Consider the following 52,391-nt stretch of genomic DNA (forward strand, 5'->3'; position numbering starts at 1 on the left):
CGGGGACCCCTCCGGGTTCGTGTTGGCCCGGACCCGGCACCGGGGCCCGGGTGGTCCCGGCGGAGCACCGGGGCCGCGGCGTGGAGTGTCAGGTACTGCCGGTCAGCTGGTCGTCAGGGCGGTGTCGTCCACGACGAAGCTGGTCTGGAGCGAGGAGTCCTCGACGCCGCTGAACTTGATCGCGACGGTCGTACCGGCGAACGAGGACAGGTCGAACGTCTTCTGCGTGTAGCCGGTGGCCTTGTTGAGGTTCGAGTAGGTCGCCAGCGTGGTCGATCCGGCCGTGACCGTCAGCTTGTCGTACGCGGAGCTGGTGGTCGTCTCGGCCGTGTCGATGTGCAGGTAGAACGTCAGCGTGGCCTTGCAGCCGCTCGGGACGGTCACCGACTGGGAGAGCGTGTCGGTGTGGGTGGAGCCGTAGCCGTCCAGCCACGCCTTGTAGGAGCCGCCGTGGGCCGCCTGGTCGGTGTCGTTCGTGATGACGCCGCTGGAGGCGGTCCAGGTGGTGTTGCCCGACTCGAAGCCGGCGTTGCCGAGCAGCTGCGCCGAGGTGCAGGTGCCACCGCCGCCCGAGGAACTGACCGTCCAGGTGAAGGACGCGGTGCCGGTCGCGCCGGTGCTGTCCGTCACGGTGACGGTCGTGCTGTACGTCCCCGCGGTGGTCGGCGTGCCGGAGACGGCACCCGTCGAGCCGCTGATCGACAGACCGGTCGGCAGACCCGACGCGGCGTAGGTCAGGGAGCCGGTGTTGGTGCTGCCGGCCGAGATCTGCAGGCTCACCGCCGTGCCGACGGTGGAGGACTGGCTGCCCGGGTTGGTGACGGTCACACCGCTGGTCGGCGGGGTGACGTGGCTGCCGACGTTGATGCCGGCGAACGCGTGCCCCACCCCCGCGTACTGTGCGGAGCTGGAGCCGTACAGCGCCGTGGCGGCGTTCAGCGCGGCGGTGCGGGCACCCGCGTAGTTGGTGGTCGACGTCATGTACGTCGTGAGCGCCTTGTACCAGATCTGCAGGGCCGCGGCCCGGCCGATGCCAGCGACGGCCACGCCGTCGGAGGTCGAGCTGGTGTACGTGACGCCGTTGATGACCTTGGTGCCGCTGCCCTCGGAGAGCAGGTAGAACATGTGGTTCGCGGGGCCCGAGGAGTAGTGGACGTCCAGGTTGCCGACGCCGGAGTACCAACTGTCCGCGGAGCCGCCGTCCTTGCTCGGCTTGTCCATGTAGCGCAGCGGGGTGCCGTCGCCGTTGATGTCGATCTTCTCGCCGATGAGGTAGTCGCCCACGTCGGAGGAGTTGTTGGCGTAGAACTCGACGCCGGTGCCGAAGATGTCGGAGGTCGCCTCGTTCAGACCGCCGGACTCACCCGAGTAGTTGAGGCCCGCGGTGTTGGAGGTGACGCCGTGGCTCATCTCGTGGCCCGCGACGTCCAGCGAGGTCAGGGCGTGGGTGCTGCTGGTGCCGTCGCCGTACGTCATGCAGAAGCAGCTGTCGTCCCAGAAGGCGTTGACGTACGCCGTGCTGTAGTGGACGCGGGAGTAGGCCGCGACGCCGTTGTTCTTGATGCCGCTGCGGCCGAAGGTGTTCTTGTAGAAGTCCCAGGTCGTCTGGGCGCCGTAGGCGGCGTCGGCGCCGGCCGTCTGGGTGTTGGAGCCCGCGCCGGTGCCCCAGACGTCGTCGGCGTCGGTCATCAGGGTGCCGGTGCCGGAGGTGCCGTTGTTCAGCGAGTACGTCTTGTGGCTGCCGCGGGTGGAGTCGGTCAGCTGGTACGTCGACCCGGACAGCGTGGTGTTGAGCGTCACCGTGCCGCTGTACTGGGTGTTGCCGGTGCCGGTCTGGATGCCCTCGTACCGCGTGAGTTCCTTGCCGGTGGTGGCATCGGTGACGACGTGCAGCTTGCTCGGCGTGCCGTCGTCCTGGAAGCCGCTGATCACGGTCTCCCAGGCGAGCCGGGGTGTGCCGGTGCCGGCCCAGATGACCTTGCGGGCGCTGTCGGTGGCGGGCTTCTCCGCCTTGAGCGCCTTGGCCGTCTTGAGTGCCTTGGCCCCGGCGGCGGCCTTGGTGACCGACGCGGTGGTGCTCGCGACCTTGATGGTGTGCTTGTTGTTGAAGGTCGTGCCCACCGTGCCGGTGGCCTGCGAGGCCGGCGGGGTGTGGACGACGACATCGCCGCCGAGCACCGGAAGTCCGGCGTAGGTGCGCTCGTAACGGGTGTGCAGGGTGCCGTCGTTGTCCTTGACGACGTCCTTGACGACCAGCTTCTCCTTCGAGCCGAGGCCGAGGGTGCCGGCGGTCGCCGTGGTCTGCTTGGATGCCTTCTTCAGCAGCGCCACGTGCTGGGCCGGGGTGAGCTTGGCCTCGAGTCCCCCTGTGCGCAGGGGGGTTGTGTGGGGGGCGGGCTTGGCGACTGCCGGGACCGACTGTATGCCGACGGCCAGGAAAGCGGCGGTGGCCACCAGGGCTCCGGCCGCGGTCGCCTGACGGGGGATACGTCTCACTCGTACTCCTACTGCTTCGGCCGCGGTCGGCGGCCGGCGACAGACCGGGCAGACGGGATGTGCTGTCCGGGACGAGCTGAGCAGGGGCGTGCGGGAACGCGACCGTGGGCAGGCCGTGAGCGACCTGCCCCACAGGTGGGGGAAGGATCGCACTCTTGACCTAGGCATGACATGCGCTTGCCGGCAATCGAGGGTTATCCCTAAGCCCGCGTGACGGACACCCTGCCTCGCGCCGCACCCCCGGGTGACGGCGCCGACCACCGGCCCGCGACGGCCGGAGGGAGCGAGGACACCGGCATCGGCCCGCGACCGCCGGAGCGAGGACGCCGGGCAGCCGCGTCAGGCCGGGCGGTGTCCGGCGCCGCCCTTCAGAAGGACAGGCATCCCGCGGTCGGCGCGTACGACGCGGTCAGGGCCGGCCCGCTCCCGGCACCTCGACCCGGACGGCGAGCACCTGCCCGGAACCGGGTGTCACCATCTGGGCCTCCGTCATCCCGCGCCAGTCGGCAGCCACGACGAACAGCGTCCTCCTGTCGTGGCCGCCGAGGACGCAGGCGAAGCCGCCGCGGTCGAGATCGACCCGGTCCAGCACGGCGCCGCCCTCGGCGACGCGCACACAGCACCGGCCGGGGACGTCGGCGTACCAGACGGCGTTCCGCGCGTCGAAGCAGATGCCGTCCGGGGTGCCCTCTCCCAGGTCGGCCCAGACGCGGCGGCCCGACAGGGAGCCGTCCGGGCCGATGTCGAAGGCGACCAGGCTGTGCCGGTGGGAGTCGGCGACGATCAGCGTGGAGTCGTCGGGCGTCACGGCCATCCCGTTGGGAAACGCGATGTCGTCGGCCACCTGGCGCACCGCGCCGTCCGGGGTGACCAGCGCGACGCTGCCCGGTCTGGACGCCTCGCCCGTCATCGGGTCGAAGTCGACCCGGTCGACATAGGCGTTTCCGTGGCCGTCGACCACGATGTCGTTCCAGCCCGGCCGGCCCAGGTCGGCGTACGTGGTCAGGGAGCCGTCGGGCTCCCGGCGGAGCAGCAGGCCGTCCGGGGAGGAGACGATCAGCATGCGGCCGTCGGGGTGCCGGTCGGTGCAGAGCGGCAGCGACGCCACCCGGGCGACCACCTCGCTGTGACCCGCCACCGGATCGAGCGCGACGACCTCGCCCGCGGTCCAGTCGGAGAAGTACAGCCGGCCCCCGTGCCAGCGCGGCGACTCGACCAGCCCGTGCCCTTCGAGCAGCGTCCGTACCTCGTACATCCTGATCACAGCCTTCGTTCCGCACCGGCACGACTCCGGTGTCCCACTGACTGAACGAACGGGCACCGGCCGGATCGACGCACCCGGACCACCGGACGGCGAGGAGGCCGGGGCAGATCTCGGCAGGCCGCGATGAACGTCACATCGTTTACTGACCGAGTCGGAGGTGTCGTCTTTCCAGCAGGAGCAGCGCATGTCGGCGACGCAAGCCACTTCAGCCAGGGGGCGGAACAAGCCCGGAAGACTGCAGCGGCTGGGCGAGTGGTGCGCCCGCCACTTCGTGATCGTCATCGTTGCCTGGCTCGTCGTGCTCGCCGCTCTGCAGGTACTGAACCGCTCGTTCGGCGGAGAGTACTCGGACAATTTCTCGCTTCCCGGAGTGCAGTCCACCGAAGGGCTGAACGTCCTCAAGAAGCACGATCCGGCGGCCGGCGGCTACAGCGCCCAGGTGGTGCTGCGCGACACGCAGAAGCCCCTGACGTCGCTGAGTTCCCAGATGAGCCAGACCGTCGGCGATCTGCAGAAGCTGCCGCACGTCCTGTCGGCGCAGAATCCGCTGCCGCCGCCGGGCTCCCAGCCGCCCTCGGGGCAGTCCCAGAACATCGGGCCGCTGTCGAGCGACGGGAAGACCGGTTACATCACCGTCCGCTTCGATGAGCAGCCCTCGCTCCTCGGCGACAGCTATCTCGACGGTGTGGACACCGCCGTGCAGCCGCTGCGGTCGGCCGGCGTCGACGTCGAGTACGGCGGCACGCTGGGCGAACTGGCCAGACCCGCGCCGGACGACCGCGTCAGCGAGCTCATCGGCTTCGCGGTGGCGATCGTCGTCCTGCTCGTCGGATTCGGCAGCGTCATCGCGGCGGGTCTGCCGCTGGTGACCGCCCTGCTCAGCGTGCTGGGCGGCCTGGCCTGCCTGGGTCTCCTCGCCGCCGCGTTCACCTTCGCGACGGTGTCACCCACGCTCGCCACCATGATCGGACTGGGTGTCGGCATCGACTACGCCCTGTTCCTGATCACCCGTCACCGGCAGAACCTCATCAACGGCGCCGATCCGGTGCGGGCGGCGGGCCGGGCCACGACCACCAGCGGGCGGGCCGTCCTCGTCTCCGGCTGCACGGTGATCATCGCCCTGGCCGGGCTGTCCGTCTCCGGTGTCTCCTTCATCAGCAAACTCGGCCTCGCCGCGGCCGTGACGGTCGTCTCGGCGGTCATCGGCGCGCTGACCCTCGTACCCGCTCTGCTCGGACTCATCGGCAGGCGCATCGACCGCTACCACGTGCGCAAGCCGGTCGCGGAGACGGACGCCGACCCCGGGACGCCCGCGCACGGCACCTGGCACCGCTACGCGCAGCGCGTGCAACGGCGGCCCTGGTGGTTCCTGGCCGGCGGCCTCGGCACGGTGCTGGTGCTGGCCATCCCGCTGTTCTCGATCCAGCTCGGGCACATCGGTGACGGCGCGGATCCCAAGTCGTTCACGGACCGGCGGGCGTTCGACATCATGTCGGACTCCTTCGGGCCCGGCTCCAACGGTCCGCTGACCGTGGTCATCGACCAGACCGACGTGCCGTCCAGTCAGCGTTCCTCGCTGTCGTCGCAGGCGCAGAAGACGCTCAGCGGCGTGAAGGGTGCGGCCGTGGTCACGCCGCTGACGGCCACCCAGGACGGCGATGTGCTGGTCGGCACCGTCTACTCCAAGGTGTCGCCGCAGAACCAGGACACCACCGACCTGACGAACCGTCTGGTGGACGACACGCTGCCGCAGGCCGTGTCCGGCACCAGCGCCAAGGGCTATGTCACCGGCACGACGGCGGCCCAGGTCGACTTCCGCAACATCGTCGCGAGCCGGCTGCCCCTCATCATCCTCGTGGTGGTCGCGCTCGCCTTCATCATCATCCTGATCGTCTTCCGCGGACTCCTCGTCGCGGTGAAGGCGGCGGTCCTCAACGTGCTGTCCATCGCGGCCTCGTACGGTGTGGTCGTCGCCGTCTTCCAGTGGGGCTGGGGCGGGCCGGCGCTCGGGGTGTCGGGCAAGGTGCCCATCGAGAGCTATGTGCCGATGATGATGTTCGCGATCATCTTCGGGCTCAGCATGGACTACGAGATCTTCCTGCTGTCCCGGGTCCATGAGTTCTGGCTGGCCACCGGGGACGCGAAGGCGAGCGTCGCGCACGCTCTGGAGATCACCGCCCGGGTGATCACCTGTGCGGCTCTGATCATGGTGAGCGTCTTCGCCGCGTTCATCGTGAGCGACAACATCGTGGTCAAGATGCTCGGACTCGGGCTCGCGGTGAGCGTCCTGATCGACGCGACCGTGGTGCGGCTCCTGCTCGTTCCGGCGGTGATGACCCTGCTCGGGGCCCGCGCCTGGTGGACACCGCGCTGGCTGGACCGGATCCTGCCGCACATCGACCCCGAGGGCGATCAGGCCGCCGCCGCTTCCGATCCCGTACGCCCTCCGACCGTGGGCTGACACCGGCCGGACGCCCCGGACGCGCTCGGCCACGCACGGCCACGTGGCCGTGACCTGTCCGGACACGGCCGAGATCGAGGTGACGGCCGAACTGCCCCATGCGAGCCGGTGGTTCGAGGGTTCGAGGGGCGTACGACGGCCGCTCGCCCGGCGTCCTCGTGCTTCCGCGTCAGGGACGCTCCGCGCGCGGTGCGGTCAACAGGCCCACGATCTCGGTGAACCCGCGTCGCTCAGCGTGCTCCAGGGCCGTCACACCGTCGGCGTCCGGCAGTTCCGGCGAGGCGCCCGCCGCGAGGAGCAGTTCCACGATCTCCTGGTGCGCCCGGCCCCCGTCGCCGAGGATCACGGCTTCCAGCAGGGCCGTCCAGCCGAGCCGGTTGACGTGGTCGACGTCGATGTCCGTCTCGTTCAGCAGGGCCCGGACGTAGTCGACATGGCCTCGCTCGGACGCGGGAATGAGGGCGATGCCGCCGAAGCGGTTGCGCACCTTCGGGTCGGGCCGTGCCGGGAGCAGCGCGCGCATCATGGCGACGCTGCCCGTGACGCCCGTGACCAGCCAGGCGCTGTCCTCGCGGTCGTCCTGGGCGTTCGGGTCCGCGCCCGCCGCGACGAGCACCTCGGCAGCCTCGACGTGGTCGCCGAGCGAGGCGAGGAGCAGCGGAGTGCGGCGGTGATCGTCGCGCGCCTCGCGGTCGGCGCCGGCGGCGAGCGCGGAACGCACGGCGTCGGCGTCGCCCTCCCGGGCCGCGTCGAGCAGGGCAGGGTCGTGCGGGTTCATGGTGGCTGTGCTCCTTGTCGTCCACCTGGGGCGGGCCGCGTGAGGGCTCGCGGGCCTCTGCGGGCGGCGCCGGTGAGGTTCGGCGCCACCGGGATCATCATCCGTCCGGGGGCGCGGGTGCGGCGACGCCGGGTCGGGGTGCGCGGGCTCGACCCGGGAGCTGGGCGCGCGGCCCCCACCGCTGGGGGAACCGCGCGCCTGGGCCGCGCCCCTTCCCGGGTCAGTGCCCCAGGGCCGCGCGCCCTGGCCGCGCGTGAGTCCGGGGAGCGGCTCACGGTGCGCGTCCACGTCGACGACGACGGCGGCCGGGCACCGCACCTTCCGGAGCGGGTACGTTCCGCCCTGCTGCGGATCGCCCAAGGAGCCCTGGCCAATGTGCGCGAGCACTCCGGTGCGCGGACGGCCACCCTCACGCTCACTCTTCTGGACGACCAGGTCGTCCTGGACGTCGCCGACGACGGCCGTGGCTTCGCCCCCGGGGAGCTGCCCGCGTCCGCGGTGCGCGGGCACGGCGTGCCCGCGATGCCTGCGCGGGCGAGCCGGCTCGGCGGCACCCGGACCATCGGGTCCGCGCCGGGAGAAGGCGCGGTCCTGTCCATCGCGATCCCCTCGGAGCCGCCCCGATGACCGGTGCGACCGACGTGTCCCGCCCCGTCCGCATCCCGCTGTGCGACGACCACGCCGTCGTACGGGCGGGACTGCGCGCCCTGCTCGACAGCGCCCCGAACATCGAGGTCGTCGGCGAGGCCGGCACGGGGGAGGAGGCGCTCGCCCTGAGCACGAGACTCACCCCGGACGTGGTGCTGACGGACTCCAGCTCGGCGACGGCATCGACGGCGTCGAGACCACGCGCCGGCTGACCGTCACTCCCGGCGAAGGCCCGCACGTGCTGGTCCTCACGACGTACGACACCGACGCCGACATCACCCGCGCCATCGAGGCCGGAGCGACGGGCTACCCGCTGAAAGCCGAACGGCCGGAGGAGCTGTTCGCCGCGATCCAGGCCGCCGCCCACGGCCGTACGGCGCTCTCGGCCCCGGTCGCCGGCCGCGTGATGGCCAACATGCGCAGCCCGCGGCCCACCCTGACCGGCCGCGAACGCGACATCCTGACCCGACTGGCCCAGGGCCTCGGGAACCGGGAGATCGCCAAGGCCCTCTTCATCAGCGAGGCGACCATGAAGACCCACCTCGGCCGGATCTACGGCAAGCTCGGTGTCGACACCCGGGCGGGCGCGGTGTCCGTGGCGAAGGAGCGACGCCTGCTTGCGTGACCGCGTAACAAGACGCCTGCTCGCGTGACCGCGTAACAAAGGGACACACCGTCGGAATCGGCGTCCTAGCATGGCCGGATGCCCCGACTCGAAGCCCTCCGGCTCGGCCACGCACCCGCGCTGCTCGCGTTCGAGCGGGAGAACCGCGCCTACTTCGCCGCGTCGATCTCCGACCGCGGCGACGCCTACTTCGCCGAGTTCGACGTCCGCCTCGGCGAGCTGCTGGCCGAGCAGGCGGCGGGACTCCTTCGCTTCCATGTCGTGGTGGACGACGCCGGCGCGGTACTGGGCCGCTTCAACCTGGTCGACGTGGCGGAGGGCTCGGCGGAGCTCGGATACCGCGTGGCGGAGCGGGCCGCGGGGCGAGGTCTCGCCACGGCCACGGTGCGGGAGCTCTGCGCCCTGGCCGCGACCGCGTACGGCCTGCGCTCCCTGCGGGCCGTCACCACCGCCGACAACGCCGCTTCCCGGGCCGTCCTGGCCCGCACGGGGTTCCTCGTCACCGGCGACATCGACCTGGACGGGCGTCCGGGCCTTCGTTTCTCGCGGGAGCTCTCGGCCGACGACGGTCGCGCCGGAGCGGGCCCGGTCAGGGAATCGGTTCGACCGCGGGATTGATCGGCGACTGGTAGGCGCCGCTGGCCAGCATGCGCACCTCCCCCGCCGGGCTGATCTCGGCGCGGAGAATGCCGGTGGGATCGCTGTACACGGGGTTGCCACCCGGCCCTTTGGTACTCGTCCGTTCGACGACCACCTCGTCCGTCACCATGCTCGAATCCGGTCCGGGATGGGTGAAGGTCAGCCGGTAGCGGTCCACGGTCGTCATCAGGGCCTCCGCGCCGAAGCGACATATACGGGTGAAAGATACGTCTCCATGATGCGGCCGGACGCCCGCGACAGCAGGTCGCCCGCGCCCTGCCGGCACCCGACCCGGTCCGCGACGGCGACGGCAACCGCTCACTATGCGTGATGCCCCTCGCCACCGGAGGCCGGGCAGTGTAGACATAGCACATGGTCGGACTATTGGGTCGAACCCGGGCTCAGTCGACCCGCCGCCCCGGTACAGCGCGCCATCAGCGTGGGTCACACGAAGGCAAGCACAGGCAAGGCCCGTCCAACGGGCTCCGTTCCGCGCTCAGCGGGCGCAGTGTCGCCGGACAGGTGTTCGTCCTGCAGGTGGTGATCGTGCTGCTCCTGGTCGTCGCAGCGGTGGTCGCACTGGTGCTCCAGGTACGGCACGACAGCACCCAGGAGGCGCGCAACCGCTCGCTCGCCGTCGCGGAGACCTTCGCCAACGCGCCGGGCACCCGCGCCGCGCTGAGCGCCCCCGACCCAACGGCCCTGCTGCAGCCCAGCGCCGAGGCCGCCCGCAAGGCGTCGAAGGTGGACTTCATCGTCGTGCTGAACACCGACGCGATCCGCTACACCCACCCCAAGCCGGACCGGATCGGGAAGAAGTTCGTCGGGACGACCGCGCCGGTCCTGGCCGGGCACTCCATCACGGAGCAGATCAACGGGACCATCGGGCAGCTCGTCCAGGCCACGGTTCCGATCAAGGCACCCGGCGGCACCGTCGTCGGCATGGTCTCGGCCGGGATCACCACGGAGAACGTCGGCGGCGCCGCCGACCGCCAGCTGCCGCTCCTGCTGAGCGCCGCCGGAGTCGCGCTCGCCCTGGCGACCGCGAGCACCGCGCTGGTGAGCAGACGTCTGCTGCGCCAGACCCATGGCCTCGGCCCGTACGAGATGACCCGGATGTACGAACACCACGACGCCGTGCTGCACTCCGTCCGGGAGGGAGTGATCATCGTCGGCGCGGAGGGGCAGCTGCTCCTCGCCAACGACGAGGCGAACCGCCTGCTCGACCTGCCCGCGGACGCCGAGGCACGGCACGTCCGGGAACTCGGCCTCGATCCGGACACCTCCGAACTGCTGGGCTCCGGGCGCGTCGCCACGGACGAGGTGCATCTGGTCGGGGACCGGCTCCTGGCCATCAACCAGCGGCCCACGGACCTCCAGGGCGGCCCGGCCGGCAGCGTGGCCACACTCCGTGACTCGACCGAACTGCGGGCGCTCTCCGGCCGCGCCGAGATCGCCCGCGAGCGGCTCAAACTCCTCTACGACGCCGGAGTGGGCATCGGTACGAGCCTGGACGTCACGCGGACGGCCGAGGAACTGGCGGAGGTGGCCGTCCCGCGGTTCGCCGACTTCGTCACCGTGGACCTGGCCGACGCCGTACTGAACGGACAGGAGCCGGACGCGGGCTCCGGCCTGCGCCGCACCGCCTCCGTCGGTATCCGCAAGGACGCACCGCTCTATCCGGTCGGCGAGCACATCGGGTTCATCCCCTCCACGCCCCAGGCCCACAGCCTCCGCACGGGTGAGGCGGTCGTCGAACCCGATCTCGGCGGCGCCCCGGGCTGGCTGGCCCAGGACGTCGAGCGCACCACGCAGGTCGTCGACTACGGAATCCACTCCCTGATAACGGTCCCCCTGCGCGTCGGGCCCCTGGTCATGGGCGTGGTCAACTTCTGGCGCTCCGAGAAACCCGATCCCTTCGACGTGGAGGATCTGGCCCTCGCCGAGGAACTCGTCGCCCGGGCGGCGGTCTCCATCGACAACGCCCGACGCTACACACGCGAGCACACGATGGCCGTGACACTGCAGCGCAGCCTGCTGCCGCGCAATCTGCCCGAGCAGAGCGCCCTCGACCTCGCCTACCGCTACCTGCCGGCGCAGGCGGGGGTCGGCGGCGACTGGTTCGACGTGCTGCCGCTGCCCGGCGCCCGGGTCGCGGTCGTCGTGGGCGACGTCGTCGGTCACGGCCTGCTGGCCGCCGCGACGATGGGGCGGCTGCGTACGGCGGTCCACAACTTCTCCGCGCTCGATCTGCCGCCCGACGAACTGCTCGGGCTCCTGGACGAGTTGGTCGGCCGTATCGACCAGGACGAGATGCCGGAGGACAACAGAGCCGCCGTCACGGGCGCCACCTGCCTGTACGCCGTCTACGACCCGACGACCCGGCGCTGCACGGTCGCCCGCGCCGGGCACCCGCCACCGGCCGTGATCCGTCCGGACGGCAGCGTCGAGTTCCCCGAGGTGCCGGCCGGGCCACCGCTCGGCCTGGGCGGTCTGCCGTTCGAGACGGCCGAACTGGAACTGGCGGAGGGCAGCCGGCTCGTGCTGTACACGGACGGGCTGGTCGAGGACCGGGAGCGGGACATCGACGCCGGGCTCGAACTGCTGCGCACCGCGCTGGCCGGAGCGGACCGCTCGCCGGAGGACACCTGCCGGGCCGTCCTCGACGCCCTCCTGCCGGCCCGGCCGAACGACGACATCGCCCTGATCGTGGCCCGTACCCACGCTCTCGGTGCCGACCGGATCGCCACATGGGAGGTGCCGTCCGAACCGGCCGCCGTCGGCGAGGTGCGTGCCTCCGTCAGCCGGAGGCTGGCGCAATGGGGGCTGGACGAGATGGCGTTCACCACGGAGCTGATCCTCAGTGAGCTGGTGACCAACGCCATCCGCTACGGCAGTGGGCCCATCGGGGTCCGCGTGCTGCTGGACCGCGCGCTGATCTGCGAGGTCTTCGACGCCAGCAGCACCTCACCGCATCTGCGGTACGCGGCGACGACGGACGAGGGCGGGCGCGGCCTGTTCCTGGTCGCACAGCTCGCCGAGCGCTGGGGCACCCGCTACACGCCCGAGGGCAAGGTCATCTGGGCGGAACAGCCGCTGCCCTGAGCCGAACGCACAGGTCAGCGGCACAGGGCACAGGGCAGGGGGCAGGGGGCAGGGGGCAACTGCTCAACCGGGAGGGGGCGGACCCTCTCGGGCGTCCGACTCACCCACCGGTGCCGCGCGCGCCGACTCGCCGGCCGGGTCGGTGGAGCCTTCCGCCGGTGTGAGGGAAGCGGCGCCTCCCTGGAGCCGCTCCAAGTCGGAGGGGCGCACCTGGATGACGATCAGGGCGACCAGCGCGGCGAAGACGGCGAAGATCGCGGCGGCGACGAACGCTCCCGAGATGCCGGACGTCAGCACCTGTTGGCTCCAGGGCGCCGGCAGCTGCCCCGTCCTGCGGAACTGCAGCTGTTGCGCCGGGGTCGCCGTCGACAGGAACTTCGCGACCTGGTCCGTGGCCTCGTTGCGGCTCGCTGTGCCGAAGACGGTGACCAGCACGGAGAGGCCGAGCGAACCGCCGACCTGCTGGGTGGCGTTGAGGATGCCGGAGGCGGCACCCGTGTCCTTGGGCTGGACCCCGGACACCGCCATCAGCGTCAGCGACACGAACTGCAGGCCCATGCCGAATCCGAAGACCAGGGTGGGTCCGAGAATGCTGCCGAGATAGGTGCTGTCGACGTCGGTCAGGGTCAGCCAGCCGAGGCCCACGGCGGACAGGATCGCGCCCACGGCCATGAAGGGTTTGGGACCCCACCTGGGCAGCAGGTTCGAGGCGACACCCGCACCGACCGCGATGATCGCGCTCACCGGCAGGAAGGCGAAGCCGGCCTTCAGCGGGCTGAAGCCCAGGATGTTCTGCACGAAGAGGGTCAGGAAGAAGAACATCCCGAAGATCGCGGCGGAGAGGCTCAGCATCATCGCGTAGACGCCCGAGCGGTTGCGGTCGCGGAACATCCACAGCGGTGTGATGGGCTGTCTCGACCGGCGTTCGACGGCGATGAAGGAGATCAGGAACACCAGCGCCGCCCCGAAGGCCGCGAGGGTGATGGAGTCGCTCCAGCCCTCCTCCGAGGCCCGGATGAAGCCGTAGACGAGCAGCACCATGCCCAGCGTGGAGGTGAGTGCGCCGAGGAAGTCGAAGTGGCCCGGGTGGCGCTGGGACTCCTTGATGTAGCGGGGGGTGGCGAGCACGATCAGCAGACCGATGGGGATGTTCACGAAGAAGACCCAGCGCCAGTCGAGCCACTCGACGAGGATGCCGCCCGCGAGCAGCCCGATCGCGCTGCCGCCCGCGGAGACGGCGGCGAACACGCCGAACGCCCTGTTGCGCTCGGGCCCTTCAGGGAAGGTCGTGGTGATCAGCGACAGCGCGGTGGGCGACGCGATGGCCCCGCCGACGCCCTGCAGCGAGCGCGCCGCGAGCAACTGCCAGGATTCCTGGGAGAGTCCGCCGAGCAGCGACGCGAACACGAAGAGCAGCACACCGAACATGAAGACCCGGCGTCTGCCGAGGATGTCTCCGGAGCGTCCGCCGAGCAGCAGCAGACCACCGAAGGTCAGCGTGTAGGCGTTGATCACCCAGGAGAGGTTCTCGGTCGAGAAGCCGAGCGAGGTCTGGATGTGCGGAAGCGCGATGTTCACGATGGTGATGTCGAGGACCACCATCAACTGACACGATGCGATGACGAGGAGAGCGATACCACTGCCTCGTCCTCGCTGCGGGGACTCGGCGGATGACATGTGATCGGCCGTCATAGGGATGGCCCTGCATCTCGGGTCGGCGGTGAACGTGGATGTTCACTCCATCGACGTTAAGCCTGACCGCCCGGCCTCACCAATCGATCAACGGACCGTGCTTGGAAAGGCCGTCTCACCTGGCCGGTCGGTCCGGCGATGCACCGGATCACCGTCGTCTTGCCCGCGCCGTTGGACCCGAGCAGTCCGAACACCTCGCCGTCGGGGCCGTCAACGGGCTGCCGCGAGCCGGGCCGCGGGCGGAGACGGACGGAGGCGGCGCATCCGGACCCGCCCCCGCGGGCGAAGCCCAAGGTGTGTACGTCGCCGAAGCGCACGCCGAAGCGCAAGGTGTGCACCTCGATTCGGCGGGTAACCGTTGACCTGCTCGCCGGCGTTCCCCAGCGCCGGATGGAACCCGACGGGTCAGTGCCCCTTGGAGGTAACCGTGCCGGCCGAACCAGCTCCTGTGTCCATCGACGTGACCGTGTACGGCAAGGGCATCGCCCTGATCACCGTCGCGGGGGAACTGGACGTCGAGACGGCCCCCGAACTGCGCAACCGGCTGGCCGACCAGATACGCGGCGGCCATCGGCATCTGCTGCTCGACCTGTCCGCGGTCCCCTTCATGGACTCCTCCGGTATCAACGCCCTCCTCAAGGCGCACGACGAGACCGGACGCGCGGGAGGCAGCGTGTGCCTCGTGTCACCGGCGCCGGTCGTGCGGCGTGTCCTGGATCTCACCGGAGTCAGCCTCACGATCGCGTCGCTGGACGGTGTCGAGGCCGCACTCGCCCACATCGGCGAGGGAACCGCCCGGCACTAGACCGACGGGACCGCCCGGCACCCCCCGAACCCGGCAGCCCTGCCGGCGCACCGGATTCGTCGGACCGGCGAAGAAGGACGTGACAGCGAGATCACGCGAGTGACAGTTGCCATTTGACAACTATGAATGTGAGGCAACAAAGTGATCGCCCTCGGACAGGGAAGGGAGCTGAGATGGCGCAGCGGGTGAGTCGGACTGCCCCCGGCACGGCGACCGCGGCACGCAGGCCTGCCGCGACCGGCTCCCGACCCGGGCGGTTGCGCCGGTCAGGCCGAGCGGGCGTCCATCGCGTCGCCCTCGTGGAGCTGCGCCGCCGCGGCCGCGCAGAAGGCCGCCAGCCCCTCCACCAGTGCCGTCCGACGGGCGGCCGGCATCTGCGCGAGGACCGCCTCCACGGCGCGCTCGCGCCGTGCGCGCAGCTCCGTGAGGAAGGTCCGGCCCCGGGGGCTCAGGAACAGCCGCAGCTCACGGCGGCTGGTGGCACTCGGCGTCCGCTCGATGTATCCGACGGCCTGCAGCCGGTCGCAGAGCCTGCTGGTCGAGGGCGGCGTGGAGCCGAGCGCGTCGGCCAGCGTCCTCAGGTTGATGCCCTCGTCGTGTTCCAGGATGAACAGCACCCGCAGCTGGGAGGCGGAGACAGGAGCTGTCGAGGCGCGCCCCCAGAGGATCTCCAGCAGCTCGGCCGCCTCGGCGGTCACGCGAGCCACCTCACCGGAGTGCGGACGCGGGCCGGAGGAAGTCACCGTCTCACTCTCCCAGTCTTCTCTGGCACTGTCAGCCCGTCGGGGCGGCAACAGCGACAAAACAATAGATACCGTCACCCACGCGTGATGGACCGGCTCCCCGGAGCGTGGACCCGGCATCGTACTAGTCGAAGATTGGCGTATCCGACATCGTGAACAGATTCGTCGCCGCGGAGCGGGCTTTGCGCACCGCGGCACCCCACCAGTTGCTGGACGCGGTCCGTGCCGTGCTGTGCGGTCACTACGCGGCCGAGTCCGTCGAACTCTTCATGGCCGACTACGGGCTCACGGTGCTCCAGCCCGTCTCGGTGCTGCCGCACACCCTGGACCCCATTCCGGTGCACAGCAGCCCCGAGGGCCGGGCCTTCGGGGCACAGGAGCCCTTCGTCGAGGAAGGCCCGGGCGAGAGCGTACGAGCGCACCTCCCGGTGACGGTGCGCGGGGACCGGCTCGGCGTCCTGTCCGTCACCCTGCCCGCCGGGGCGCGCGACGAGGAGATGCTCACCGAGCTCGCCGACATCGCCGAGATCCTGGGCCACGAGGTGCTCGTGGCCGAGCGCGACACCGACCTGTATCTCCAGGCACGCCGCAAGGACCGGCTGACCCTGGCCGCGGAGATGCAGTGGCAGCTGCTGCCCGGCCGCTCCTGCTCCCGGCGCGAGTACGAGCTCGGCGCGCAACTGGAACCCGCCTACGCGATCTTCGGCGACAACTTCGACTGGTCGGCCAGCGCCGACCGGCTGCTGCTCTATGTCACCAACGGCATGGGCGAGGGCATCGAGGCCTCGCTGCTGACCAATCTCGGCATCAACGCCCTGCGCAACGCACGCCGGGCCGGCATCTCCCTCCAGGACCAGGCGGCGCTCGCCGACCAGGCGATCTACGCCCACTACCGCGGCCGTTCCCATCTGTCCGTGCTCATGGTGGACATCGAGCTGTCCAGCGGCCGGATGCAGGTGATCGACGCGGGGTCGCCCCAGATGCTGCGGCTGCGCGGCCGGACCGTCGAACGCGTCGGCTTCGAGGCCCAATTGCCCCTCGGCATGTTCGAGGAGACCGACTACGTCGTGCAGGAGTTCCAGGTGGAGCCCGGCGACCGGCTCCTCTTCGTCAGTGACGGCGTCTACGCGGTGGCCGGACCCGGCGGGGAGCAGTACGGGGAGAAGGCCCTGGCCATGGCGATCACCTCCACCCAGCTGCTGCCCGCGACAGAGGTGCCCCGCGCCGTCCTGAGAGAGCTCACCGGTCACCGGGGCAGTCTCAAGCCGGACGACGACGCCCTCGTCGTCTGTCTCGACTGGCACGGGCCGCCGACAGCGGAGTAGCGCGACCACAGCCTCGGAAGGCGGGCACACGCCGGCCGGCCGGGCCGGTTCCGGACCGCGATCCCCGCGACGAGCGCGGGTGTCGTACGCGACCGGGCCATGACTACAGTTGTCGCACGACAAGAGATTGCGCCGGACGGCGGATCCCCGATGTCGGCACGGCGCACGACCAAGGAGAAGAACACGTGGCGGACCCCCAGGCAGCGGTACAGCAGGAGTCATCGGCCCAGGAGGTCGGTGACTTCCTGCGTCGGCGTCGCGAGCAGATCGCCCAGCGCTGGGCCGACGAGGCGCTGTTCCGCACCGTCTTCACCGTCTCCCGGGACGAGGCCGTGGAGGCGGGCCGGGCCGTCGTGGAGGCGCTCGCCGCGGTCGCGGCCACGGGCCGGGTCGAGGACCTCGGCGCCGCCGGATTCGCCACCGTGCGCGAGCAGTTGGGGCGTATGGCGGCCTCCCGCGCGCGCACCGGTGCCACCTCCTCGCAGATCGCGGACGAGGTGGCGGCCCTGCGCCCGGCTGCCTCCGAGCTGCTCAGCGCCGACCTCGCCGACGGCTCGCGCGAGAACGCCGAGGCGTGCGCGGTCACGCTCACCGCGCTGCTGGGAACGCTGCGGCTCGTCGTGCTGGAGACGGCGCTCAGCGCCGGACAGGAACTCATCGACCGCCAGCGCCTCCAGCTGCTGGAAGTGGCCACGCCCGTGATCAAGCTGTGGACCGGAGTGGTCGCCGTCCCGCTGATCGGCACCCTCGACAGCGCCCGCAGCCAGGTGGTGATGGAGAGCCTGCTCGACGCCGTCGTCGCCCAGCAGGCCCGGTTCGCCATCCTGGACATCACTGGGGTGCCGACCGTCGACTCCCTGGTGGCCCAGCACCTGATGAAGACCGTGGCCGCCGCGCGCCTGATGGGAGCGGAGTGCATCGTCTCGGGCATCCGGCCCGCCATCGCGCAGACCATCGTCCACCTCGGCATCGACCTCGGCACGGTGGTCACGCGGGCCAGCCTCGCCGACGCCCTCGCGTACGCCCTGCACCGGCAGGGCATCGCCGTCGTCGACCAGGACCGTACCGGCCCGAGCGCGCGGTGAGCGCCCCCATCGCCGGCTCCTCGGGCACCCAGGTGCCCGTGCTCAAGCTCGGCACCATCCTCCTGGTCACGCTGCAGGGCGACCTGTACGACGAAGCGGCCGAACAGTTGCAGCGGAACATCGGCGAGGCCATCGCGGCGAGTTCCGTCACCGGTGTGGTCATCGACATCTCCGGGGTGGAGATCGTCGACTCCTTCCTGGGACGCGTGTTCGCCGAGGTCGCGGCGCACGCGAAGCTGCTCGCCGCGCAGACGGTGGTCGCGGGCATGCGCCCCGCCGTCGCCATCACCCTGGTCGAACTGGGCCTCACCCTGCCCGGGTTGCGCACCGCGCTCAATGCAGAGGAAGCCATGCGTCTGCTCTCCCCGGCGCCGACGCCCCTTCACCACAGCCCAGCACGGCAGGAGAGCCCGTGACGGACACTTCCGGCCGTGTCACCGCCTGCCTGCCGATCCGCAGCGACATGGATCTCGCGTGGGTGCGCCAGCACGTGCGCCAGGCTGCCGCCCAGGTCGGTTTCGGACTCGTGGATCAGACCAAGCTGGTCACGGCGGCCAGTGAACTCGCGCGCAACACCCTGGTGCACGGCGGAGGAGGTCAACTCGATTCCACCGTCCTGGAGACCGGGGCCGCCCGGGGCCTGCGTCTGACCTTCTCCGACCAGGGCCCCGGCATCCCCGACATCGAGCGGGCGCTCGGCGACGGCTACACCTCCGGCGGCGGTCTGGGGCTCGGGCTGGGCGGAGCCCGGCGCCTGGTGCACGAGTTCTCCATCGACAGCCGTCCCGGCGAGGGCACCGCCGTGACCGTGATCTGCTGGACCGCCGGTCCCCCGCGCCCCCGCGAGGAGAGCCGATGACGCGCGTCTGGGACGTACCCGTCCACGACTCCACCCGCGTCCGGGACGTCCGGGTGGCGGCCGAGGAGGCCGCCGACCACACCGGACTCGGCCGCGACCGGCGGGCCGTCGCCGCGCTCGTCGCCACGGAGCTGGCCACCAACCTGCTCAAGCACGGGGGCGGCGGACAGATACTGATCGACACCGTGGACGCCGACCTCGCGGAGCCCGGGACCGGACGCGGCCCGGCTCTGCAGATAGCGGCGATCGACCACGGCCCCGGCATCGCCGACCTCACGACCGCGCTGCGCGACGGGTTCTCGACGACGGCCTCGCTCGGCGCGGGGCTCGGCACCTGCCGCCGTGTCGCCGACCACTTCGAGGTGCACACCGTGCCGGGCCGGGGCACCGTCGCCCTGGCCCGGGTCCACGCGGCCCGCAGGGACCGGCCCGGACACCGCCTCCCCGACACGAGCGCACCGGTGCGGGCGGGAGGCATCAACATCCCCCTCGCGGCCGCCCCGTACTCGGGCGACGCCTGGGCCTGTGTCCGCTCCGGCGACCGGATCACGCTGCTGCTGGCCGACGGCCTCGGCCACGGCCCGGCCGCCGCGAAGGCGTCCGGAGCGGCCGTGGATCAACTGCACCGGTGCGCGCATCTACCGCCGGCGGAACTGCTCGGAGTGCTGCACACGGCACTGCGCGACACCCGGGGAGCCGCTGTCGCGGTGGCCCGGCTCGACCTCGCGACCCGGCACCTCGACTTCGCCGGGATCGGCAACATCGGAGCCCGGCTGCGTTCCGGCGACACCTGGCGTCCGCTGCTGTCCCACCCCGGGATAGTCGGCGCCCACCGTCCGGCGCGGCTGCCGCAGTGCAGACTGCCCTGGACCCCCGACAGCCTGCTCGTGCTCCACAGCGACGGCCTGCCCAGCCGCTGGGCTCCCCCGCCCGTCGAACCCCTGACCTCCTGGGACCCCGCGGTCACCGCCTCCGTGATCGTGCGGGATTCCAGCAGTGCCGCCCGCCCGGTGCGGGACGACACCACCGTGGCCGTGCTGACCCCCACCCCGCAGGATCACCGATCATGACCCATACCTGGCAGATCACCACGGTCGACGACGCCGCCCGTGCCCGCATCGCCGCCGCCCGGATCGCCGCGGCGCACGGCGTCTCCACGGTGGAGCGCACCCGCCTGGTCACCGCGCTGAGCGCGCAGCTGCGGCAGTGCCTCGTCAAGGGAGGCAGCTGGCTGCTGACCCTGCGGACGGCCGCGCCCCCGAAGGCGCAGTGCCCGGGTCGGCTGACGGTCACCCTCGACACGGAGGCGAACAGGGCAGCGAAGCGGCCGAGTTGGCGGGTGAGCGTCGGCGTCCCGGAACCGGGGCACGACGAGGGTGATCGCGTGGCCCGGGTGCCGCGCGACCGCGCCGCCTTCGCCGACGCGCTGCTCAGCGCCGACGAGGACACCTCCCGTGTCCTCGACAGGCTCACCGAGCAGGAGCAACTGCTCGCCTTCCACCGGGAGGAACTGCACCAGACCAACCAGGGTGTGCTGGCGCTGCACGCCGAACTCGACGCGGCCGGCCGGGTGCAGCGCGAGCTGTTCGGCGCCGAACGCAAGGCGCGTACCGAGGCCGAGAGCGCCCGGCGCAGACTGACCTTCCTCGCCGACGCCAGCGCGGCCCTCACCGCCTCGCTCAACCACGAGGAGATCCTGAGCCGTCTGCCGGGGCTGCTGGTGCCGGACTACGCCCGGAGCGTCGACATCTGGCTCTTCGCCGACGACGACAAGTCCCGCAAGCGCACACCCCGCCCGGCGGCCGCCGTGGTCGCCGCCCGCACCGGCCGCCCGCAGTACGCGGCCGACCACGCGGGCGGTCTGCCCGGCGTCGACGACCAGCCTCCCTCCGCGCTGCGCCCGGACCAGCCCCTGCTGTGCATCCCGCTGCCGACCCGGCACACTCCCCTGGGGGTGGTGACGCTGACACCGCCGCGGGACCGGTGGGACGCGGACGACGCCGTGATGCTCGTCGAACTCGCCCGCAGGGCCGCCATCGCGATCGACCACGCCCAGCGCTTCGAGCACAACCGCGACATCGCCGAGACCCTGCAGCGCGCCCTGCTCACGGACCTCCCCCCGACCCCGGGGCTCAGCCTCGCCGCCCGCTACCTCCCCGCCACCCACGGTCTGAACATCGGCGGGGACTGGTACGACGCGTTCCGCCAGCCCGACGGAGGTCTGGTCGCCGTCATGGGTGACGTCACCGGCCACGGCCTGCACGCGGCCGTGATGATGAGCCAACTGCGCACCGCCCTGCGGGCGTACGCCGTCGACGGCGGGACACCGGGCCGGCTCCTCACCCGCCTGCACGTGTTCCTGCACCATCTCCAGCCCGATCTGTACGCCACGGCGGTCATCGCCCGCTTCCACCCGGACGAGACCACCGTCACCTGGGCCGCCGCCGGACACCCGCCACCGGTGCTGCGGACTCCGGACGGCGATGTGCGCGTCCTGGACGCCAAACCCGGCGCCATGCTGGGCATCCCGTTGCACCAGGAGATCAGCGACCACACGGCGCAGCTTCCGCCGGGATCCACGCTCGCGCTGTACACGGACGGTCTGGTGGAACGGCGGGCCCAGGGCATCGACCCGGGCATCCGGCGGCTGACCGAGGCGCTGTCCGCCGAGAACGCGGCAGATCTGGACGGCGATCTGGAAGGCGCCGCCGACCGGATCCTGGATCCGATGCTCCGCGATTCGCAGCGGGACGACGACGTCTGTCTGCTGCTCTGCCACATCGGCGACACGGCGAAGCCCAGGATTCCCGAGCAGACCTCCCCCGGACACTCCGCCTGACACTCCGCCGGGCCGCGCGTCGCCGCGCGCCGGGTATCCCGGTCTGCCCGTCCGGTCCCGTCCGATCCACCCGTCCGGTCCCGTCCGGTCTATCCGTCCGGTCGGCGCTCGGCGACCGTCGTACGGCGTGCCCCGTGGAACGCGCGCAGTCCGTCCTCCAGACATGTCCGCTGGAGGGGTGTCATCGCCGCCAGTGCCGCCGCCAGGTTCAGGGTGCGCCGTTCACCGATCTCCGCGAGCGCCCTTCTGCCCTGCGGCGTGAGCAGCAGGTGCAGGGCACGCCGGTTGTGGGGGTGCGGGATCCGTTGCAGCAGGCCCGCGGCCTCCAGCCGGTCGCAGAGGCGGCTCGCGGCCGGCAGGGCGATGCCGACGCTGTCGGCGAGGCCGGTGAGGGTGAGTCCGGAGCGGTGCTTGACGGCTCTCAGGGCCTTCAACTGGTGGGCGGACAGCCGTGGGTCGACCGACTGGCCGGCCGAGACCCACAGGTCCACCAGCCCCTCGACGGCGTCCGCCATCCGTGCGGCGACCGCCTCGGGGCGGTCGCCGGGCACCGCCTCGCGGTTCACGTCGCCGTCATCCGCCACGGGTCATCACGCGCTCCCCCGGGGCCTGTTCACCGCACGCGCGCGGTGCGGGCGGAGGACCTCGCCGCGCGGACGGCGAACTGCGTCGCGGTCGGCGGTCTCAACTGGATCGCGGATGATGCTCGTTCCTCGGAATCGTCAGTGGCGGGAGTCGTCGGAAGCGGAAATGGGCAGAAGCGCGAAGGTCAGAGAAGGGGCAGGGAAGGATCAGGGAAGGGTCAGAAGCCGGATCCTCAGAAGCGCACGACGGCTCGGACGGTCTTGCCGTCCGGGCGGGACAGCACGGTCAGTTCGGAGGACAGCCGGCGTACCAGCGGCCAGCCGAAGCCGCCCTGTCCGGTCAGGTCGAGACGCCGTGGACGCGGCGGCTCGGGGTCGTCGTCGGAGACGGAGATGCCGACCCCGTGGCCCACGTCCCACAGATCCACGCTGCACAGCCGTCCGCGCGCGTGGCGCACCACGTTCGTCACCAGCTCCGAGACCACGAGGGCGACGGCCTCGGCCGCCTCACGCGGCACCTGGCGGGGCAGGCCTCCGAGAAACGTCCGGGCCATCCGCCGGGCGTGCACAGCGGCCTGCGGATTTCTCTCCAGCCTCGCACCGGGAACGGAACCGAAGTCGCAGGGCGGTTCGACGGTGGTCATCCCTTCACCTCCCTTGCCGTGTTTCCCGCCCGAACGCCGCGCAGCGGCGCCACTCCGTGTCCGTCCGGTGTGTCGGGCAGGCTGTCCCCCCTTCTTCCCGAACCGCCGGAGCCCATGTCACGGGTTCCCCCACCTTCACACCGTGGTCACAGGTGCCCTCGCCGAACACGTGACACGGGCCGAACGCGCGGGAGCCGAAGGAGCACGGAACTCGCCGGAGGCCGCACGGAACTCGTCGAAGCCGCGCGGAACTCGTGGAGGCCGCGCGGAACTCGTGGAGGCCGCACGGGACTACCGCGGCCGATCGGGGGCACGAGAGCTCGCGTCGCGAACGCCCACGGGTGCTTCGGCGACATCGCTCCCGTTGCGGTCCAAGGGGCCGGGCGACCCCGAGGCCGACACGGTCGAGCGGGAGGGGTGGTGGCCCGTCGGGCAGGTCCCGGCAAGGGCCACCACCCCACCACCGCTCCTCACACGCCCGGAGCGACGGGGCGGGAACACGGCACGGACAACAGGAGACGGCGGATGTCCCAGACCATCACGGCACGAGTCGAGGCGAACGGACCGGTGGATCCGGAAGAGGCGACACGGCGCAAGCAGCGTCTCCGCAGACGCCTGGAACGGCTCCTCGGCATCGCCGCGACCGAGGGGAACGAGCTCGTTCCCCTGCGCAACGGTGACCGGATCTTCGCCGCGATGCTCGACGCGGTGCGGTCCGCCGAGCACACCATCGACATGATGACCTTCGTGTACTGGCGCGGGCAGATAGCCCGCGACTTCGCGGCCGCCCTCGCCGACCGGGCCCGGTCGGGTGTCCGGGTACGGCTGCTGCTGGACGGCTTCGGCGCGAAGCGGATCGAGGGGGACCTGCTGCGGTCCATGACCTCCGCGGGCGTACAGGTCGCGTGGTTCCGCAAGCCGCTCTGGCTCTCGCCCCTGAAGCAGAACCACCGCTGTCACCGCAAGGCACTCGTCGTCGACGAGCACACCGCGTTCACCGGGGGTGTGGGCATCGCCGAGGAGTGGTGCGGGGACGCGCGCGGTCCCTCCGAGTGGCGCGACACCCACGTCAAGGTGCGGGGTCCCGCCGTGGACGGCATCGCCGCCGCGTTCGCGCAGAACTGGGCGGAGTGCCACGACGAGCTCTTCGACGACCGGGACCGCTTCACCGGGCACGACCAGCCGGGCACGGCGACCGTCCAGGTGGTGCGGGGTTCGGCGAGTTTCGGCTGGCAGGACATGCAGACCCTGATCCGCGTGATGCTCGGCTCCGCCGAGGAGCGGTTCCGTCTCGCCACCGCCTACTTCGCCCCCGACGCCTACTTCGTGGAACTGCTGTGCGCGACGGCGCGCCGCGGTGTCCGGGTGGAGATCCTGCTGCCGGGTCCGCACACCGACCAGCGGGCCTGCCAGCTCGCCGGTCAGCACCACTACGGCGCGCTCCTGGACGCCGGTGTCGAGATCCGCCAGTACCAGCCGACCATGCTCCACACCAAGATCATGACGGTGGACGGAGTCGCCTCGCTCATCGGCTCGACCAACTTCAACCGCCGGTCCATGGAGCACGACGAGGAGGTCATGCTCGCCGTGCTCGACGAGACGTTCACCGCGGCCCTCGACCAGGACTTCGACGAGGACCGGGAGCACGCCGTGGGCATCGAACCGGGCCGCTGGCGGCGCAGGTCCCTGCTCCAGCGCGCGAAGGAGCTGTCCGTCGCCCCGCTGCGCCGCTTCCTCTAGAGGGTCAGCGGGTCACTTCGTCCGGAACGGTCGGGTGAGCCGATTCTCGGGACAGGTCAGGCGGGTCGCTCGCCGGTCTCGCAGACCTTGCGGGCGATCTCCCGCAGCTTGATGTTGTGATCCTGGGAGGCCTTCTTGAGCACGTTGAAGGCGTTGTCCTCGCTGAGGCCGTGGCGCTCCATGAGGATGCCCATCGCCTCACCGATCTCGTGGCGGGTCTCCAGCGCCTGGCCGAGCTGCTGGTGCGTACGGGCCGCGGAGAGGGCGACGGCCGCGTGCGAGGCCAGGATCCAGCCGGCGCGCCGAGCCGACTCGTCGAAGGTGTTCGGGCTGCGCGAGTACAGATTGAGGGCACCGAGCTCGTCGTCGTCGGTGAACAGCAGGAAGCCCATCATGCTGCCCATGCCCAGCTTCCTCAGCTCGGGGGCGAAACGGGACCACCGTTCGTGCGGCCGGCGCATGTCCTCGATCGCATAGACCTGCTGTCGGTCGGTCACCGCGTCGAAGCACGGTCCCTCCCGCAGGTCCTGCTGGATCCTGTCCGCCATCCGCACGACATCGCTGGTCGCGGCCAGCGCGCTGACCTCCCCCCGGCGAACCGTGAGAATGCCACCCTCGTCGCAGCCGTTGATCAGCACCGTCGCGTGATCCACGATCCGGTCCAGGGTGGCCTGCACCGAGTCCTGCGCCAGCAGATCCCGTGCCATGTCCGCCAAGGCGACGGCGAACTTCTCCCAGACATCGCCGGACTCGTACGCCATGGGCCACCCGCTCATTCGTCGAAACCCAACCGGCTTCACCTGGAGTTCCATTTTGCCACCCGGTGCGACCCACCGCGCCGATCGGGTGACGTCGTTCCGTCGACCGGCCGCGCTTTCGCGCCACGCGGCACGGTCGCCCCGTGCGGCCGATCCCACGTCCACGGGATCTTTGCATGCCCAACCCGTTTCATCCGGGAGATCAAGGGTGACCCGAGGGGAGACCGAATCCCTAAGAACGCGTCCACTTCGATCACAGGAGGCTCGCATGGACAACTGGCGTGATTCCGCGGCTTGCCGCACCGTCGACCCCGATCTGTTCTTTCCCATCGGCAGCACCGGGCCCGCCCTGCTGCAGATCCAGGAGGCGAAGGCCGTCTGCGCGGGCTGCCCCGTCCGGGACGCGTGCCTGAGCTGGGCACTGGACTCGGGCCAGAGCCTCGGCGTCTGGGGCGGTACGAGCGAAGCGGAACGACGCGCACTGGCGCGACGCCGTTCCCGTAGGCGTTCCCAGGACACCCCGGCATAGCAGGGGCCGGCGGGGAGCGCCGGGCTCTCGCCCTGGACAGGGCGCGGATCCAGCTGGCCGGGTCGCGACGCAGTGAGGGACATTCCGCCGACGAGATCCGAACGAAGGGCGCGATGAGAATCGATCCGAGCCGGAAGAACAAGCCGTCGTACGAGGAACTCGGGACGCTCACCAGCGCGTTCGGCGGGGAGCTGCGCAACGTGACCGACGCGCGGCTGGCCGCGGACGGCTATCTGCGCGCCCTCGCGCGAACGGCACCGCCCTCGGCACCCGAGCACTGGGACGACATCCTGCTGGTGGTCACCGAGCTGGCCGCGAACACGATCCAGTACGCGCCCGGCCCCTTCGAGCTGCAGATGCGTCCCACCTTCGACGGAGTGCACGTGACGCTGCGCGACAGCAGCACCACCCGGCCCGCGCCCCGCCGCTTCCGCCCCAGACAGGGCGGGGGCGGCATCGGCTGGCATCTCATCCAGGCGCTCTGCGACCAGGTGAGCGTGATCGTGCGGACCGACGGCAAGGACATCCACGCCTTCCTGCCCTGGTGAAGGAACGACATCCGTGTCGGCGAACGCCGACGCGCAGGTGTCGTTCCGCCCTGGGCGGGCACACGGGTCCGGTGAAGGAAGTGGTCCCGTCGCACGATCGAGGTGGAGCATTGAGTCCCGAGCAGGAACCGTCCGAGCGGGAGCACGCCGTGTGGGACCGGGTGCGCCGCGCCGCCACCGGGATGAACCATCACAAGGCGAAGGCGGCCCTCGACGGAGCGCGGAAGGCCGCCGAGGGCGGTTCACCCGGTGAGGGGCAGGCACGCGACGCGCGGACCGAGGCGGACGAGTGGGAACGGATCACCGACACACTCGCCGACCACGCCGGGTCGTACGACCCCGCCACCGACCCCTTCGTCCAGGGGCAGCTCGCCGCCCGGACGAACCGCGCACAGGCATCGGCGCATCGCGGCTGAACACCGCTCCGCCCGCGTTGTCAGTGCTCTGCGGAACAATGCTGATCAGCCGGAACGTCACCGCCCTGGCGATGCGTGATCCATCCCGTCCGTCGAAAGGCCGCATGCACATGACGCCGACCTCGCACCGCCGCGCCGCGTCGCGGGCCCCGATCGGAGGCCGGTGACCATGCTGCGGCCGCTGCCCCGCACCCGCACGCCGCTCAGCCCCGAAGGCGCCGAAGTCCTGCGTCTGATCACGCAGCGGCGGTTCTCCGTCCGCCTCACCGTGCACGCGAACGGCCGTCGCCGGTACGGCTATTGGCTCCCGCTGGATCCCGCCACCGGGCGCGGGGGTTGCTATGCGGCCCTGCCCACCGGCGAGTGCGACGCCCTGCACGCGGCGGGCCGGATCGTGCTCGGTGACCCTCTGATCGACCCCGCGAAGACCACGTACCCGGTCCAGGCCGCCGAGCGGACCACCGCGGCCGGTCCGAGCGCCTCGACGGGTACGAGCACGTCGCGGCACGCCCTGACGGCCTGAGTCCTCGCGCGGACGAGCCAGGTCGACGAGCGAGGTCGTGACGGATCGGACCGCCAGGAGCGACGGACAGCTCGTGGGACCCGCAGGCGCGTCCCCTCCGGTGAAGGTGTGCCGTCGTCGCCCGCTCTCGTGGAGGGGGGACGATGCGGGTGCCGCGCGTTCAGCCCCTCGGGCTCGTCGAGAGCGGCACCACGGCCGTGATGCGCTTGCCTCCGGCCCGCAGGTTCGAGATGACGACATCGCTGGCCAGGGTGCAGACGATCATCCACCCGTGGCCGCCGACCCGCGGACGGCCCGCGTCGTCGACCCGCCGCACGGGCACGGGCACTCGATCGCTTCGGTCGCTCACGGACAGGCGCACCTCCCGCTCGGTCGGTGTCACCTCGAACGCGGTGACACCGCCGCCGTGGAGCATCGCGTTGGTGACCAGTTCGGAGGCGACGAGCAGGGCGTCGCCGGCGGCGCCGTCCTCGTCCCGTGTGTGGCCCCCGGACCGCCCCGCGAGGGCGTGCCTGACGGCCTGCCGTATGTCGGCGGGAGTGCCAGGCCCCGTCGAGACCACCTGCCGTGAAGCGGCCACCGTGCCGGTGGCGGACCTCTGATCCTGCCCGCACATTCTTCGTTCCTCCGCTCCTGCCCGGAATTCCGCAGGGCCCGTCGCGAAATCCCGCGGCGGGCCCTGTGGAAATGCTGCGGCCATCAGTGCCGAAATTCGTCTTTGTTCTTTTCCTCGGCCTGCCGCGCGTCGCCCTTGGACTGCTCGGCCCTGCCCGCGGCGGTCATCCGCTCGTCGCCGACCGCTTGTCCGACGGCCTCCTTGGCCTTGCCCGTCGCTGCTTCCGTCGTGGCCCGGACCTTCTCGCTCTCAGCCGTCGCAGTTCACATCCTCACTGCTCGACCACGCGATTCACTTCTACGGCTGACCGTGAATCGAATTCCCAAACCCGGATGCTCGCCCATTCACCGGCCTTCACCCGACGGACCGAAATCGCGTCCCTCCCCCAGGCCGGGCCGGCGGGCGGTGAAGTCGGCCGGTTCGGCCGGTCCGGCCGGTCCGGCGACGTGAGCGGCGCGGAAGAGTCCCTGGTCGTACCGGACTCGATCGGCACCCACGGAGCCCGGGCGCGGGACAGAGCCCGTGCACGGGACGACGACGCCCGCTCCCCCGGCCGGGCAGGACGTCGCCCTTCTCCCGGTACGGGCGTTCGGTCCTCCCCGGGACGCCGGGGGTGCCCGCGAACGGCACACGATCGACGCGTCCCGGCCGCACCACGGGCACTTACCCTCCAGTAATATCGCGCGACAGGCCCCCGGAGGAGGAACCGTGCCACGGTCCGAACGATCGCCCTTGCTGCTCGCAGGCCTCTTGGCCACCGCGGGCGTCGCCCACTTCGCCGCACCACGGCAGTTCGACGCCACCATCCCGCGCGCCCTCCCGGGAGCGCCGCGGACCTGGACGTACGCGAGCGGTGTCGCCGAACTCGCCCTGGCGGCCGGAGTGGCGCTCCCCCGCACGCGCCGGGTCGCCGCACTGGCCACCGCCGCCTTCTTCGTCGGCGTCTTCCCCGCCAATGTCCAGATGGCCGTGGACTGGCGTCACCGTCCCGCGCCGCTCAAGGCGGCGGCGCTGGCACGGCTCCCGCTCCAGGTGCCGCTCGTCCTGTGGGCCCGCGGGGTCGCGCGGTCCGGGGAGGGACGGTCATGACGTCTCCCCTGAGCGTGGGTGACCAGGTCGAGGACTTCACGCTGCCTGACGAGACCGGGGCGAGCCGGAGCCTGTCCGAGCTGCTGGCCGAGGGGCCCGTGGTCCTGTTCTTCTATCCCGCGGCCCTCACCAGCGGCTGCACCGCCGAGGCCTGCCACTTCCGCGATCTGGCCACCGAGTTCACCGCCGCCGGTGCGCGCCCGGTCGGGATCAGCGGTGACTCGGTCGACCGGCAGCAGCAGTTCGCCGACCGCCACACGCTCGGCTACCCCCTGCTGTCCGATGTCGACGGCACCGTACGGGAGCGGTTCGGGGTGAAGCGCGGCTTCACGCTGGCCCCGACGAAGCGGGTCACCTTCGTCATCGCGCGGGACCGTACCGTCCTGGAGGTGGTCCGCAGCGAACTGCGCATGAGCGCGCACGCCGACCGCGCGCTCGCCGCCCTGCGCGCGCACCGGGACTGAGTACCTCCACGGCACCGCGGCCGTTTCGGGCGAACGGGCCCCGCCCCTATGCGGATGGAGGGCGGGCCCCGTTCACTGCGCAACATTCTGGGCACCGAGCGTGACCTCGAACAGGGAGTGCGACCCGGCAAGTGCGCGACACGGCGCACACCCCGTGCGCGCGCCGCGCTTCCCGTGCGCGGAGTCCGCCGCGCCGGATGGGTCCTCCCCAAGGCACCCTGTCGGGCGCCCTGCCCAGCGGTCATGCTGGACCCGACGAGCCGACACGATCAACGGAGCCCCCATGACGGACCAGGTCACACGTCTCGAAGTGAAACCGGCGGCCGGGCACATCGGCGCCGAGATCACGGGAGTCGACCTGGCGGAGGAGCTGACCGACGAGGCCGTCGCCGCGATCCGGGCGGCGGTGCTGCGCTGGAAGGTGGTGTTCTTCCGCGGCCAACGGCTCGATCACACCTCGCACGTGGCCTTCGCGCGCCGGTTCGGCGAACCGATCCGCCTCCGTTCCCGCGGTGGCGCGTCGCCCAAGGATTCTCCCGAGGTCGAGACGACGGCCGACCGTCTGGAGCTGGGCGGGCGCTACGGAATGGACCACGAGGAGTGGCTGCGCCGGCGCCGCCATTCGCTGCTGCGCGGATGGCACTGCGACCACGGCGCCCGGGTCGATCCCCCGGCCGCGACCGTTCTGCGCGCCGAGACCGTGCCTCCGTACGGCGGTGACACGACGTGGTCGAATCTGGCCGTCGCCTACGCGGGCCTCTCGGCTCCGGTGCGCGCCTTCGTCGACGGTCTGCGCGCCGAGCACCGGCTGGGGGTCGGGTACCAGTCGCGGCCGGGCGACGACGCGTACGCCCGTCATCTGCTGGACCGTCAGATCGCCACCGACCACCCACTGGTGCGGGTGCACCCGGAGACGGGCGAGCGGGTGCTGTTCGTCAACGGCTACTACGTCGAGCAGATTCTCGGCGTGTCCCGGCCGGAGAGCCGGGCGCTCCTGGACATGCTGCTCGAGCAGGCGACGCGACCCGAGTACACGGTCCGCTTCCGGTGGGAGCCGGGCAGCGTGGCCTTCTGGGACAACCGGGCCACGATCCATCTGGCACCGAGCGACACCGCCCATGTCGACCACCCCCGGGTCATGCACCGCGTGATGCTGGCCGGTGATGTCCCGGAGGGCGTGGACGGGAAGCCGTCCGTACCGATCGTGGGCAGCGAGCCCGGGCTCTGGTGAACCCGGGCCGCACGGCAGGAGCGGGGCGTCGTCAGAAGATGCCCTGCCCCGGGACCAGGATTCCTCGCGGGTCGTAGGTGTGCCGGGCCGTGGCGAGCCGTCGCCAGGCGGGGCCGAAGTGCTCGCGCCAGTCGGCCGCTCCGAAGGGGACCGAGCCGACCGGGTAGTGGGTGCCGCCGGCCGCGTGGACGGTGTCGTAGGCGGCGCGGTTGGCGGCGAGAAGACGGTCGACGGTCGCGGTGTCGTCGGGCGGGGTCGTGCGCAGGACGGCCAGCAGGTACGACACCGGATCGTCGGGGGTGCGCAGCAGCGGGGTGTGCAGGTTCTCGCGCAGCACCGGGTACAGGAGGACGACGCCGGGCCCGAGGTCCGCCGGGGTGAGGTCCTCCAGCAGGGACTCGGCCAGTGCCGCCGCCGAACGGCCCGGCAGCAGCAGGTTCAGCCAGGGGTGGGCGAAGGCCCAAAGACCCGCTTCCTTGAGCGCGGCGACTCCGGCCGCGAGCCGGTCGAGGAAGTCGTAGTAGCCGAGGTCGCTCGTCTGCACGCCCGCGGGGTCGTGCCGCAGTCCGCGGAGCAGTGCCGTGTCGTCGGGGGCGGGACCGGCGGGCGGCCCGTAGGCGACGGCTTCGATGACGTAGCCGCGGAAGGCCCCCTGGGCGTCGGGGTTCACCTGGCCCTCGACGTAGTCGAAACGGCCCTCCTCGACGAGCAGGCGCTGGTCCTCGAGGAAGGTGCGCAGGTCGGCGTACGGAAGGAGGTAGTGGCGTACGGTCTCGGGCGCGGGGACCAGGCGCAGGGTGGCGCCGACGATGATCGCGCACTGGCCGAGTCCGGCGAGCACGGCGAGGAACAGGTCGCGGTGGCTGGTCGGGGAGCAGCGGACGAGGTCGCCCGCGCCGGTGACGACCTGGAGTTCCCGCACGTTGTCGACCTGGGCGCCCCGCTGGTGGGTCTGGCCGCCGATGCCGCCGACCGACAGGGTTCCGCCGACGGAGAGTTCGAGATAGTCGGTGAAGGTGGGCGGGGTGAGTCCGTGCGCCAGGGTGGCCCGGGCGACCTCGCTCCACCTGGCGCCCGCGCCGACGGTGACCGTGGTGCTCCGCGGCCCGACCGGGCCGATGGACGCGAGCGGCGTGGTCTCGATGATCAGGCCGCCGTCGACCTGTGCCTGTCCCTGCGTGGCATGGCCCTGGCCGCGGGGGGCGACGGAGATGCCGTGCCGGTTGCAGAAGCGGACCATGGCGACGATGTCACTGACCGAGCCCGGGCGCAGTACCGCGACGGGACGCCGGTGGACGATGTGGCCGAAGTCGTCGGCGGCCGCCGCGCGCGAGGCGTCGTCGGTGTGCACGCTCCCGTCCAGCGGCGGGAGTCCCGCGAGCGGCCGGTCGGTGGCGGTGGCCGCCCAGCTCCGGGTGAAGGGATCGAACCCGACGACCGCGGCGCCGGCGACGGCGAGGCCCTGCAGTGCGGTACGTCGCGAGGGTGTCCGGGGCATGCGCTCCTCCTGAGGCGACCACGTCAAACGATCAACTTCCGCAGAGTGTATGGGACTTGAGCGACATCGGAGCCGATTGATCCGATCGGGGGTCCCGCCGCGCCAGTGCCGTGCGCGAACGACGGCGTCCGCCGCCCCGGAGGGACGGCGGACGCGACGGACCGCGGATCTCGGCTCAGTTCGCCGATGGCGAGCCGCTCTCCGGCTCGTCCCCGTCGACCGGCGTACGGGTGTACCCCTGGAGCTCGAGCGGGCCGTTCGGCTTCTCGGCGCGGCCCTTGGAGTTCTGGCCGCCCAGGTTCTGGCGGACCGAGTCGAGGATGGTCAGGCCCTGGGCGACCAGGCCGGCCGCTATCTCACCGAGTCCGTCGGCGCCGTTGAGGACGTTGACGTTCGCACCCGCGAGGCCGCCCGCCGCCTCCTTGACGATGAGGGGGAGCTGGTCGATCAGCATCCGGTCGAGCGCGACCCGGTCGTGCGACGCCGCCGCCTCGGCCTGGATCTTCATGCGCTCGGCGTCCGCGATGGCGAGCACCTTGATCCGCTCGGCCTCCGCCTCGGCCGGCCGGACGATCTCGGCGACCAGTTGCTGCTGGCGCAACTGGGCCGCGCGCTCCGCGAGTTCGGTCTGCGCGGCGAGGACCTCCTGCTGGGCGTGGGCCTGGGCGAGCGGGCCGGCCTGGGCGGCCTGCGCCTGCGCCCGGTCCACCTCGGCCGAGTACTGCGCCTTCACGATCGCCGTCTGCCGGGCGTACTCGGCCTGGTTGCGCGCCGCGACCTGCTCGGCCTCGACGGAGGCCTGCGTGGCCTGCGCCTGGGCGATCTGGGCCTGACGCTGGATGGCCGCCTTGTGCGGCGCGGACATCGCGTCGATGTAGCCGGTGTCGCCGTCGTCGATCGACTGGATCTGCAGCGAGTCGACGATCAGACCGATCTTCGCCATCTCCGTCTTCGAGGTGTCGAGGACCTCGGCGGCGAGCTTCTGCCGTTCGGTGACGATCTCCTCGACCGTCATCGAACCGATGATGGAGCGCAGATGGCCCGCGAAGATCCGGCCCGTCAGGATCGACATCTGGTCCTGGTCGGACAGGAACCGCTGCCCCGCGTTGATGATGCTCTCGGTGTCGTTGCCGACCTTGAACGCGATCACGGCGCGGACGTGCAGCGAGATGCCCTGTCTGGTGACACAGGTCTCGGTGACCTCGGACTCGCACATGGACAGCGTCAGGAAGCGGGTCTTACGAAAGATCGGCAGCACGAACTTGCCGTGCCCCGTCACCACCCGGAACGGCGCGCCCCCCAATCCCCGCCTGCCACCCGAGATCAACATCGCCTCATCGGGAGCGGGAACGCGATAACCGAACATACTTCTCCTCCTCAGCCTGCGCCGACGGCGTCGCCGTCCAGCGCGTCCAACGGATCGGCCCACTCGATGACGTCGACCTCACGACATCCCCGGGACTCGATCACCAGCACGGTCGCCCCCGTCGGCAGGGGCTCCCGAGACCAGGCGAGGAAGGTCTCGGATCCGCCTCTCACACGCACCAGGATCTCGCCGGGACCGGCGGATCCCCGGGTGCCGATGAGCAGTTCCCCCGTGCAGCCGATCACGGCTTCGTCCTCCACCACAGCCGGCCACCCCCCATCACTCTGAATCTGCCTCTGACCATAGCCCTGTCGTCCGCGGGCGCGTACGCCACCCGTCGCTCCGGAGCCACCGGCGGGGTACGCGCCCGGGCACACACTGGAAGTGTGTTCTCAACTCCTGGTGAAGCGATAGGTCTTGCTGTCGGTCAGCACGCAGAAGCCCGGTGACACGACGATCACGCGCAGGGTGCCGGTGCGCCGGTCGTAGTCGATTCCCTCCGCCTCGAACGTGCCCGAGCAGGAGCTGCGGAGCGGCAGTTGACGCAGCGCGGTGACATGGCCCGAGACGTCCGAACTGTTCGGCTCGCCGGACAGGTCGATCTGGAGCAGCGGCTTGGTCATGCCGAAGAGCGTGCCGGCGGGGTCGTCGGAGGAGCACAGCAGCCGGGTCGCCGTGACGAAGTCGCAGCCCTGTACGTCGCGTACGGCGTGATCGAGGTTGATGGTGGACGCCTGCGGGAGGTTGGCGGCGGGCGAGGTGGCCGGGTTCACGCCGGGGGTCGGGAACACCAGGAGCCGGTTCATCGTGCCGTACTCACCGGACACCATCCACGAACCGTTCGGCGTGACGGTGACGAAGGAGTTGTTCAGCGCCTCTCCGGCGCTCAGCGCGTGGACGTACTCCGACCAGGCACCGCCCGGCGCCTGCACCCGGAACATCTTCGAGCCGCCGGAGTCACTCTGGTAAGGCTCGATGTAGTAGCCGTTGTAGGAGGCGTCCGGGTCGCCGATGTGGTTCCAGCCCCGGCTGCTCACGCCGGTGGGGATCGTGCCGATGCCCGTGTAGTGGTTGGGGCTGCCGGCCGGGACCTCGACGGAGGTCAGGCCCTGGCTCTCGGTCAGCGGGTCGGCACGGTCCGAGCCCACCTCGTTCCAGGTGTCGGCGGCCGAGGCCGGCGTACCGGTGGCCACGGACAGGACGGCGGCGGTGGTGAGTGTGACGAGACCGGCCAGGACCGCGTGACAACGTTGCCGAGCGGGCATGCGCATGGGGACTGCTCCTCGATGGGGGGTGTCTGGTCGGCGCACAGTCTGGCCCGCCACCGATGGTCATGTACAGACCAATCGAGGACGCCGGGCATCGGCTCCCCGTCCGCCAGACGTCAACCGGCCCCACGGCACGGAGGATCCACCCACCCGCTCACGGCGGTTCGCCCGCCAGCCCGCTCCCCATTACCTCGCCGCCCCGTCACCCGTCGCCCGTCGCCCGCCCTCGCCGGCACCTCGCTCGGCGCCGAGCCGTCGGCCTCGCCCCAGGCGTGGCCGCCCCGGCCCCGTGTCTCCTCCCACCCCTCGCGCGGTGCGGACACCTCACGCGCCGTACATCCCCTCCGACCGGATCACCCGCCCCCTGACGCGTGCGGGCCCGGCGGCCCACCCGGGAGGACGAGTGAGCCGTCGGGCCCGGACGCGGGGCCGCCGGGCGGAGGGACCCCCGCCCGGCGGACCACGAGCGTCAGTCGTTCACGCAGACGTTTCCGATCGCCGGGTTCAGCAGACCCACCACGTTGACCGTGTTGCCGCACACGTTCAGGTCGAGGTCGATGGGGATCTGGATGACATTGCCGGACAGGACTCCGGGACTGCCCACCGCGACGCCCACCGGGTTGGGGTCGTCGGCGGCGGCGGTCCCGGCGGTGGCCAGCAGGGCCACACTGGCAAGTCCGGCGGCGGCCATCAGACGAATACGCATTCCAGGCTCCGTTCATTCGCAGGGGTGCGAGTTCCTCCACCATCACCTCAGCGAGCGGTTGTCGACATCCCGGGACAGCCGAACGGGGGTTCGCGCGCCGCGGCGGCCCGTGGGCCGAGCCCGGCAAGGGTGCGTCGCGCGGGGTGTGCGGAATGCCCGTAGCGTGAGAACAGATCCGGTGGAACAGGGAGAAACCATGCCAACCAGCCAGCCCGACGCGTCCACGCCCTCCGACGACAGGGCGACCCCCGACTCGCTGCTGCACACCGGGACCGAAGGCCCGGTGACGGCCGAGGACCTGGTGCTCGCCGCGGGCCGCGACGTCACTCCGCAGAACCTCGCCTGGGCCGAGCGCAAGCTCCAGGAGGAAGGCTCCGCGGCGGTCGACAAGCTGCTGCCCTAGGCGCCTGCCCGCGGGACGACACGGCCGACACGGCCGACACGGCCGACACGGCCGACACGGCCGACACGGCAGGCTCTGCCGACACGGCAGGCTCGGCCGGCTCCGATGCGGCGGAGCCGGCCGAGGATCTGCGCGTGGAGCGGTGGTCAGGAGGAGGGGCACTCCTTCCAGGCCAGGTGGTAGACGGTGCTGATGTCACCGTCCGTCGAGTCCATGGTCATGAAGCTCGTGCTGCCGGGCGCCGACGTTCCCGCGCTGACGCGGAGTTCGGTGTTGATGTTGAAGTTGCGCTGGACACCGCAGGGGGCCCAGACCAGTTGGGCCCAGTCCGTGGTGTCCGTGGCCTGCCAGTTGTCGTCGTACGGGCCACGGAAGGGGTGGGTGATGGCGGCCGTGTTCGAGGAGCCCTGGAAGTAGTACGAGGCCTTCTCCGTGCTGCTGGCCCCCTGCTGGAGCGAGGCGAAGCCGCGGTAGTCCGCGCTGGCGACGGCGTACGTGAAGCCCTGCGGGACGTGGACGATCAGGTTGAGCTGGCAGTTCTTGCGGAACGCGGTGGGGTCGGAGTTGCCTCCGACCTGGGCGAGGTACTGGCTGTAGGTCACCGTGAAGGCGGTGTTGTCCGGGGAAACGGCGACCGCGGCGGTTCCCTGGGGACAGCCGGAGCCGTTCACCGTGGCGACCTTGATGACGATCTTGTCCGGGGGCGGGTCGACGAACCCGGAGGACGGGTCCGACAGGGGAAGCGCTGTGGCGAACAGGGCGGCGATCGCGCCACCCAGAAGCAGCCCACCAGCCATGGTGCTCCAATCCGTTGCGTTGGTGTTCCGGCGGCAGCCCGAAGGCGCCGCCGTGAATTGGGGGGTGCGGTTCCCGGACGGACGGGGAACCGTCGCAGACCAGTGCGTTGGATCAAGCTCGGCTCATTAAGACATGCACATGACAAATGCCCATGCGCAGCCCGCTCCCGGTTGTGAAGGAGCCGTGAAGGCCGGGAGTGACGAAAGCGTACGTACGGGCGGTCGCGGCCGACAGGGCCATCTCCGGCCATTCGACGTACGCCGTTACACCTGCCACCACGCCCACGAGACCCTTCCACCACCGTTCTCCGCGCCCACGGCCGTCACCGCGAGGGCTCGGGTCCGCCCGCGACCGTCACCGCGCGTGCCCGTCGCCGCCGCTCCGGGCGGGCCCCTGGGGCGTCTCCGGGCCCCTCCTTGTGACGGACCGTGGGACACGCCCGCTGTCCGGCCACCCCATGGCACCCACACGCACCTCCCGGCCCACGGCCCCCGGGGCATGGCCAAAAGACGCACGCTGGGACGGGGTTGAGCCGGTGGCACACGGTTTCGCGGGACATGCCGCTTTCGGTACGGCCCGAGGCGGACATTCCGGTGTCGGGCGGCGGGCCGAAAGGCGACGGGCCCGCGCGAATCGCCCGCCGCCTCCTCGTGTCCCGGACGCCCCTGAGACACTGAGGCGCATGGATCCACGACACCTGAGAATCGGCCGCCGTCGCATATGGATGAGCAGTGCCGTCTGTTTCCTGGTGCTCGGGCCGATCGGCTGGTTCCTCGGTGGCTGGATTCCCTTCGTGCTGCTGGCCGTTGCCCTGACCCTGGCCACGGCGGTCTCGCACTGGCGGGCACCCAGATGGCTCGCGCCCGCCATCGCCAAGGGCCAGTCGGAGAGCCGCCGGGACGTCGCCACCTTCTGCGTGGTCATCGCGGTGAGCGGCTACGCGCAGCCGCCCACCGAGCCCACCCCCTCGGCCGCGGACCTGTCGGCCCTGCGCCTGGAGGCGTACCGGTCCGCCGCGCAGGACGATCTCTCCGAGGAACTGCGCCTCCTCGCGGCCGACGCCCTGTCCGCCGCGGACCGCGCCCACGCCGAGGACACACCGGCGGGCTGGCGGGCGGCACGGGCGAGCGCCGAGCGACTGGCGCACGCCGCCCAGGAGGGCAATCCGTACGTACGGCAGCTGCTCATCCAGTGGGTCGAGGGCAACCCGGCCGGCGAACGCTAGAACGCCCGCCATCGCGTCGCACGGCACCCCTCAGGGGCGTTCGAAGAACTGGATCACGCCTCCGGCCGAGAAGCACAGCGCCCCCACGAGGGTGCCCCAGTTGGCGATGTCGACGTTCACGAGGCTGCCGGTCTCGGGGCGCGTGAAGGCGGCCAGCGCCGAGACGAGGAAGAGCACGGATCCGAACTGGTTGACCGCGACGATCCACCAGCCGAGGTCGTGGGCGAGCACCCGCGGCCGGCCGTGGCAGACCTCGACGATCGCGAGGTGTCCGGAGACCAGGAACAGGACGCATCCGACCAGGTCGGGTGCCCAGACCAGGCGGTTCACCTGCTGGGCCGAGAGCCCCTGGAGGAGTGAGTCCAGCAGATTGACGCCGAACACGAGCGTTCCCACGAACAGCACGAAGGTACTGAGCCAGTCGATCCGGCCGGGCTCGTAGCTCCACCATCTCCAGCGCCGACCGGCCAGTGAGCCGGACTCGCTGTCCCGGCGCGGAGCGTTGACCGCCTGGAGCAGGGAGGCGTAGCCCCCGGTGTTGAAGAACAGGCCGCCCGCGAAGTAGATCCAGGCTCCCGTCGCGCCGCTGGAGCCGAACTGGGCGACCCCGGCCCCGAGGGCGAAGAGGAACCCGCCGACCGTGAACGCGGCCGCGGCGATGGCGTTCAGTCTGCGCAGCCGGCCGATCGACACGGTGTCGGCCCGCCGGGAGCGGGGCTCCGGTTCACCCGGGGCGCGCACCGTGAGGAGGCCGCGCTTGCGGGCCAGGCGCGATTCCCAGACCGCGGTTCGCCCGTCCATGAGGCGCCAGGTCAGGCGGGTCGTGAACGGACCCGCTCCCTCGGAGCGCGCTTCGGTTCGACTCACCTGCCGACCTTAGCCCGCGGAGGCGAAAAGCACCGTTCGCCCGCCCCGCCGCCCTTCGGGCGGTTCAGGGGGTAAGGACAGGCGGGTACCGCCCGACCTCGTGCCCGGCGGCGCTCAGGCCCGCGGACTCAGGACTCCGCCTCGCGCCTGAGGAAGTTGCTCACCTGGCAGGCGAGGCTGTCCCTGGCGGGGTCGGGGCGCGTGCCGGCCTCGGCGGCCGCGTCGTTCTCGACGCCGCCCGCCCAGAGGTAGCGCTCGGTCCACTCGTCGTCGACCTTCAGCTGGATCTGGATGTCCATCCGCTGCAGGACGGCGTCGGGGCCCGCGGCGAAGAGGACCGCCGTGGCCCGGCGCAGGGGGTAGATGTCGAAGCCCTCGATGAACTGCGAGTTCCGCCAGTCGAGGAAGGCGCTCTCACCGTCGGTGCCGACGCGGATATCGATCTGACCGTCTTCGAGGTGGATGCCGAAATGCTCGGTGGCGCGGTTCTCGACGGTCACCCGAAATCTGAAGTAGGTGAGTTCGTCGGCGGCGTCGTCGCGCCCCCGCGGGGGCTCCGCCTTTTCCACACCATGGACGCGGACACGCAGGCCGGCCTGCTCGTCGTACTCCTGCCAGTCCCCGACCACGTTCGGCTCGCGCACAGTTCACCTCTCCACTTCAGAGAGTTGTTCCTATCTGTGCCCTCAACGAAGTGTCAAATGCGCCGAACGTGCCGTGGCCAGGGATTTCCCCTTTCTTGATCGGCGATCAAGCCGTGCCCAGCCAGAACCTTTCCGCGGGCCCGTAAGGGGCATTTCCGCGCGTGCTGTACATCACGTTCCCCAGACGTGTCAGGCGTCGTCGCGCAGGAGCCGCAGCTGTTCGTCCAGGGGGCCCAGGCCGACATCACGACGGCGCTCGTCGACGGTCCCCGGCCGGCGGACGGGGTACGGGCACAGGGTGACGGGATCGACGCGGGTGCCGTAGAACTGCGGCACGCCCAGTTCCACGGCGCAGTGGTCGGCGATGTAGGCGTGGTGCAGGGCGGGGCAGCGCCCGTCGGCCGCGGCCTGGGCGATCAGGTCACGGCAGCTGAGCTGCAGGGCGAGGTCGGGCACGTGCAGCAGGATCATCAGGGCCGCCGTCGAGGCGGGTGCGCCGACCCGGTCGACGGTCGGCCAGCCGTGCCGCCGGACGATCGTCCCGAGGGCTTCGGCGTTGCCCGCGCGGCACGCGGCGAGAATGTCCCGCCATGGCCCGGCGGGATGGTCGCGCACCTGTCGCATCAGGCTCCGCTCCCGGTCGGCCCGGCGGACGAGCTCCGCCGCGAGGGCCGTCGCGAGTCCCGGGACCATCGGCGCGGCACCCCGGCCCCCGGGGTGTGCCTCGGCCTCCCTGGCCAGGTGCCCCGGGGAGACCTTCATGGCTCCCCCTGGAGCACGATCGAGAACCACACCTTCTTGCCCGTGCTGCCCGGGTCGGCCGGAGCGACGCCCCAGTCGTCGGTCAGCGCTGCGACGATCGCCAGTCCGCGTCCCGACTCCTCGGCCCCGTCCGCCGTACGCGCTCCGGGCAGGGCGGACGAACGGTCGGCGACGGACACGCGCAGCTCGCGCGGGCCGCACTCGACGGTGACGGTGACGGTGTCGCCGCGGTCCGGGCTGCCGTGCTCGAGGGCGTTGACGAAGAGCTCGTCGGTCGCGAGAACCGCGTTGTCGACGCACTCGGACGGCAGCCGCAGGCGTCCGAGGTGCTCGGCGACCATGTCCCGTACTCCGGACGCCCGCGACGGGTGGGCCGGGACGGTGGTGCGCGCGAGGTGGGTCCCGGGTCCCGGGATCGCAGGGGTGGCCCGGGGCACGGTGGTGGCGGAGGGCGTGGGATCCAGGGGCAGGGCGGGGGCCGCGTGCGATACGGAACCTGCGGCAGGGCCGGGGGCCGGGGGCGGTACGGCAACTGCCGGAAGGACAGGGGCTTCGGACGAGGCGGAACCCAGGGGACGGCCCAAGGCCCCGGACGGCGTGGAACCCACGGGAGGGCCGGGGGCCGGTGACGGCCGAGACGTCGCCGGAGAGGCGGGGAGCTCGGCCGGTGCCGGTGCCGAGGTGTCGTCCGCTTCGGTGGGACGGGCGCGGCCCGCGGGGTCGCCCGCCGTGCGCACCGCCTGCTCCGCCGCCCGCGTGTCGTGCCGCGACGCGGGGATCTCGGGGTCCGGTGAGGGCCACGGCCCGCGGCGCTGTGCCCTGGATGCCGTCATCGGTCCTCCTTCGGGTGCAGCGCGGGGGAGGCTGTCTCGGTGGCTGCCCGTGCAGCCAACAGGTCGGACTGCCTGGGCGGCCAGGGGGTATTCGGGTTGTCCGGTTGCAAGCACGTAGTGGTGTGGGATGTATGTTCGATCTTGTGAGGAACGGGAGCGGGGGCCCGGCGACGGCACCCCTTGACGGTGACATCGGCTGGCCCGGGCTGCGCGGAAAACGCGTGCTGGTCACCGGCGGTACGCGCGGACTCGGCGAGCAGATCGTGCGGCTGCTGTGCGCCGAGGGCGTGCGGGTGGCCACCTGTGCCCGGACCGCGCGGGATCTGGAAACGCTGGCCGCCGCGACGAGCCCCGATCTGTTCACCCGGCCGCTCGATGTCACCGCGCCCGGACGGCTGGAAGAATTTGTCACGGACACGACGGATCGTTTCGGCGGCCTGGACGGCGTGGTCGCCTGCACGGGCGGTTCCCGCGGAGGCGGCTTCGAGCAGGCCACCACGGAGGACTGGGCGGCCACCTGGGCCGTGAACGTCGCTCACGCGGCGCGGCTGGTCCGGGCCGCGGTCCCGCATCTGCGGGCGGCGGGCGGCGGCTCCGTCGTGGTGATCTCCTCGATCTCCGGCTGGAAGCCGGGCCCGCCCGCGCAGTACTCGGTCGCGAAGTCCGCGCAGATCCAGCTGGCCGCGTCGCTGGCCCGCGAGCTCGGGCCGGACGGGATCCGCGTGAACGCCGTCTCTCCCGGTTCCATGCTGATCCCCGGCAGGCGCTGGGACCGGATGCGCCGGGAGGAACCCGAGGCCTTCGCCCGCTTCGTGGCCGCGGAGCTGCCGGGCGGTGCGCCGGTCGCGCCGCAGGAGGTCGCCCGGGTCGTGGCGTTCCTGCTGTCGGACTGGTCGAGCGGGATCTCCGGCGCGCACCTCCCGGTAGACCGGGCCCAGAACGCCCCTTCCCCCGACGGGTACTGAGACCCGCGGCGGATCGGCGGCGCCGCTCCCGGTCATGACACGGCGCCCGCCCCGTCGGCGACTCCCCCGCCCCTCATGCCGCCGCCCCGAGGACACCGCGGGACCGGCGCTCGAACTCCTGCACGACCGGCTCGCCGCGGCGGGGTTCGAGGCGCCTGCGGAAATCGCGCAGGGCCTGGATGGAGCGTTCGCTGTGGACGGCACCGAGGGTTTCGAGAGCGAGCGTCGCGGTGCCGACCGCCTCGTCCAGGCGGTCCTGCTGGAGGTGCGCGGTCGCCAGCACGGAGCGGCTGATGGCCTGGCGCCTGCGCCGGTCGGCGCCCGAGCCGAGCGACTCGCTCGCCGTGCGCTCGGACTGACGGGCGAGCCCCAGGTCGCGGAAGCACAGGGCGGACTCGGCCTGGAGGTAGTGGTGGTCGAGATAGCGGACCCACACCGACTCCTGCGCGGCCCCCTTGCTCGCCTCCAGTTGCCGCTCCGCCAGCCGCAGCGCCTCGGAGGCGTCGTCGGGCCGGCCCTGCGCGGCATGTCCGCGCGCCGACATGGCGTACAGCCGCATCAGCCCGAGGGGACTGCCCGCCCCCTGCGCGGTGACAATTCCGGCGCGCGCCAGGGCCACGCCCTCGTCGGGACGCCCGAGGTTGGTGGCGAGGTGGGAGAGCCCCGCGAGGATCTGGCCGCCCAGCACCCGGTCACGGCCCTCGGCGCAGAGCCGTAGCCCCTGTGTCATGTAGCGCTGGGCGAGGCCGTACTCCCCCGCGTCGTACGAACTCCAGCCGGCCATCGCGGCGAGGCGCGCGGAGGCCGCGAAGAGCTGGCGGCGCTGCCGGGGCGGTGTGCCGCGCTGCTGGAGCATGGGGACGACCTCGGTGGACAGGTAGTGCACGATGCTGGTGCGGACTCCGCCGCCTCCGTAGTGGTTGTCCATCTGGTCGAACACGGCGATCATCGCGTGCACCTGCTCGACCGGGCCGCCGCTCACGGCCAGGGCCGAGGACACCGCGTCCTGATGCTCCAACAGCCAGAGCAGCCACTCGCGTTGAGGGTTCGTCAGGGCCGCCGCGACGAAGGGGACCGCGCCGAGGAGGCTGCGGCGGGAGATGTCGGTGGAGCCCAGTTCCGCCAGGGTGTGAAGGGTCTCCGCCACATCCTCGCCGTAGACGAGCGCCCTGCTCGTGACCGGGCGCTGGTGTTCGGAGTGGAAACCGAGGTCCGCGGGAGACACCGCGCGGCCGAGCCGTTCGGACAGCACGGTGGCGATCAACTCCGGTGTGCCGCCCCGCGGTTGCTGGCCCTGGAGCCAGCGGGTGACCGACGCCTTGTCGTAGTGGGAATCCGCGCCCTGGCGGCGCCCCAGCTCATTGACCCGCAGCGCGAGGGAGGCGTAGGAGCAACCGGCTTCCCTGAGCACGGCCGCCAGGACCCGATTGCCCCCGCCGGGGGTTTTGCCGGCGTTCCTCGCTTGCCCGTCGGTCACGGTGGCCATCCCCGAATCGCCTCACATCATCGTGCGGCTGCGCCCTGACTCATACCTGCCGAGACATCAACTCCGGTACGCAAGAGCACAGTTGAGCATGATCGTCGCCGGATGTGCGACAGGTCACTCGATCACTATGGTCGCTCGCGCGCTCCCCGTGCAACCTGCGTTCTGATAATTTCAGAACGCACCCCGACGCTCTGTCACTGTCATCCACCGCGTGGCACACTGCAGGCTGTGACGGCCGTTACCGGGAGGTAGGACGTGAGCGAGAACCGCTCTGGCGGCAGCGCGCCGACCGTCCTGCGGATGGTCCTCGGGAAGCGGCTGAGGCAGCTGCGGGAACGGGCGGGAGTGTCCTTCGAGGAGGCGGCACGCGCCATCGAGGTCACGCCTCTGACGGTCCGCAGGATCGAGAAGGCCGAGGTCGGCCTCCGCATCCCGTACGTCAGGGAGTTGCTCCGCGCCTACGGCGTCCCGGCGACGGAGGTCGACGACTTCCTCGCCCTGGCCAGGGAGGCCAATCAGCCGGGCTGGTGGTACAAGTACCGCGATGTCCTGCCGGAGTGGTTCAGCGCCTACGTGAGTCTGGAGAGCGAAGCCAGCGTCATCCGCCTCTACGAACCCCACTACGTTCCGGGCCTGTTGCAGACCCACGACTACGCCACCGCGCTGATGCACGTCGGCTTTCCCAACGAGTCACAGGACGACGTCGCCCGCCGCGTCGCCCTGCGGATGAAGCGCCAGGACCTGCTCGCCAAATCGGAGGCCCCGGCCGTCTGGGCGATCCTGGACGAGACGGTGCTGCGCCGGCCGGTGGGCGGACCCGCGGTGATGCGGGCGCAGTTCGACCGGCTGAACGAGGTCCTGGACATGCCGAAGGTCCGGATCCAGATCATGCGCTTCGGCGTGGGCGCCCATCCGGGCGCGTTCGGCCCGTTCCACCACTTCCGCTTCGGCTTCTCCGAACTCCCCGACGTCGTCTACACGGAGAGCCTGGTCGGCGCGGTCTACGTCGACCGGCCCGACGACGTCGTCAGCTATCTCGAAGTACTGGACCGGATGTCCGTGCAGGCGGAGCCGGTCGCTCGGACCAGGGCCATCCTGGGTGAACTGCGTAAGGAGTTGTGATCCATGGGATCCGTGCACAGCCGCACGTCCGCGGTCGATCTGGGAACCGAGGGCTGGCACAAGCCCTGGAGCGGCACCAATGGCGGAAGTTGCGTCGAGGCCAAACGGCTTCCCGACGGGAGCGTCGCCCTCCGCCAGTCACGAGACCCCGAGGGGCCCGCGCTGATCTACTCCCGCGAGGAGATGATCGCGTTCATCGATGGCGCCAAATCCGGACAGGCGGACTTCCTGATCGCCTGAGCGCAGGAGGCGCCGCGACTCCCGCGCGGGCGCCACTACGCCCCAACAACCGGACAACCCGCACGCACACTCCCGCCGTGCGGGTTGTCCCCCCACACTGGGCAGGCCGGTCGTCCCGGAGGGAGGGGGTACGGGCATGATCCTCCACCCGGCCCTCACGCGGTGCCGGACCCTCGTCGTGGAGGGCCCCGACGGTCTCGACAGAAGCGCTCTGCTCGCCGAGCTGACCCGTCATCAGTTCATGATCCGCCGCTCCTACGAGCCCCTTCACCATGTCGATCCCACCCAGCCGTACCGCGAACTCCTGTCCGCGCCGGGCCGGCTGGTCGTCGACGGCGGGCTCGTCCACGAGCTGGTCTACGGGCCGCTGCGCCGCGGGCGGTCCCGGGTGACCTGGATCCAGGCGCTCGACTTCGCGGAGGCGGTGGCCGAACGCGAGGGCGCGCTGGTCCATGTGACGGGCGAGACGGACGACACCGAGGCGGTCGGCGCCTACGAACGGGTGTTGCGCACCCTGGCCCAGCACGTCCCCGTCATCACCCTCGACACCGCGGAACCGGACCGCCCCTTCCCGACTCCGGCCCCTGCGATTCATCAACTCGGCTTATGTGTACGTATGTTGACGATAGGTTAGAGATCCGACCGCGTGACGCACGGCAGGGAGAACTCTTATGGCAGACGGCCGACCCACCCCCGACCCGGACGCGTTGTCCAAGATCGACACCACGGTGCCGCACTCGGCTCGCATCTGGAACTACTGGATGGGCGGGAAGGACAACTACGAGGTGGACCGGGTGGCCGGTGACGCGTACCGCGAAGTCGCCCCGAACATCGAGACCATGGCCCGCGCCTCGCGCGACTACCTGATCCGTACCGTCACCTTCGTGGCCGGCGACCTCGGCATCCGCCAGTTCCTCGACATCGGCACCGGTCTGCCCACGTACGACAACACCCACCAGGTCGCCCAGCGCGTGGCACCCGAGTCCCGCATCGTCTACGTGGACAACGACCCGCTGGTGCTGCGCCACGCCCAGGCGCTGCTGACGAGCACGCCCGAGGGCGTCACCGACTACATCGACGCGGATCTGCACGAGCCCGAGAAGATCATCGAGGCGGCGTCCCGGATTCTCGACTTCTCGCGGCCCGTGGCCCTGATGCTGATGGGCATCCTCGGTCACATCCAGGACTACGAGGAGGCCAAGTCGATCGTCCGGAGACTCCAGGAGGCCCTGCCCTCGGGCAGCTACTTCGTGCACTACGACAGCACGGACACCGACGCGGCGCTCAAGGAGGCCCAGCAGGGCTACGACGACACGGGCGCGATCCCGTACGTGCTGCGCAGCCCCGACCAGATCGGCGCGTACTACGAGGGCCTCGAACCGGTCGAGCCCGGCATCGTGTCCTGCCCGCTGTGGCGTCCGGAGCCCGGTACGTCGCCCGAGCCCACGGACGTCCACGGAGGCGTGGCCCGCAAGCCGTGAACGGACCCGCCCGGCCCCTCAGTCGGATGCCGCCGGCTCGATGTTCTGGTTGAGGCGGAACAGGTTGGCCGGGTCACGGTCGGCCTTCACCCGCGCCAGGCGCGCGTAGTTGTCGCGATAGCTGGCCCGGACGCTCTCCTGACCCTCGTCCATCATCATGTTGACGTACGCGCCGCCCGCGGAGTACGGGTGGAGCGCGTCGTTGTAGTCGATGCTCCACCGCTTGACGACGTCCGCGTTGGCCGGGTCGGGGTCCACACCCGCGAAGACGGAGGCCCAGTTGGAGTCGCGATAACTCCAGGCGGTGTCCGTCGGCGCGAGGTCGTGGACGGCGCCGTCGATGGGATACATGTGCATCGTCGACTTCCAGGTCGGCAGTTCGGCACCGAACTTGGCGTGCAGTTCGACGGCCTCGCCGGGGATCTCGTCGACGAAGTCCGCCCGCCAGTACCACTGGTCTCCGGGCGGGTAGACGCCGTCGAACGCGGACTGGATCGCTGGGAGCGGCATCGGCGCGGGGCCGTGCAGCAGGGGTGCGGGCAGGGCGTCGAGCAGCGGTGCCATGTCCCGGGCCGCCGCGTCGGTGTCGTCGCCGATGCGGCACCACACCACACCGCAGACCTTCTGCAGGTGGATCTCCTCCGGGAACGGAGGTCCCGGCGGGACCGAGCCGAAGAGGAAGAAGCCGCCCAGCTCGCGAGGCGCGTGCAGAATGAAGTCGCGGTAGGCGGCCAGCACTTCGGCGCCGAGTTCGACGGGCCAGAAGGTGGGCCCCGCGACGACCGTGCTCACCTCGTGCAACCGGAACAGGAACGAGGTGACGACACCGAAGTTGCCGCCGCCACCGCGGATCGCCCAGTAGAGATCGGTGTTCTCGTCGGCGTTCGCCCGTACGCGTCCACCGTTCGCCAGGACCAGTTCGGCCTCCAGCAGGTTGTCGATGGCCAGTCCGCACTTGCGGGTGAGATGACCGAGGCCGCCGCCGAGGGTGATGCCGCCGACCCCCGTGGTGGAGATGATGCCGCTCGGTGTGGCCAGGCCGTGCTCGTTGGTGGCACGGTCGACCTCGCCCAGGAGACAGCCGCCGCCGACGCGTACCGTGCGGGCGGCCGGATCGACCTCGATGTCCTTGAGCAGGGAGAGGTCGAGGACCACGCCGTCGTCGCAGATGCTCAGGCCGGCCCCGTGGTGGCCGCCTCCGCGCACCGCGAGCGGGAGACCGTGGTCGCGGGCGAAGCCGACGACCAGGGCGACGTCCTCCGGATCGGTGCAGAGCGCCACCAGTGCGGGCCGCCGATCGATCATCGCGTTGTAGACGGTACGGGCCTCGTCGTACCCGGAGTCCTCCGGGCCGATCAGCTGCCCCTTGAACCCGGACAGTTCCTGACGTGCCGCTTGTACCGGTGAGATGGACATGTGCATCCCCGTATCTGAGGACCGCTCCAGGTTCCGGTGTCCGGGCCCTTGGCCGGTCCCCGCCGATGGGTCCGAAGTGCCCGTTCTAGCCCGATTCAGGACCAGCCTACATCCGTGTCTGTCACCCAGCTCGGCGACCGGGACTGCCTAGGTTTCCGCCCACGTGTCCACCTACGCCTGACGGCCGGGCAGCAGGCCCAGCTCCCCGGCACGGGCGGCGGCCTGCCGGCGGGTGCGTACGCCCAGCTTGTCCAGGACTGCTGAGACGTGGTGGTCGACCGTGCGCACCGAGACGACCAGCCGTTCGGCGATCTCGCCGTTGGTCAGCCCCTGTGCCAGCAGCCGGATGACCTGGACCTGCCGTTCGGTGAGGCCGGCGGGGTTCTCCCGGGTCACCGCGAGCGGGCCGCGCGGTATCCGGCGCAGCCCCAGCGCGCGCAGCTCCGCGCGGACCAGCCGGGCGAGCGGCCCCGCACCGAGGGCGTCCAGCACGGCGAGGGCCGCGAGCTTGTCGTCCGGGTCGGGGCTCTCGGCGAGCGCGGCGGCATGCTCGTACGGGCACCTTCCAGACGAGTGCCGCCGCCCGCGAGCCGCCCGCGGCCTGGAGCGCGTACGGATGGCCGGACGAGTCCGCGGGAACGGACTGCCCCGCCTTGGTGAGCCAATAGCCCAGTTCGGCGCGGTAGGTGACCGCGGACAGCCGGCACGCCTCCTCGAACACCGGCCCCGCCGCCGCGACGACAGCGCCGGGTTCGCCGCGCAGCCAGGCCGACTCGGCCCGGGCCGCCGCCACCGGCGCGGTGCGCTGGAGTTCCGCGCTGCGCTCGGCGATCTCCCCGGCCTGCGCCAGCAGTTCGTCCGCCCCGCCGGTGCCGCGGCGCACCCGCACCCGGGCCAGCACGGTCAGCGCGGGGCACCGGGCGGGCACGAAGTCGTGCGCGCCCAGCTCGGCGTACTTCTCGGCCTCCTCCCATGAACCGGCCGCGAAGCGGCGCAGTGCCAGCTCGACATTCAGGTAGCTGAGGAAACCGAGGTGTTCGGCGCGGTCCGCCAGTTCCATGGCCGGGGCGAGGAAGCGGTCCGCCTCGGCGTGGTCGAGGTTCTCCAGCAGGGACCAGATGATGTTGGCGTACGCGCGGCAGGCGTGCTCGACCTCGCCCGCCCCGAGGGCCACCTTGAGGCTCTCCTCCAACTGGGCCCGACCCAACGGGTCTCCGGCCCGCCAGCGGGCGGTGCCGACGTTGTTGAGGGCGTGGGCGAGGATCTCCACGTCCTCCGCCCGGCGGGCGAGTTCGATGGCGCGCTCGCCGAAGGCGACGGCCTGTGTGTGCCGGTCGGACAGCATGTGCAGCTGGGAGGTGTTGCTGAGGGCGAGGGCCAGGAGCCGGTCGTCACCCGCGTCCTCCAGGACACTGATGGCCTCCCGCGCGGCGGCACGCGCCTCCCCGGCGTCCCCGGCCCACCAGTGGATGCGCGAGAGCCAGCGCAGATCGGCGCCGAGCGCCCGGGCGTCCCCGAGCGACCTGCGCAGGGCGACCGCCTCCCGTTCGGCGCGCAGGGCGGCCGCGGAGTCCGCGACGGTGTAGCTCTCGATGGCGTACCGCTCCAGGAGAGCGGCCCGTTCGGCCGGCCCGAAGAGATCGCTCCGTTCCAGTACCAGTCGCAGATGGGCGGCCGCCTCGCGGTGGGCGCCCGCGCGGGAGGCGTCATCGGCGGCACCCGGACCGTAGCGTGCGACGGCCTCGGCGTCGCCCGCCTCCGCCGCGTGGTGGACGATCCGGGAGGCATCGGAGCCCGGCGTGGCGACGAGCGCGGCGAGCACCTCCTGGTTGAGCTCGATCCGCCGGGAGGCGGGCAGCGAGTCGGCCACCGCCCGGCGTATCAACTCGTGCCGGAAATAGGCCCGTTGGGGAGTGACAATGAGGAGGCCGCGTTGTTCGGCGGCCGCCAGCGCGGCCATCCCGTCCGGCAACAGCGCGTCGGCCAAGGGGCGTTCGACGGCGGACGGCACCACCGCCAGCTGCTCCAGCGCGTCCCGCGTGTCGTCGTCCAGTCCCCGGAGCCGGGCCAGCACGGCGTCGACGACCGTCGGCGGCACTCCTCCGGTACCCCCGGCGGCCACCACCTCGGCGACGAAGAACGGGTTGCCCGAGGTGACGTCGTACACCTCGGCGGGATCCAGCTCGCTGGCCGCGCTCAGCCGGTGGACCGCCGCCGCGGAGAGCCTCTCGAGCGGCAGCCGGTGCACGCGCTCGGCCCGGGACACCTGGCCGAGCAGATGGCGCAGCGGGTGTTCGCGGTCCAGCTCGTCGTCGCGGTACGTCAGGACGAGCACCGCCGGGAGCCGCTCCACCCGGCGGACGAGGAAGCGCAGGGCGTCCAACGACGCCTCGTCGGCCCAGTGCACGTCCTCGACGACGAGTACGACGGGATGCGGCGCCGTTCTCAGCTCGGCGCGCAGTGCGTCGTACACCCGATGGCGGTCACCACCCTCGGTGAGCGCCCTGGCCAGTTCCGCGCCGACGCTGCCGACGAGGTCGCGGAACGGTCCGAGCGGGCGTCGCGTCGCGAGGTCGTCGCACTCCCCGAGAAGGACGCGCGCCTCACCGGGCAGCACTTTGGGCAGGGCCTTGACCAGGCTGGACTTGCCGATGCCGGCCTCACCGAAGACGAGCGCCACGGATCCCGCGCCGTCGGCCGCCTCGCGCGCCGCGGCGGCCAGTCGGGCAAGCTCAAGATCTCTTTCGAGCATCCCCCGATCCACGGCGCAATTCTGGCACGCGGCGCCCTGGAGGGTGCCGCGCCGGTGAACTCACTTTCCGGCAGGTCCTGTTCGGTGCGGCCGGGACAGCAGGACGAGGCTGCGCGGCTCGACCCGGATGTCCGTATCGGCCTTGCGTTCCGATTCGTCCGGGACGCCCTGGGGATCGGCCGTGTCGATCAGCGCCGTCCACCGCTCGCCGTACGTCGTGCCGGGGAGGCGGAAGACGACCGGCTCCCAGTAGCTGTTGAGCAGCAGGAGGAACGAGTCGTCGAGCACGGGGGCGCCGTACGGGTCGGGCTCGGCGATCGCGTCTCCGTTGAGGAAGACCGCGACGGCGTGGGCGCAGGGCCGCCTCCAGTCGTCGTCCGTCATCTCGACGGCGTCCGGGCGCAGCCACACCAGGTCGGGCAGGGGCTGGTGTTCGTGCGTGGGGGTGTCGCCGAGGAAGAAGCGCCGGCGGCGCAGTACGGGATGGGCGGCGCGCAACGCGATGGCGCGCCGGGTGAACTCCAGGAGTTCACGCTGCTCGTCGCTCGACCGCCAGTCGATCCAGGAGACTTCGTTGTCCTGGCAGTAGGCGTTGTTGTTGCCCCGCTGGGTGCGGCCGAGTTCGTCGCCGTGGGAGAGCATCGGGATGCCCTGGGAAAACATCAAGGTGGCGAGGAAGTTGCGCTGCTGGCGGGCGCGCAGTTCCAGCACTCCCTCGTCGTCGGTGGCGCCTTCCGCCCCGCAGTTCCAGGACCGGTTGACGCTGTCGCCGTCCCGGTTGTCCTCGCCGTTGGCCTCGTTGTGCTTGTCGTTGTAGGAGACGAGGTCGCGCAGGGTGAATCCGTCGTGCGCGGTGACGAAGTTGATGCTGGCGCGCGGTCGTCTGCGGTCGTGCTGGTAGAGGTCGGACGAGCCGGTCAGCCGGGAGGCGAACTCGGCGAGGGTGTGATCGCCGGAGCGCCAGAAATCCCGTACGGAATCACGGTACCTGCCGTTCCACTCCGACCACAGGGGCGGGAAGTTGCCGACCTGGTAGCCGCCGTCGCCCACGTCCCAGGGTTCGGCGATGAGTTTGACGCGGCCGACCACCGGGTCCTGCTGGATGAGGTCGAAGAACGCCGAGAGCCGGTCCACCTCGTGGAACTGGCGTGCCAGGGTGGCAGCGAGATCGAAGCGGAACCCGTCGACATGCATCTCGGTGACCCAGTACCGCAGCGAGTCCATGATCAGCTGGAGCACGTTGGGGTGCCGCATCAGCAGGCTGTTCCCGGTGCCGGTGGTGTCGTAGTAGTGCGCCGGATCGCGTTCCACCAGGCGGTAGTAGGAGGTGTTGTCGATACCGCGGAAGGAGAGCGTGGGGCCGTTCTCGTTGCCTTCGGCGGTGTGGTTGTAGACGACGTCGAGGATCACTTCGAGGCCGGCCGCGTGCAGCGCCTTGACCATCGACTTGAACTCGGTGACCTGCTCACCCCGCGTGCCGTGGGCCGCGTACGCGTTGTGCGGCGCGAAGAAGCCGATCGTGTTGTAGCCCCAGTGGTTCGACAGGCCCCGGTCGCGCAGGAAGCCGTCCTGGACGAACTGGTGCACCGGCATCAGCTCGACCGCCGTCACCCCGAGCGAGGTCAGATGCCCGAGGACCGCGGGGTGGGCGAGGCCCGCGTAGGTGCCGCGGAGTTCGGCCGGCACCTCCGGGTGCGTACGGGTCAGACCGCGCACATGGGCCTCGTAGATCACCGTCTCGGCGTAGGGGCGCAGCGGCGGCCGGTCGTCACCCCAGTCGAAGGCCGGATCGGTGACCACGCCGAGCGGGGTGTGCCCCGCACTGTCGGCCGGGGAAGGGCCGCCCGGGTCGTGCTCGAAGAGGGAGGGGTCGTTGTCGGCCTGCCCGTCGACAGCCGTGGCGTACGGGTCGAGCAGCAGTTTCGCCGGATTGCACCGGTGGCCGGCTGCCGGGTCCCAGGGACCGTGCACCCGGTAGCCGTAGCGCTGCCCGGGGCCGACGCCTGGGAGGTAGCAGTGCCACACGAAGCCGTCGACCTCGGTGAGCGGGACC

General features: G+C 71.4%; 50 protein-coding genes and 4 pseudogenes. 27 read left to right on the forward strand and 27 right to left on the reverse strand.

Annotated elements, in window-relative coordinates; genetic code table 11:
- Positions 1-102: 102 nt before the first annotated feature.
- Positions 103-2,496 (reverse strand): M4 family metallopeptidase, encoded by a 2,394-nt coding sequence (locus tag ACFWBT_RS12950; RefSeq protein WP_385698928.1) that lies wholly within the window; start codon positions 2,494-2,496, stop codon positions 103-105.
- Positions 2,497-2,905: 409 nt separating this feature from the next.
- Positions 2,906-3,751 carry an SMP-30/gluconolactonase/LRE family protein gene (locus ACFWBT_RS12955; protein WP_385699034.1) on the reverse strand — a complete coding sequence of 282 codons (846 nt, stop codon included), beginning with the start codon at positions 3,749-3,751 and terminating at the stop codon, positions 2,906-2,908.
- Positions 3,752-3,944: 193 nt separating this feature from the next.
- Here ACFWBT_RS12955 and ACFWBT_RS12960 point away from each other — a divergent pair, with 193 nt between their 5' ends.
- Positions 3,945-6,221, forward strand: coding sequence for an MMPL family transporter (locus tag ACFWBT_RS12960; RefSeq protein WP_385698931.1), 2,277 nt, complete (start codon positions 3,945-3,947; stop codon positions 6,219-6,221).
- A 169-nt stretch (positions 6,222-6,390) separates the two neighbouring features.
- Here ACFWBT_RS12960 and ACFWBT_RS12965 read toward each other — a convergent pair whose 3' ends face one another.
- The gene (locus ACFWBT_RS12965; protein WP_385698934.1) at positions 6,391-6,999 is read right to left on the reverse strand and encodes an ankyrin repeat domain-containing protein; all 609 of its coding nucleotides are present in this window, start codon (positions 6,997-6,999) and stop codon (positions 6,391-6,393) included.
- Between the two features lie 237 nt (positions 7,000-7,236).
- Between ACFWBT_RS12965 and ACFWBT_RS12970 the strand changes: the two are divergent.
- The 3 genes and pseudogenes from ACFWBT_RS12970 to ACFWBT_RS12980 all read left to right on the forward strand — a co-directional run.
- Positions 7,237-7,626: pseudogene (locus tag ACFWBT_RS12970) on the forward strand (sensor histidine kinase); the annotation flags it as partial.
- Positions 7,623-8,272 (forward strand): annotated as a pseudogene (locus tag ACFWBT_RS12975) (response regulator). The pseudogenes ACFWBT_RS12970 and ACFWBT_RS12975, both read left to right, overlap by 4 nt.
- A 78-nt stretch (positions 8,273-8,350) precedes the next feature.
- A complete protein-coding gene (locus ACFWBT_RS12980; protein ID WP_385698937.1) occupies positions 8,351-8,890 on the forward strand; it encodes a GNAT family N-acetyltransferase in 540 nt (179 codons plus the stop codon).
- On the opposite strand, the gene ACFWBT_RS12985 is transcribed toward ACFWBT_RS12980, so the two are convergent.
- Positions 8,862-9,098 (reverse strand): DUF6296 family protein, encoded by a 237-nt coding sequence (locus ACFWBT_RS12985; protein WP_385698941.1) that lies wholly within the window; start codon positions 9,096-9,098, stop codon positions 8,862-8,864. The genes ACFWBT_RS12980 and ACFWBT_RS12985 overlap by 29 nt on opposite strands.
- Before the next feature lie 185 nt (positions 9,099-9,283).
- On the opposite strand from ACFWBT_RS12985, the gene ACFWBT_RS12990 reads away from it, so the two are divergent.
- Positions 9,284-12,016: a SpoIIE family protein phosphatase gene (locus tag ACFWBT_RS12990; RefSeq protein WP_385698944.1), complete on the forward strand. Its 2,733-nt coding sequence runs from the start codon at positions 9,284-9,286 to the stop codon at positions 12,014-12,016.
- Positions 12,017-12,079: 63 nt separating this feature from the next.
- On the opposite strand, the gene ACFWBT_RS12995 is transcribed toward ACFWBT_RS12990, so the two are convergent.
- Positions 12,080-13,708 carry an MFS transporter gene (locus ACFWBT_RS12995; RefSeq protein ID WP_385698946.1) on the reverse strand — a complete coding sequence of 543 codons (1,629 nt, stop codon included), beginning with the start codon at positions 13,706-13,708 and terminating at the stop codon, positions 12,080-12,082.
- A gap of 56 nt (positions 13,709-13,764) precedes the next feature.
- Positions 13,765-14,046 (reverse strand): ATP-binding cassette domain-containing protein, encoded by a 282-nt coding sequence (locus tag ACFWBT_RS13000; protein ID WP_385698949.1) that lies wholly within the window; start codon positions 14,044-14,046, stop codon positions 13,765-13,767.
- Positions 14,047-14,156: 110 nt separating this feature from the next.
- Between ACFWBT_RS13000 and ACFWBT_RS13005 the strand changes: the two genes are divergently transcribed.
- On the forward strand, positions 14,157-14,513 hold the full coding sequence (locus ACFWBT_RS13005) for an STAS domain-containing protein (protein WP_385698952.1): 357 nt from the start codon (positions 14,157-14,159) through the stop codon (positions 14,511-14,513).
- A 266-nt stretch (positions 14,514-14,779) separates the two neighbouring features.
- On the opposite strand, the gene ACFWBT_RS13010 is transcribed toward ACFWBT_RS13005, so the two are convergent.
- On the reverse strand, positions 14,780-15,211 hold the full coding sequence (locus ACFWBT_RS13010) for a MarR family transcriptional regulator (RefSeq protein WP_356469595.1): 432 nt from the start codon (positions 15,209-15,211) through the stop codon (positions 14,780-14,782).
- Positions 15,212-15,408: 197 nt separating this feature from the next.
- Here ACFWBT_RS13010 and ACFWBT_RS13015 point away from each other — a divergent pair, with 197 nt between their 5' ends.
- The 6 genes from ACFWBT_RS13015 (at position 15,409) to ACFWBT_RS13040 (ending at position 21,364) form a co-directional block, all read left to right on the forward strand.
- Complete coding sequence (locus ACFWBT_RS13015) at positions 15,409-16,581, forward strand: PP2C family protein-serine/threonine phosphatase (RefSeq protein ID WP_385698956.1); 1,173 nt, start codon at positions 15,409-15,411, stop codon at positions 16,579-16,581.
- A 185-nt stretch (positions 16,582-16,766) separates the two neighbouring features.
- On the forward strand, positions 16,767-17,666 hold the full coding sequence (locus ACFWBT_RS13020) for an STAS domain-containing protein (RefSeq protein ID WP_385698959.1): 900 nt from the start codon (positions 16,767-16,769) through the stop codon (positions 17,664-17,666).
- Entirely contained in the window at positions 17,663-18,082 is a 420-nt protein-coding gene (locus tag ACFWBT_RS13025; protein ID WP_385698962.1) for an STAS domain-containing protein, read from the forward strand. Before ACFWBT_RS13020 ends, ACFWBT_RS13025 begins: the two co-directional genes overlap by 4 nt.
- 47 nt (positions 18,083-18,129) lie before the next feature.
- A complete protein-coding gene (locus ACFWBT_RS13030) occupies positions 18,130-18,525 on the forward strand; it encodes an anti-sigma regulatory factor (protein WP_385699036.1) in 396 nt (131 codons plus the stop codon).
- A complete protein-coding gene (locus ACFWBT_RS13035; protein WP_385698965.1) occupies positions 18,522-19,595 on the forward strand; it encodes a SpoIIE family protein phosphatase in 1,074 nt (357 codons plus the stop codon). The genes ACFWBT_RS13030 and ACFWBT_RS13035 overlap by 4 nt, the downstream gene beginning before the upstream one ends.
- Positions 19,592-21,364, forward strand: coding sequence for a PP2C family protein-serine/threonine phosphatase (locus ACFWBT_RS13040; RefSeq protein ID WP_385698967.1), 1,773 nt, complete (start codon positions 19,592-19,594; stop codon positions 21,362-21,364). The genes ACFWBT_RS13035 and ACFWBT_RS13040 overlap by 4 nt, the downstream gene beginning before the upstream one ends.
- An 89-nt stretch (positions 21,365-21,453) precedes the next feature.
- Here the strand turns inward: ACFWBT_RS13040 and ACFWBT_RS13045 are convergent, their stop codons facing one another.
- Both ACFWBT_RS13045 and ACFWBT_RS13050 read right to left on the reverse strand, forming a co-directional pair.
- A complete protein-coding gene (locus ACFWBT_RS13045; RefSeq protein ID WP_385698970.1) occupies positions 21,454-21,948 on the reverse strand; it encodes a MarR family winged helix-turn-helix transcriptional regulator in 495 nt (164 codons plus the stop codon).
- Positions 21,949-22,181: 233 nt separating this feature from the next.
- Positions 22,182-22,592, reverse strand: coding sequence for an ATP-binding protein (locus ACFWBT_RS13050; RefSeq protein ID WP_356756903.1), 411 nt, complete (start codon positions 22,590-22,592; stop codon positions 22,182-22,184).
- 525 nt (positions 22,593-23,117) lie between these two features.
- Between ACFWBT_RS13050 and ACFWBT_RS13055 the strand changes: the two genes are divergently transcribed.
- A complete protein-coding gene (locus ACFWBT_RS13055) occupies positions 23,118-24,332 on the forward strand; it encodes a phosphatidylserine/phosphatidylglycerophosphate/cardiolipin synthase family protein (protein ID WP_385698973.1) in 1,215 nt (404 codons plus the stop codon).
- Between the two features lie 56 nt (positions 24,333-24,388).
- On the opposite strand, the gene ACFWBT_RS13060 is transcribed toward ACFWBT_RS13055, so the two are convergent.
- On the reverse strand, positions 24,389-25,093 hold the full coding sequence (locus ACFWBT_RS13060) for a GAF and ANTAR domain-containing protein (RefSeq protein ID WP_385698974.1): 705 nt from the start codon (positions 25,091-25,093) through the stop codon (positions 24,389-24,391).
- Between the two features lie 265 nt (positions 25,094-25,358).
- Here ACFWBT_RS13060 and ACFWBT_RS13065 point away from each other — a divergent pair, with 265 nt between their 5' ends.
- The 4 genes from ACFWBT_RS13065 (at position 25,359) to ACFWBT_RS13080 (ending at position 27,106) form a co-directional block, all read left to right on the forward strand.
- Positions 25,359-25,619 (forward strand): WhiB family transcriptional regulator, encoded by a 261-nt coding sequence (locus tag ACFWBT_RS13065; RefSeq protein WP_385698976.1) that lies wholly within the window; start codon positions 25,359-25,361, stop codon positions 25,617-25,619.
- Between the two features lie 113 nt (positions 25,620-25,732).
- Positions 25,733-26,167: an ATP-binding protein gene (locus ACFWBT_RS13070; protein WP_385698979.1), complete on the forward strand. Its 435-nt coding sequence runs from the start codon at positions 25,733-25,735 to the stop codon at positions 26,165-26,167.
- A 110-nt stretch (positions 26,168-26,277) separates the two neighbouring features.
- Positions 26,278-26,583, forward strand: a complete 306-nt coding sequence (locus ACFWBT_RS13075) for a hypothetical protein (protein ID WP_385698982.1) — start codon at positions 26,278-26,280, stop codon at positions 26,581-26,583.
- A gap of 169 nt (positions 26,584-26,752) precedes the next feature.
- Positions 26,753-27,106, forward strand: coding sequence for a hypothetical protein (locus tag ACFWBT_RS13080; RefSeq protein WP_385699037.1), 354 nt, complete (start codon positions 26,753-26,755; stop codon positions 27,104-27,106).
- A 160-nt stretch (positions 27,107-27,266) separates the two neighbouring features.
- On the opposite strand, the gene ACFWBT_RS13085 is transcribed toward ACFWBT_RS13080, so the two are convergent.
- Both ACFWBT_RS13085 and ACFWBT_RS13090 read right to left on the reverse strand, forming a co-directional pair.
- Entirely contained in the window at positions 27,267-27,722 is a 456-nt protein-coding gene (locus tag ACFWBT_RS13085) for an ATP-binding protein (RefSeq protein WP_385698984.1), read from the reverse strand.
- An 83-nt stretch (positions 27,723-27,805) separates the two neighbouring features.
- Positions 27,806-27,976: pseudogene (locus ACFWBT_RS13090) on the reverse strand (CsbD family protein); the annotation flags it as partial.
- A 454-nt stretch (positions 27,977-28,430) separates the two neighbouring features.
- On the opposite strand from ACFWBT_RS13090, the gene ACFWBT_RS13095 reads away from it, so the two are divergent.
- The 3 genes from ACFWBT_RS13095 (at position 28,431) to ACFWBT_RS13105 (ending at position 30,506) form a co-directional block, all read left to right on the forward strand.
- Positions 28,431-28,811, forward strand: coding sequence for a DoxX family protein (locus ACFWBT_RS13095; RefSeq protein WP_266755077.1), 381 nt, complete (start codon positions 28,431-28,433; stop codon positions 28,809-28,811).
- Complete coding sequence (locus tag ACFWBT_RS13100; RefSeq protein WP_385698987.1) at positions 28,808-29,275, forward strand: peroxiredoxin; 468 nt, start codon at positions 28,808-28,810, stop codon at positions 29,273-29,275. Before ACFWBT_RS13095 ends, ACFWBT_RS13100 begins: the two co-directional genes overlap by 4 nt.
- Before the next feature lie 283 nt (positions 29,276-29,558).
- Positions 29,559-30,506, forward strand: a complete 948-nt coding sequence (locus ACFWBT_RS13105; RefSeq protein ID WP_385698990.1) for a TauD/TfdA dioxygenase family protein — start codon at positions 29,559-29,561, stop codon at positions 30,504-30,506.
- Between the two features lie 31 nt (positions 30,507-30,537).
- Here ACFWBT_RS13105 and ACFWBT_RS13110 read toward each other — a convergent pair whose 3' ends face one another.
- From ACFWBT_RS13110 to ACFWBT_RS13130, 5 genes are all read right to left on the reverse strand, one after another.
- Positions 30,538-32,004, reverse strand: coding sequence for an FAD-binding protein (locus ACFWBT_RS13110; protein ID WP_385698992.1), 1,467 nt, complete (start codon positions 32,002-32,004; stop codon positions 30,538-30,540).
- Between the two features lie 175 nt (positions 32,005-32,179).
- A complete protein-coding gene (locus tag ACFWBT_RS13115) occupies positions 32,180-33,370 on the reverse strand; it encodes an SPFH domain-containing protein (RefSeq protein ID WP_385698995.1) in 1,191 nt (396 codons plus the stop codon).
- Between the two features lie 11 nt (positions 33,371-33,381).
- A complete protein-coding gene (locus tag ACFWBT_RS13120) occupies positions 33,382-33,633 on the reverse strand; it encodes a hypothetical protein (RefSeq protein ID WP_266755082.1) in 252 nt (83 codons plus the stop codon).
- 129 nt (positions 33,634-33,762) lie between these two features.
- The gene (locus tag ACFWBT_RS13125) at positions 33,763-34,641 is read right to left on the reverse strand and encodes a hypothetical protein (RefSeq protein WP_385698998.1); all 879 of its coding nucleotides are present in this window, start codon (positions 34,639-34,641) and stop codon (positions 33,763-33,765) included.
- A 466-nt stretch (positions 34,642-35,107) separates the two neighbouring features.
- Complete coding sequence (locus ACFWBT_RS13130) at positions 35,108-35,344, reverse strand: chaplin (RefSeq protein WP_385699000.1); 237 nt, start codon at positions 35,342-35,344, stop codon at positions 35,108-35,110.
- A gap of 196 nt (positions 35,345-35,540) precedes the next feature.
- On the opposite strand from ACFWBT_RS13130, the gene ACFWBT_RS13135 reads away from it, so the two are divergent.
- Entirely contained in the window at positions 35,541-35,747 is a 207-nt protein-coding gene (locus ACFWBT_RS13135; protein WP_261705507.1) for a hypothetical protein, read from the forward strand.
- 146 nt (positions 35,748-35,893) lie between these two features.
- Here the strand turns inward: ACFWBT_RS13135 and ACFWBT_RS13140 are convergent, their stop codons facing one another.
- Positions 35,894-36,544, reverse strand: a complete 651-nt coding sequence (locus ACFWBT_RS13140; RefSeq protein ID WP_385699003.1) for a DUF4360 domain-containing protein — start codon at positions 36,542-36,544, stop codon at positions 35,894-35,896.
- Between the two features lie 683 nt (positions 36,545-37,227).
- On the opposite strand from ACFWBT_RS13140, the gene ACFWBT_RS13145 reads away from it, so the two are divergent.
- Entirely contained in the window at positions 37,228-37,770 is a 543-nt protein-coding gene (locus ACFWBT_RS13145; protein WP_385699005.1) for a hypothetical protein, read from the forward strand.
- A 30-nt stretch (positions 37,771-37,800) separates the two neighbouring features.
- Here ACFWBT_RS13145 and ACFWBT_RS13150 read toward each other — a convergent pair whose 3' ends face one another.
- From ACFWBT_RS13150 to ACFWBT_RS13165, 4 genes are all read right to left on the reverse strand, one after another.
- Positions 37,801-38,637, reverse strand: coding sequence for a hypothetical protein (locus ACFWBT_RS13150; protein ID WP_385699008.1), 837 nt, complete (start codon positions 38,635-38,637; stop codon positions 37,801-37,803).
- Positions 38,638-38,765: 128 nt separating this feature from the next.
- Positions 38,766-39,281, reverse strand: coding sequence for a hypothetical protein (locus ACFWBT_RS13155; protein WP_385699011.1), 516 nt, complete (start codon positions 39,279-39,281; stop codon positions 38,766-38,768).
- Between the two features lie 189 nt (positions 39,282-39,470).
- The gene (locus tag ACFWBT_RS13160; protein WP_385699014.1) at positions 39,471-40,043 is read right to left on the reverse strand and encodes a DUF6624 domain-containing protein; all 573 of its coding nucleotides are present in this window, start codon (positions 40,041-40,043) and stop codon (positions 39,471-39,473) included.
- Entirely contained in the window at positions 40,040-40,480 is a 441-nt protein-coding gene (locus ACFWBT_RS13165; protein ID WP_385699040.1) for an ATP-binding protein, read from the reverse strand. Before ACFWBT_RS13165 ends, ACFWBT_RS13160 begins: the two co-directional genes overlap by 4 nt.
- Before the next feature lie 539 nt (positions 40,481-41,019).
- Here ACFWBT_RS13165 and ACFWBT_RS13170 point away from each other — a divergent pair.
- A complete protein-coding gene (locus ACFWBT_RS13170) occupies positions 41,020-41,841 on the forward strand; it encodes an SDR family NAD(P)-dependent oxidoreductase (RefSeq protein ID WP_385699016.1) in 822 nt (273 codons plus the stop codon).
- A gap of 73 nt (positions 41,842-41,914) precedes the next feature.
- Here the strand turns inward: ACFWBT_RS13170 and ACFWBT_RS13175 are convergent, their stop codons facing one another.
- Positions 41,915-43,327, reverse strand: coding sequence for a hypothetical protein (locus ACFWBT_RS13175; RefSeq protein ID WP_385699018.1), 1,413 nt, complete (start codon positions 43,325-43,327; stop codon positions 41,915-41,917).
- A 255-nt stretch (positions 43,328-43,582) separates the two neighbouring features.
- Here ACFWBT_RS13175 and ACFWBT_RS13180 point away from each other — a divergent pair, with 255 nt between their 5' ends.
- The 4 genes from ACFWBT_RS13180 (at position 43,583) to ACFWBT_RS13195 (ending at position 46,170) form a co-directional block, all read left to right on the forward strand.
- The gene (locus tag ACFWBT_RS13180; protein ID WP_385699020.1) at positions 43,583-44,449 is read left to right on the forward strand and encodes a helix-turn-helix domain-containing protein; all 867 of its coding nucleotides are present in this window, start codon (positions 43,583-43,585) and stop codon (positions 44,447-44,449) included.
- Positions 44,450-44,452: 3 nt separating this feature from the next.
- Positions 44,453-44,689, forward strand: coding sequence for a DUF397 domain-containing protein (locus ACFWBT_RS13185; protein ID WP_385699022.1), 237 nt, complete (start codon positions 44,453-44,455; stop codon positions 44,687-44,689).
- Positions 44,690-44,825: 136 nt separating this feature from the next.
- Positions 44,826-45,323 carry a hypothetical protein gene (locus ACFWBT_RS13190; RefSeq protein WP_385699025.1) on the forward strand — a complete coding sequence of 166 codons (498 nt, stop codon included), beginning with the start codon at positions 44,826-44,828 and terminating at the stop codon, positions 45,321-45,323.
- Positions 45,324-45,360: 37 nt separating this feature from the next.
- The gene (locus ACFWBT_RS13195) at positions 45,361-46,170 is read left to right on the forward strand and encodes an SAM-dependent methyltransferase (RefSeq protein ID WP_385699027.1); all 810 of its coding nucleotides are present in this window, start codon (positions 45,361-45,363) and stop codon (positions 46,168-46,170) included.
- Positions 46,171-46,188: 18 nt separating this feature from the next.
- Here ACFWBT_RS13195 and ACFWBT_RS13200 read toward each other — a convergent pair whose 3' ends face one another.
- The 4 genes and pseudogenes from ACFWBT_RS13200 to glgX all read right to left on the reverse strand — a co-directional run.
- Positions 46,189-47,586, reverse strand: a complete 1,398-nt coding sequence (locus ACFWBT_RS13200; RefSeq protein WP_385699029.1) for an FAD-binding oxidoreductase — start codon at positions 47,584-47,586, stop codon at positions 46,189-46,191.
- 171 nt (positions 47,587-47,757) lie between these two features.
- A complete protein-coding gene (locus tag ACFWBT_RS13205; RefSeq protein WP_385699043.1) occupies positions 47,758-48,078 on the reverse strand; it encodes a helix-turn-helix transcriptional regulator in 321 nt (106 codons plus the stop codon).
- A gap of 1,888 nt (positions 48,079-49,966) precedes the next feature.
- Positions 49,967-50,338 (reverse strand): annotated as a pseudogene (locus tag ACFWBT_RS13210) (ATP-binding protein); the annotation flags it as partial.
- A 60-nt stretch (positions 50,339-50,398) separates the two neighbouring features.
- A partial coding sequence (glgX, locus tag ACFWBT_RS13215; protein WP_385699032.1) for a glycogen debranching protein GlgX occupies positions 50,399-52,391 on the reverse strand: 1,993 nt, incomplete at its 5' end.

The sequence above is a fragment of the Streptomyces sp. NPDC060027 genome, assembly GCF_042737005.1.
Lineage (GTDB): Bacteria > Actinomycetota > Actinomycetes > Streptomycetales > Streptomycetaceae > Streptomyces.

Excerpts from the sequence above, each read along its gene's own strand:
- ACFWBT_RS13175 (WP_385699018.1), bottom strand. The coding sequence starts at position 43,327 with ATGGCCACCGTGACCGACGGGCAAGCGAGGAACGCCGGCAAAACCCCC.
- ACFWBT_RS13130 (WP_385699000.1), bottom strand. The coding sequence starts at position 35,344 with ATGCGTATTCGTCTGATGGCCGCCGCCGGACTTGCCAGTGTGGCCCTG.
- ACFWBT_RS12985 (WP_385698941.1), bottom strand. The coding sequence starts at position 9,098 with ATGACGACCGTGGACCGCTACCGGCTGACCTTCACCCATCCCGGACCG.
- ACFWBT_RS13160 (WP_385699014.1), bottom strand. The coding sequence starts at position 40,043 with ATGAAGGTCTCCCCGGGGCACCTGGCCAGGGAGGCCGAGGCACACCCC.
- ACFWBT_RS13060 (WP_385698974.1), bottom strand. The coding sequence starts at position 25,093 with ATGGCGTACGAGTCCGGCGATGTCTGGGAGAAGTTCGCCGTCGCCTTG.
- ACFWBT_RS13135 (WP_261705507.1), top strand. The coding sequence starts at position 35,541 with ATGCCAACCAGCCAGCCCGACGCGTCCACGCCCTCCGACGACAGGGCG.
- ACFWBT_RS13085 (WP_385698984.1), bottom strand. The coding sequence starts at position 27,722 with ATGTGCGGGCAGGATCAGAGGTCCGCCACCGGCACGGTGGCCGCTTCA.
- ACFWBT_RS13140 (WP_385699003.1), bottom strand. The coding sequence starts at position 36,544 with ATGGCTGGTGGGCTGCTTCTGGGTGGCGCGATCGCCGCCCTGTTCGCC.
- ACFWBT_RS12995 (WP_385698946.1), bottom strand. The coding sequence starts at position 13,708 with ATGACGGCCGATCACATGTCATCCGCCGAGTCCCCGCAGCGAGGACGA.
- ACFWBT_RS12990 (WP_385698944.1), top strand. The coding sequence starts at position 9,284 with ATGGTCGGACTATTGGGTCGAACCCGGGCTCAGTCGACCCGCCGCCCC.
- ACFWBT_RS13190 (WP_385699025.1), top strand. The coding sequence starts at position 44,826 with ATGATCCTCCACCCGGCCCTCACGCGGTGCCGGACCCTCGTCGTGGAG.
- ACFWBT_RS13065 (WP_385698976.1), top strand. The coding sequence starts at position 25,359 with ATGGACAACTGGCGTGATTCCGCGGCTTGCCGCACCGTCGACCCCGAT.
- ACFWBT_RS13050 (WP_356756903.1), bottom strand. The coding sequence starts at position 22,592 with ATGACCACCGTCGAACCGCCCTGCGACTTCGGTTCCGTTCCCGGTGCG.
- ACFWBT_RS13200 (WP_385699029.1), bottom strand. The coding sequence starts at position 47,586 with ATGTCCATCTCACCGGTACAAGCGGCACGTCAGGAACTGTCCGGGTTC.
- ACFWBT_RS12980 (WP_385698937.1), top strand. The coding sequence starts at position 8,351 with ATGCCCCGACTCGAAGCCCTCCGGCTCGGCCACGCACCCGCGCTGCTC.
- ACFWBT_RS13040 (WP_385698967.1), top strand. The coding sequence starts at position 19,592 with ATGACCCATACCTGGCAGATCACCACGGTCGACGACGCCGCCCGTGCC.
- ACFWBT_RS13125 (WP_385698998.1), bottom strand. The coding sequence starts at position 34,641 with ATGCGCATGCCCGCTCGGCAACGTTGTCACGCGGTCCTGGCCGGTCTC.
- ACFWBT_RS13100 (WP_385698987.1), top strand. The coding sequence starts at position 28,808 with ATGACGTCTCCCCTGAGCGTGGGTGACCAGGTCGAGGACTTCACGCTG.
- ACFWBT_RS13035 (WP_385698965.1), top strand. The coding sequence starts at position 18,522 with ATGACGCGCGTCTGGGACGTACCCGTCCACGACTCCACCCGCGTCCGG.
- ACFWBT_RS13055 (WP_385698973.1), top strand. The coding sequence starts at position 23,118 with ATGTCCCAGACCATCACGGCACGAGTCGAGGCGAACGGACCGGTGGAT.
- ACFWBT_RS13185 (WP_385699022.1), top strand. The coding sequence starts at position 44,453 with ATGGGATCCGTGCACAGCCGCACGTCCGCGGTCGATCTGGGAACCGAG.
- ACFWBT_RS13030 (WP_385699036.1), top strand. The coding sequence starts at position 18,130 with ATGGATCTCGCGTGGGTGCGCCAGCACGTGCGCCAGGCTGCCGCCCAG.
- ACFWBT_RS13115 (WP_385698995.1), bottom strand. The coding sequence starts at position 33,370 with ATGTTCGGTTATCGCGTTCCCGCTCCCGATGAGGCGATGTTGATCTCG.
- ACFWBT_RS13195 (WP_385699027.1), top strand. The coding sequence starts at position 45,361 with ATGGCAGACGGCCGACCCACCCCCGACCCGGACGCGTTGTCCAAGATC.
- ACFWBT_RS13105 (WP_385698990.1), top strand. The coding sequence starts at position 29,559 with ATGACGGACCAGGTCACACGTCTCGAAGTGAAACCGGCGGCCGGGCAC.
- ACFWBT_RS12965 (WP_385698934.1), bottom strand. The coding sequence starts at position 6,999 with ATGAACCCGCACGACCCTGCCCTGCTCGACGCGGCCCGGGAGGGCGAC.
- ACFWBT_RS13145 (WP_385699005.1), top strand. The coding sequence starts at position 37,228 with ATGGATCCACGACACCTGAGAATCGGCCGCCGTCGCATATGGATGAGC.
- ACFWBT_RS13080 (WP_385699037.1), top strand. The coding sequence starts at position 26,753 with ATGCTGCGGCCGCTGCCCCGCACCCGCACGCCGCTCAGCCCCGAAGGC.
- ACFWBT_RS13110 (WP_385698992.1), bottom strand. The coding sequence starts at position 32,004 with ATGCCCCGGACACCCTCGCGACGTACCGCACTGCAGGGCCTCGCCGTC.
- ACFWBT_RS12960 (WP_385698931.1), top strand. The coding sequence starts at position 3,945 with ATGTCGGCGACGCAAGCCACTTCAGCCAGGGGGCGGAACAAGCCCGGA.
- ACFWBT_RS12955 (WP_385699034.1), bottom strand. The coding sequence starts at position 3,751 with ATGTACGAGGTACGGACGCTGCTCGAAGGGCACGGGCTGGTCGAGTCG.
- ACFWBT_RS13070 (WP_385698979.1), top strand. The coding sequence starts at position 25,733 with ATGAGAATCGATCCGAGCCGGAAGAACAAGCCGTCGTACGAGGAACTC.